Genomic DNA, 57671 nt, shown 5'->3' with positions numbered 1-57671 from the left:
CTAAGTCGCTGTATATCGTCTGTGATTTGTTAGCGCCTATCATACCAAAGGTTCTTTGATTCTGATGTATTTGAGAATGTCATTGAGTGAACTTGAATGATAAGAAACTTTGTTAGGTTGTTAGCGTTATATAACGATGTTGTCCGCGGACGATGAATGTATTTGATTTTTTAGTGGACGTGAACGAAATTTATTAACTTTAATCCATATTTATACTAACTCAGATCTCTAAAAGAACTAGGAGGTAGTAGACTCAACAATAATTTGGTTTGTATATTACTATTAACAGTGAGGACAGTATATTTTTGGAGGAGTATGAATGAAAAATATAGATTTAAAGAGGCTGACTCAAAAGCAAAGGGTCAGACCCCTCCAATACAACATATAGACAAACAATAAGCCATTCTATATATTGTCATTGTTGGAGGGGGAAAGACCCTTTATGAGTCAGCCCCTAAACAAAAATCTTAAAAATCAAGATCCTCTAAGTCAGCCGCCTTAATTTTATTTGGTTTGGTGTCTGTTTCTCCGAAGTCTTCACCCAAATCTTCTAACGTCAATTTCTTTCTTGCTGAAGCTGTGTTTCCAGATGAGAAGAAGTTGCTAAACTCATCCAATCCGATACTTGAAGCTGCTTGTTTTTTGGCTTCTTCCTGCTCTTTTTCGATTTTTTCCCAATAGCTTAACTCTTCTTTCAATTCTTTAATACGAGTGGAAGGGGTTGGATAAACTGCTAAACCGTAAAGTGTTAGATTTTTCAGTTTTGAGTTTTTCGCGATAGATAAATTTACTTTTGTGTTCAATAAGTTAGATGTATAACTATAAACATCGTCTGCAATTTTCGGAGTGATGTTTTTATTAGATGGGTAAAGAACTGCAACTGCACCTGTAATAGCATTTTCGACTTCATAATTAGCGAGTACTTCATTGTTGTTGAACAAATTCTTAATAACTGATTCAATATTATCATCGTTTTGAAGATCTTTATGTTTCGAAATCGAAAGCCAACCAGGAGTAGAAAGTGTTGTAAGAAATTCTGTTTTATCAAAAACTGATCGGCCATCCATTATTGGAAGGGTAGAAATTTCCGCTAATGTACTTGAAATAACCATATTGCTATAAGATTTTGCATCAATTTCTGTTCCACCATATGTTTTCAAAGGATTGTTAGCATAATAGTCCTTTATTTTTTCATTATCAATTACAATTGCTGTTCCCATTTTGTTTTCATTCATTAATTGTTGAATAACGCTTATTCCTGCAAGAGCATTTCTTCTAAAGGCAGAACCTTTTTCGTCTGAAGAAGGAAGGGAGCAGATAACCCCTAATGGAATCTTACCACCCGGTAAAGCTCTATTTTCCCTTACCTTCGATAAATATGTTAACGCAACTTTTAAAGCTCCGTTTCCGGTTCCTCCACCTAAACTTACACATACCCAAACAAATTCAGCATCTTGAATCGCGTCGTCAAGAGCAACTTTAGCATACAAATCCTTATTTTCTTTCGCAATTTGGAAACCTAATTGAGCATTTTTATCTGTTCCTTCAAGTTCTGGAAAATCTTTACTAAGGGTTAAGATTCTGCGTTCTTCAGGAATTAAATGTTTATGCTCTTCCATATCTGACTTTGAAGAATTAAGTAAAAAGGTAGGGAATCCAAAGCGAGATAATTCGGCTGCAATTCTTCCTCCACCTTGTCCTAAACCGATGATTGCTTGTGAAGGGAAACGATTCATTTCTGTTTTTACTTCCTCTGAAAGTAAGTGAGGTGATAATAAGGCTTTAATTGCTCCAAGTTTTTCGTTTTCAACAAATGGTTTAATCATTTAAATGCTCCTCTCGTTCTAATTTTTCTTGTTTTAAGAGTTGTCCTAATTGCCTACCTCGGATAGTTACAAAATAAGGAGTAGCCGTTCCATCTTCTCTTTTCTCAATAAACCCTTGTGATTCCAATATTAAGAAGGCGGCATCGTATCTTTTTCGCATACTATGAAAATTTTCAAGCCTAGTCTTAACTAAACCTCTATGTAGTTTATTTTCGTTGACGATTTTCCTAAATACATCAATGGTAAAGTCATCAAGTTTTTTCCTTAAAAAACGTAAAGTATCCTCATCGTATTCTAGTTGATCTAAATCCTTATAATTGGTCTTTACAGATAATGATTCACTCATTCTATCACCACCTTTTGCACCTTAAAGACCCTTAATTATGTACCATTAAGGTACATTATAGAAAATTAACTAAATTAATGCAAATAAAACAATGAAAAATCAATATTAAACTAACAAAATTTTATATTTGTGTACCTCAATTATGTACCATAAATAAATTACTTGATATATATATAGTTTTAATTGTCTTGGCTGTCACACCTTTATTTGTGTACCTTAATTGAGGTACACAAGTAAGTCTTCTAGGTTTTTAACATACGACTTTATTTTCATATGGCATAGAATGTAAGGAAGATATGTTTGTATGAACTGGGAAGGGTTATTTAGTCATGTCAAAGTACCGAAGTAAAGTGTTGCCCCATCTTTATTTCGGTTTTTTTTTCTTTAAAAATCTCAAAATAATTTACAATCTTATAAATATATTTTTCGTAATTAATTTTGTTGTTTCACAGCAGCCGGTTCCAGGTTTTATTAAATCTGGATAAGTGGAAAAATGGAAAAGTGACCGTGGGATTGATGTCTTTAAAGACTAAAAAAAGACGGGGGAGAGGAAGTAACTCGTTAGTAGATTCGTAGAAATATTCAATATTCTATTCAATGATTTAATCTAATGATTTTAGTTCTTTTTCTTTTAGTTTATTATAAAAAACAGGGCTATAACGGATAAGTTATAACGGAGAAGTTAATGTATCCGTTATAAATTGTCCGATAAGCGGATAAGTTGAAGCCATATAAGAGAAGGGTTTTTGGTCGATTTTAAACACAGACTTCATTCCGTTATACAGACCCCTATTTTAGGGAATAAGTCATCACCAGTAACCGCATTTCCCCCATATCGTTTTTGTACCCTAATTTTTCCTCTTTTTTAATTTTTTCTCTATCTAACATGACGGTTTTACACAAATAAAATCTTGTATATTACTCATAAATATTCAACTCGGTTTTCAAAAATAGTATTGATGTTTTAAAGAATTAAATGATATACTTTCAGAGAAAATCAAATAGACCTAAAGGGAAGTACCCTCGATTATTCAAAGCTATGACTAGCTTTGTTTATCCTGGGTACTTCTTTTTTATTTAAAGGAGGTTGGGTAGTTGCTCAGAAAGAAGTATAAAATTAGAAGGGATAAGCGGGGTGTTTGGTTAACCGATATTGATTTAGAACTTCTACATTTAATTTGGCAACACAGAGTATTATCTTTGTCTCAGTTAAAGTTTTATTGCCTGGAGCTTTATGGAATCAGCAAAGATACTACAGAAAAGAAGCTGAAACGTTGGAGAAAATTAAACGTTGTGCACTCTAAGAACTATATGAACAATCCTTTCGGAATGATTTATTACCGTATAGGAAGACAAGGAGTTAAAATTTTAGAAAATGAAGAAATGATTCCAAAAGGAGATACCAGTTATAAAGAGATTATGGTTCCTACTGCTAATACAGATCATTTCTTTGCTACTCGGGATGTTGTGATTCGAACTTTAGTGGAATTTAAAAAGAATAAGAGGAATATCGTTTCTCATCATCCATCTACTCTTCCATATTTAGAAAAGGATTCTGATGCGTTTCCATTGGTGGTGCCAGATTGGATTCTATCTAACGAATTCGGATTCCTGAACATTGAATTGGATACAGGTAGTGAGAGCTTGAGCATGATAGAAGAAAAAATTGGGAAGTACGTTAAGTACGCTAGTCAGCGTCCGGACGAAATTTATCATGTCTTACTTGTTGTACTAGATGATACGGATAAAGCTCTTCGTTACAAAAAAGAGTATGGAATGGACCGTAGTCGTAGGATAGCGAGCGTGAAAGACTCAATAATTCGAGCTAACGTTCATGTACATTCAAATTTATTTTTTTATGTGGTCTCTATGAATAGAGCAATTCAAGTTGCTTCGAATATCATGACGGGGATTTACCCTATTTCCCCTGAGGAACGCTCAAGAGAAATCGAAGCCATAATTTCATTGTTGGAGATGAACATTACGTTCGAATACGAGATTGCACGGTTGAATGAAGATGAATTTTATTTACCAGATGTTGATCGTTCTCTTTATGCGGATAGTCATCTTCTGTTCAAAAGCAAGAATAGCAGCAAGGGCCATGTTGTTTTAATTAAGATAATGGAAGAGGGAAGTGTGAAATGCCTCGACCAGATTGAGTATTTAAATCGATTAAGAAATGAAAAGAGGTTTAAAGCTAAAACAGAGGTAAATAAAATCCTGGCGATATATCGTAAAAATGAAGAACTTCAAAATGACCATTTAGGAAAGCAGTTAAACCATATTATGTTTGGAACAAGTCAACAGTTAGCTAACAACTTTGAGCAATCACCAATGTTTTATCAAACAGTTACACAATATAAGAAAGAGGGAGTGCTTTTATATGAAAGATAAACTCCTTCCTAAACTACCCGTTATCTCTATGTCGCTATTAGCTATCGTTTCCTTATTTCTTACCTTACGCTCGACCTTTAATTATTTCTTTTTAATGAGCGGTCAATTTTTGGGAGCAATCCCTAGTTTTATCCTTTTTGGTGATTCAACTCAACCGGGATTTTTTGGATTCTTGTTCGCTGCTTTATGGTTAATTGTAGGCTGGTTAGTGAGCACGAAATTTAAAAGGTATCAAACTCCATTTTGGAGGCGTTTATGGTTCTGGAATATGTTCCTCGGAATTACATTTCATTACCTATGGTTAATTTCGGCCCCTGTTTATAACACACTGTTGCCATATTTAGGTGAACGGATTAACATGATGGAAGTGAACAATATTTGGCACGCAATAGCGGTAGGGGATACGAATACGTTGTTGTTAACAATTATGTTTATTCCAACTGCTGTAACTCTTATGTTGCTCCTTTGGTTAAGCGGGCAGTATTCGCAATACTCCGCTGAATTGAAAGAAGCGTTTAATGAGTTTGAATTCAGCAACGTTCTCTTGCAAAAATGGTTTAAGTTGGAGACAACAGTACAATGGCCAGATATTGTATTAGGTCCTGAATCAGATACAAAAGAATTGCTAATTCAGCCAGGAAAAGACCGAACTCTTAATAACATTATCATTGGAAGTATAGGTACTGGTAAAACAGCCGCTCTTGTTTTGCCTATTTTAAATCAGGATCTGCACTGGATGACCCGTTTTATTAATGATTATCCCGAAATTTATATACGGGAAGATTATCACACCGAAGAGGTGAAAGGTAAGTACTTGAATGGAATAAGTGTCATTGAGCCCTCGAATGACTTATGCCAAAAAGCTTTTCAGTTGGTAAAAGCTCATGGAATTCCGGAAGAATCCGTTTTTTATATTGACCCGACTAATCCGAATACACCAAGTATCAATCCAATGCAAGGGCCTGTTGACAAAGTTGCAGAGGCTTTCGCAATGGTTATTGAAGGATTGGCTGAAGGAGGAAATAGCAATTTCTTCTTCCAACAATCTGAGCGTAACCACTTGAAACACTATATTTATTTATTGAAGTTGCATGATCCAGAACAAGAAGTAACCTTTGATATGTTATTAAAGATGTATGACAATCCACAGCTAGTTCGTAGAATGCATCTGAAGTTGAAAGAGACTATTCCAGATAATATTGATTTCATTGAAGATCGTGACGAACGTAATCACTGGGCAATAGTAAAACAAATTGATGAATGGTTTGATATGAACTTACTTCCACAAATGGAAAGAGCGGGCGGAGCAATGCTCCCGGTTATGATTAAACATGGAGAATATCGTAACGAACCCGCTTATTATGATGCAAAAGCTGAATATGTTCAAGGACTGAGAAACATCTTAAATGATATCGGAGCTAACCCTCTGATTCGACGTGTATTATTCGGAAAGTCAAATTTCGATTTTGATAAACATCTAGAAATGGGCGGAGTGTTATTAGTGAATACTGCTAAGGGAGAACTCGGGGGATTATCTAATATTTTAGGAAAGCTCATTCTCTTAAGTTTACAGAATGCAGTATTTAGAAGATCTCCTAATGTATCAACCTTTCACCATATTTTAGTAGATGAGTTTCCAGACTATATCTATCACCCTTTTAGAGAGTTTCCCGCTCAATCACGAAAATATAAGGCTATTGTTACGGTTGTCGCTCAAACTGTTACGCAGCTGGCCGATAAATATGGCGAAACGTATATGCACACCTTATTAGGAACTCTGAGGCACAAAATGGTCTATGGAGATATACCGGACTTTGATGCACAATTATTCTCAAAAATCTTTGGAGAAAAAGAGCGATTTGAAGAAAGCTTAAGTGAACAAGCGGTTAGCCCATTACAGGAACAACCATCGTTACGGGTTGGGAGTAGCTATCAGAAGACTAAAGAAGCTATTCTATCACCAGCCGATATTATATATCAGAAACCATTCCAATGTGCAGTTAAAATTGTAGCGAATAACAGACCTATTCCGGTTAAACAAATTGATGCAAACTTTGTACCGAAAGAGGAGTTTAAAAAAGCAGTTGTTCAGGTTGATAAAGAAGCAGCGGAACTTTGGCTTGCAAATCGTAACCAAATTGTATCGGAACCATTTCTCATAGAGGAAGGTATAGAAGAAGTAGAGGAGCCAACAGGAACTAATGAACTTCCTTCTACTGAAGAACAGTCAAAAACACATCAGGAAAGAGAGCAGCTTATTGGTTATCCAGTAGCGGAACAGCCAGTTGATTACTATTTTGAGGAAGAAGATGTGGGAGAAATCGTACAGGATGAACCGAATATTCCTCAGTCTATTTCGATTGAAGAAGAAAATCAATCTATTCCCCTTGTAGAAGATCAAAGTAAAAACACAATAGAAAATAAATTCATCCAGGGATCTCCTAAACCGGGTAATGAACTGGAACCATTTAGTTTCAGTAGTGTTTTGGGTAACAAAACTTCTATACAACAGACTGATGTTAAACCCGAGCAGTCCGAACTAGGAGAAGAACAACTCCAGTTTGCAGACGAAATTTTAAAGGAAGTCAAAAAGGTTCCTGCTTCTAAAGAAGTGGCTTCCGCCAAATTCTATAGTGATTATGAAGAATAATATTCACTAGCTGGAGATTATTAAAAGGCTATCTTGTCAAAGAGCGACTTCCAACAATACAATCTTAATGAAGGTTTTGAGCAATTCAAAAATATTATGTTGGCAACATCGGACAGCACAAGTTATGAAAAGTTAGAAACGCACCAGTTTCCTTTTAAATTGTGACTCTATAGGTAAGTTTCAAGTAAAGACAAACTTTTCTTTTAATTAAGTTGTCATCATAAATAAATAACATGAATGCATAAATATCTGTTGAAAATAATTTTAATGTGTAATACACTTTTTGGTAAGGATAGCAAGATCGAAAATTTTATACAATTAATGGGAACGACCCAAGCTATAAGTAGTTTTGAATGACTGCTTATATTGCTTGAGGTCGTTCTTTTTTGTTTGCTAATCCTGAATCATATTACTAGGAGGATACGAAATGACTGAGGTATTAACTCAATCATGGACTACAGAGGAGCAATTAGAAAACCTTGCTCGGATGAAAAGAAATAAAGAAATCGTCAGAGGTGTTATTACATCCGTAGGTACTAAAAAAGCAAGAGTATTGGAAGAAGGTAAGTACGTTGAAAAAGAAATGGAGGTTGCACTCTTTCTGCTAGAAGGAGGGATTCATGCTTACTGTCCTGCCAACGAATTTTCTGATTATGAATTTAAATCTTTAAATGGTTTTACAGGATCTATCCAAGAATTTTTGATTGATCATTTAGATTTGGAAGCTAAAGCAGCTGTTGTCAGTGTTCGTAAAGCCGACCAAATCAAAAAAGCAAAATTCTATGAGGATCTGCAGGCATTACAAGAAAGTGGAGAATTAGAAAACAAAATATTTGAAGGTGTGGTTTGGGGGTTTAACCCGAAAACCCGGAGAGTGTTTGTTCGAATTAATGGAGCAGACTGCTTTATGCTTCCGAATGACTGGAGCTGGGAACGTGGCCGAAGAATTGAACAGCAAGTAAACAGGGGTGAAACTATTCAAGTTAAAGTTCTTCGTTTCGATAAGGAAAACGATTTAATTCAAGTTAGTCGCAGACATACTTTAGAGGATCCGTTTAAAAAGCTTGAACGTTTGAAGGATATGGATACTGTAGCCGGAGTAATAAGTGGCGTTGATCCGGTACATGGAATTTTCGTGCAGTTAGATGTTGGATTAGAAGTAAAAGGTATCAAACCTTCTTATCTTGAAGAGCCAATTGTCGGAGACGTTGTTTCATGTAGAATACGTAGTATTGACCGGAAGAATCGTCATGCTAAGGTAGTAATTGTGAATTATCCAAGGGGTAAAAAGAAACGCAAAGACGTTGGAGCTTTCTTGTTTGAATAATGGAAGTCTTAAAAAAAGAACAAGTTGAATTTGACAACTTAGAATACCCCTTATTCACAACGAAAAGAGGCGAAGTACCTTTTTGGGATCACCCCTTTCTCAAAGGTAATAAGGTGTTGCCAAGTAAGTACTATCCTTATACTACTCTAGAGGGAGTTATAGACCTGTTTAAAAGGGGTAGGATAGACGACACCGATTTTATGTTATTGAAGGTACTAGGCGATTCGATTTGTGCCAACGAAGATCAAATAAGAAGATATATGATAAGTGTTATGAGCCGTTCGGAAACTTCAAAAAGGTTAGACCGCTTCCGAACAAACGGATTAGTTGATCGATGGAAAGTACGTATCAGAGGGCAGGAAGATACGGTTAAACCACCCGCACCCTTTACTTTGGGGGTAGCTGGATACAAACTGTTAAAACATTTCTATAACGAAGATTTCTTTATGGACCCTAATCGTTGGGATAACTATGGCATCGGAGGAATCAAGCGGTTTGTCGCTATGAATGAACTCCGTTGCCAGATGATAGAAAGGAAAATCGTCAATAAATGGAAATGGAATGCGATCATCGCTGACAATCCAAGGCTCAAATTCCCTTTAGGTGCTGCTGAAATCAAAACACCACAAGGGAATGTAAATTTCCTAATTGATCGTGCTCAAATGAATCAAAACTTTATTGGTTACTTTAGAGATAAACTTGAAGTGTGGAAAAGAGTTTATGAAAAATTTGGTAATATTCCAGTAAGTGAGTTTCCAGACAATATTGGATTTGTCGTTATTTATACTTCTACTCTTACTGTTGCAGAATATATCCATGAACAAATTATGCTCGATACCTATCCGTTTCATATATGGGTTTGTGTAGAAGAAGATTTGCTACAAGACGGTCTTAACACCGCCTTTTACATCCCTAACAAGGAAAAGCTTAAGAGAATTAAGCTAGAATTTTAAAAGGAGTGAAACATGACGACAAAAACTGTAATAAACTCTCATATGTTAATTGAAAAGCTATTTGAACACTGTTTAAGTACGTTTCGTCACTCAATGAGAGTTGGAGATCAATTATACGAATTCGCAAAATTCATGGGAATGGAAAATACAGAACAGATATTTATACTAGGTCTTCTCCATGATATAGGGAAAGTAAATATACCTTCTGCATTATTAAACAAGGAAGGTCGACTTACAGAACAGGAATTTAAAATGATTAAATTGCATACTGATTATGGGCAGCAATGGGTTGAAAAAATGGAGGATCTCCCATCTGAATTTTCAAAATGTGTACTCTATCATCATGAAAATTGGGATGGGAGCGGTTATTACGGAATAAAAGGAAAGGAAATTCCGCTCCTTTCAAGGATGATAAGAATTGTTGACACATATGATACTATGCTATATGGCCGTGTTTACCAAAAACCGATTAATCAACACTTAGTCGTTCAAGAGATTCATTCCCTTAGCTGTAAGCACTATGATCCAGAATTAGTGGATTCTTATATAAATTTTTTAGAAATAAAATATCATTTAAATTTTCATTATGGTGCTTGAAAGTTATAGACTTAAATGCTAATATCAGACTAAAGGCAGCAGCCTTTCTTAAAGTTTTTTAATGTCCCCTAAGCAATTAGGGGGCGCCCCTACTAGACTTTATCTTAACAATTGCATACATAACGGGAAATACCCGAGACTAGACTTCTAGCAAGTTTTATTAAGTTAGGAGTCTGAGTTTCGGGTATTTTTATTTTGGAGTGAACAGTCATGCAAAAGAAAGTGCTTATAGCGGTAGGAGATAAATCTTATTCGGAACTTCTTAAACTTAACTTTGAGGATCATCCACAGGATTTCTTAATTTCATCACATGAAGTTTTGCATCGAAGATATTTAACTGAAATTTTAAATATTGAGAAACCAGATATTCTCATCATTCATGACCACTATTTAAATAGTGATTTTCATGAGAAAGAAGAGCAGGACAAAGAGCTTATTACCTTAATTCGAAATATTCGGATCCAATATGAAGATTCTTTACGAGTGGTATTGCTATGTGAACGACCAAAAGGCGATCTTTTATTGTCAACACTCGTAAGTATTGGTGTTATGGACATCTTTAATACTAATTCAGTTGATTTAATTAAATTTATTGAACAATTAAAGGATAAGCCCCGCTTTTCAAGAGTTGAAAAGTTTTTAGTTGCTTCGACACCCATTCTACAGGGCCTAGAAGAACTTGAAGAAGAGGAATTTGAGCAAGAAAAACCAGATGAAAAACCAATCATTAAGAAAGTAATTGAAAAGAAGGTTGTTCAAAAGGTTGTTAACAAAAATATTGTTAAAAGGGATTACAAAATTCACATACATAACCATACCGAGAAGATCGTTGGTGTGCCGGTTAAAAAGAAGCTCATTATGATTGGCAGCCCGGTGGCTAGAAGCGGAAGTACCTTCGTCTCTCACCTTTTGGCTAGAACACTCACTCAAATGGGGATTGGATCTACTTATATTGAAAGTCCTTTTTCAAAATCCTATACCTATGACCGATTTATTGGCCATAAACATACGAATTATTACAGAAGTAAATTCTATCAATATAGCAAGTATGTAGATACTAAACAAATCAGTGTGTATGAATGGACCAAAAGTGATGTGGAAGTGGTTTGTAAGCACCCTAAAAATGAGCCTATTTACAAAGAGGAAGACATAACCTTTGAGACATTAATCAAAGTCCTGTTTTCCACCCAATCGACAATAACCATAATCGATGTGGGAACAGACTGGCAATACGAAATTTTTCAGGATGCTTTTGATATTGCAGACTACGTATATTTTGTTATTGAACCAGATATACCTCTTTTTCAATATCTGGAAGAATCAAATGACGAATCGGTTACCTTCTTTTATAAGCTACTCGATCATGAAAAGTCAGCACTAATTGGGAATCGATTTGATAAAGCGATCCTAAAGGGTTCACTGATAAAAGATTTGTACGGTGACAAAATAAAGACTTTGTTCCCGGCTTTTTCGGCAGCGGATATTTACCAAGCACAGTATGATGGAGTCTTTTTAAATGATTACAAAGAATATTCCAAACGCTTAGAGCCATATATAACACCCTTGTTAGAAGAGATTCTTCCTACAGAATTCTTAAAGAAACATAGAAAAGGAATTGGATTTATGAAAGGTTTATTCAATAAAAAAATTACATTTGAAAAAACAACACTAAAAGGAGAGGAAACATCTTTATGAAGCCTTCTATAAAAATCACATTAGGGATTTTTACTTCACTGGCCACTATTGGCTTTATATGGCTCTATGATTTTTACATTAAAGATCGAATCGATTCGGAAGAAGTCGTAGTTGTTAAAGCCGGTGAACAAATTTTACGTTCAGAACAAATAACTGAAGAAAAAATAGTCATTGAAAGACGTGCAAAAGAATCTTTGATTGAGGATGTTGTTCTTGCAAAGGATCTTAAAAAGATTATCGGCCGTGATTCAAAGCAAGATATTGTTGGAAATTCTATGATTTCAACCAAAATGGTTGATTTTAATGATATTGTTCCAAATACCTCTAAAGGGGAAGCCATACGCCCTATCACAAAGGATATGATTTATGCACAACCAGGATCACTTCGGAGAAAAGATGTTATTGACTTATATCTAGTTACCACTGATGGAAAAAAAAGTAATATCTCATCTAATGTAGCTACAAATACCCCTTCAACAACTGGTAGAGATAAAACACATGCAAATAACCAATCATCCAACGTACCAGTTTTACCGAATGCACAAAATATTGATACTAAACCATTTCTTGAAGATGTGAAGGTTGTATACGTAAAAGACTCCGGGAATAAAGAAGTAGTTTCTGCAGCTGAAGGGAATAATCAAGATAAACGTCTTAACGCAACCTCAACGATCAGTGATATAGAAGTCATTTTAAATGAAGAAGATTTTGCAAAGCTTATGGATGAAGTTTTAGGTAAAGGAAAGAAACTATACATTACCTATCAATAAAGGAGAGCAAAACATTGTGAATATAGTAGTTATTTCAAAAAATACAATTTTTAAAGAGCTATTCGAAAAGAGTGAAGAAATCAAAACTGCTTTACTCTGGGATGAAGTAAAGGTCGCAACCTTAGATGTGCACGTCTTTCTTTTAGATGGAGAAATATTTGATGTTCAACAACTTTCCGAGATTCGTGAAAAATACCCGGACCAACCTATATTTTATAAGCCAGCTTCTATTAATAGTGATTTAATCATGAAGACCGTAACGAGATTGTGTGCAGCTCATAAAGTAAAAGTTTTACATGAACTCCTTACTTCCGAGCAAATAGTAGAAGAGATCTTAAATCAAATTACGAATAGGAAAGATTACATTTCTAAAAGATTGATAAGTTTTTTTGGAACACACAGCGGAGCAGGAGTAACAACCACAGTTCTTAATCTCGCTCGCTCTCTCTCTCAAAGAGTGGAGGAACGTGTGTTGGTTCTTAGTTTGAATAGCTGGGATCCAGCTGATTATTTCTATCATTATAACGGACAGTATCTTAATGACCTAAAAGTCGATCTAAAAACACATAGTCTTACACCTGGCCGATTGTCAGAAGCAGTTTCTTACTATTTATCTTTTTATCATCTTGCTGGAAATCGTGATATAAAAATGCAGCGATTTTATCAGCCTTTTGAAATTGAACAATTGATCAAAGTAGCCCAAGAAGTGTTCGATGTTATTTTAATCGATGCCGGCACACATTTTGATACCGCACCAACTGTTCAATCCTATCTTTCAAGTAATTTAAAATTCCTTGTAACAAACCAAGAGGAAAAAGGTTATAGAGGATATTTCCCTTACGTTTTTCAACAATTAATTGAGCCGGTTGGTGGTAAATCTGAGGACTTCATGCTTGTGATCAACAAATTTCAACCAAGCAATACCCTAATAAATGAAAAGGCCCTTGAAGAAGAATTGAATATGACCAGGGTTGCCACCGTACCTGATATGGGAGAGCTCGGGGCTATGGCTGCATTTCAAAAGAAGCTTTTGTATGATATTTCAGATTCCTTCTATACAAAAAATATAGATTTACTATCGAACTTAATCATTTCAGAATGTAAGCTTACTGAAAAAGCGGACATGGCTGTTGAAAGAAAAGAGAAGAAAAAATTTTTCGCATTTTTAGGTAAATAAGCAGGTGATAAAAATTGGAAAACTTAGTTAAAGAATTAGGATTGGAAAAACCTTTTAGTTCTTCTGAATGGTTATCAAAAACAATCGCAGACAAAGGGCTAAAACAACAAGAATTTATCACAACTTTCGCTCGAAAAAAATCATTTAAACAAATATGTCAAACAGTTAGAGAAGAATTAAACGATATCATCATTGATGATGAAGTTGATACGAAGAAGGATTCAAACGTCGATTTGAGTGAAATGGAATTATTACATGAGAATACCTGGTTAGATAGACAACATAGAGCAGTTATTGGGGATACTCAAGCCATGTCGTATTTCATTAACAAAATCAATGAGGTATTAGTAAAACATAATATTACGACTGAGGAATTTCCTAGTTTTTACGATTCTCTTGCAGAGGCTATCTTTCATGAAGTTTGGGGAGTCAGCATCCTTCATAAATGGGATAAAATCCCCTCTAGCGAAGCTGCAGTAATTAGAGGAACCGAATTGTGGCTTGATATTAATGGTGAATTTAAAAAACAAAATGAAACTTTCGAAAATACGGAAGCGGTCGAGAGGATTAAAAGAGCATTTACAATGAGGATAAAGGATGCTGTCATTAACGAACAAACTCCTGAATTGGAAATAGAAAGAGAAGACGGTAGCCGGATCACCATGATTCAAAAACCTCGAGGGAAAGAGAATTACGTAATGTTCCGCCGGTTTGTTGTTAAAAACATGAGTTTAGAGGAACAAGCGAGTTTGGGTACCATTTTACCGGATGATGTTCCTTTTTTCCGAGCTCTAGCTCGCGTAATGACCAATACGATTTTTGCAGGTCGTGTACGTTCAGCAAAATCAACCTTTATGAAAACCATGTTGAGGGAACGTGATCCTTCCTATGTTGCTGCAGTAATGGAAAAACACTTCGAATTAAACCTGTCTAATCAGTTTAAAGACCGGTTAATTTTTGAAGTGCAGGCAAAAGAAGGAGATCTACATCATGCCATGCCGAGATTACTCCGTATGGAACATGATTATATCGTGGTAGGGGAAATCCGTTCTTTGGAAACAGAAGGTTATTTACAAGCCTGCGAAAGAGGAGAGCGGGGTGCATACTCAACGTATCATTTAACTTCTGTTGAAAATGTAGTACCTCAGATTACAAGACACATCTTAGATGAATTTCCGAATCGTAATTTTGAAAATGAACTTGAGCGGGTTGCTAGAAATATCGATATTATCGTGACAATGAGCGCAGACCGGGATAGACGAAGAAAACGTGTAGTTGGGGTAACAGAAATTATATGGGATGAAAAATCACGAACTTATCGGACCCAAGACCTTGTTCGGTATAGCCCTGTGACAGATCGATACTATTATTCGTCGAATATTTCTAAACATCTATTAACCTTAATGGCCGCTGAAAGTTTAAAAGATACAAAAATATTAATCAATCACTTAAAACAAAAAGAGAAGGTATCTCCTATGTCAGATTACGAAAAAATTAAGGACCATATCATTGATACCTTATTGGGAGAGGACACAGATGGATAAACTCTTACATTGGTTCTGGCATTTAGGAGTAGACTATTTTCTTTATTGTATTTTGCTTGCCAGTTCATTATGGACAAGCAAGAACATAATGTACACTTCATTAAAAAATAAATATACCCAATGGAACTATAAATATCGTATTCGCAAAGTAAGGAGTAAGGTTTTTTACTCTAAAGAAACTTCGTATAAAAATCCTTTGTTAAAGCATTTGAACTTACTAATAAAAACAACAAGAGATGAAAGAAATGATTATGATGTTCCTGTTTTTCTTTTTTTATCGGGCTTATTAGGTGTAATTTCTGCTATTTTTATCTTTGTTGTCTTTGGTGACATTTTAATAGCAGTCATATTTGGAATTTTGCTTTCATTGATTCCATATCTGATTCTTCGTTTAAGGTTAAATAAAATTCGTTATTTAATGAGTTTGGAATTTCTTTATATCGTTCAAAGGTTAACTCAAAACTACAATGCTATGCATTACGATATGTATCATGCTTTGTCCGAAACCCAAAAAGAAGTGAAAAATACGTCATTAAAAAAAGTAATAGTTAAATTAATCTCTGATTTACAGGTATCTCGTAATGAAACCGAATTAAGGGAGAGTATTCAAGTCTTCACTTATACAGCGGGAACCAATTGGTCAAAACGATTAGGAAGTATTATTTTAAAGGCTTATTTATATAACGAGAAAGTACTTAATGCTTTGATTGTTTTATCAAAACAAATGGAAGAAACTGAAGAAATGCTAGAAGAAGAAAAATCCTATACACTTGATACCGTTTATAACGGTTACGTAACAGTTCCGGTGTTCATTGGTTCCCTTCTTTTGGGATATTATACATCTGGGGCTCAGGATTGGACAAAACTACAATTTGGCACCCAATGGACCTTATTAAATTTTTTGTTATGTGTTTTAGGAGTGATTTTTTCGATCATCATATCCATTTTTCTAAAGCGTCCGAAAAACGACCTGTAGTGGAAAGGAGATATTATGCAAAATGAAGTAATGATTTTTAAGTATCTTCCTTATTTGATTCATTTCTTTTCTTTCTTCCTGGCATGTTTAGCAGGGTTCTTTGTCTATACTGGACTTACTTCAAAAGCGGAGAGATTACAAACTAGAATCCGGATGAGGACCCAATTGGTAAAAGTAAGAAAAAAGGTTATTGATGGCTCTCAGAACACAAAAGCGGAAGAATGGCTTAAAAAAGCTCAATATCCATTCGGTTTAAATGGAATTCGTTATTATCTTATAACGGGCAGCTTTATCCTTTTCTTAAGCATTTATTATGTAATCTTCCCTATTATCGTAAACGGGAGAGCAGAAAAAACTACATTAGTCGCAGCGATATTTATTGTAGTGTTATTTTTTCTGGTATTACCTAGCAACCCTTTTTCGTTATTTGTTTATCTCATGAAGAGAATCGTTGAGTATCACAATGCAAAAAAACATGCAGAAGTATTTATGCTTTACGACCTTCTCATAAATGAAATAGAAATGATGACGGTAAATCGGATAAATACTTATAACATTCTTCGTAATATTAAACCATATTTTGTTGTTCTAGATAAACCCTTAACGATGTTGTTATCCATTTGGAGTAATGATGAGGGACCAAAAGTAGCATTAGATAAATTTAGCCAGGAGCTAAATTCAAAAGAAGCTCAAGCTCTTATCGGAGTTATGAAAAACTTAGATGATGTGGATCAAAAAACCGCTCTTAATCATTTACGAGGAATGCACAATATGTTTGTCAAAACACAGATAGAGAACTATAGACGGAAAAGAAAAATTACAACGGACCTTCTCGGAATCCCTATAAAAGCAACCCATTTTCTTATTATCTTGAATTTTCTATTAGTTGTTGTAACCATGGTTTCATTTATTTTAAAGAGTTCAAAAATGTAATATCCAAAAAACTTTAGAGGAGGTGATGCTAATTAAAACATCTCTTGGTACCTTTATGAAAATCGCTATTACTGCTGTCACTATAAGTGCATTTATTTTTGGTGGGATGTATTTACTGTTGAGCGATATTTCCGATGTGATAGCGGACTATATTTCAAAAAGTGGTTAGTTAGGTGACGAGATGAGTAAATCCTTATCTACCTTCATGGTCATGGCAGCTATTGTCATCATCATGGTTACTCTGATTTTTGGAGTTGTTTATAACTCACTGCAAGAAAAAAATAACATACATGAAACCATGCTCAAAACCGAGCATCAATTAAAATTTAAATAACCAAAATGGAGGAATTTTATCAATGAATACTTCTTTAGCAAAATTTTTAGGACTTGCCATTACTGCTGTTTGTATCAGTGCATTTCTATTCTTTATTGGATACAACATGATTGGAGCAGAAACTAATGACTATAAAACACAAATCGAAAACCAAGTAGATAACTTGCCAGACGGAAGCGGTACTCCGACTAATAACTAATATTGACTTCTCATACAAGAGGGGAATTATGTTCCTCTCTTGTTATCCAATTAAGGAGGAAATCTCAATGTCAAAAACATTAGGTGAATGGATGACTTTATTTATTGTGATCAATATCATGTTTGCTCCCATTCTTACCTATATTGATAGTTTACATAGAGAAGCTGTTGAGGTTGTACTTACCGAGGGAGCGAAGAAAGCAGCAATAGAAGGCTATTTCACTCCTGAAATTATTGATGATATGAAAGATACTTTAGTCACAAAATACAATTTTGACGAAACAAAAATCACTATAGAAGCAACCATGACACCTACACCTCGGAATGAATTTATAGAAGCAAGTATTGAAGTTCCTCGAGGTTTTATTTTTATTGTGGACATTTTTAATCAAGGTCCTGATACTTTTAAAAAAGAAACAAAAGTATTAAGCGAATACATTAATTAGGAGAGTTGTTCAAATGGCAACAACTTTAAGGACTGCGTTATTTATTTTACTTTTTGCTTTTATCATTCAAATGCAATTTAATATAGATGCCGATAAAACAGCTACTCGACAAATAAAAAATGCTCTTGAATTAGGTGTTCATGATGCTGCCCTGGCTGTCGATCATAATGCAATTGCAGATGGTAAGGTTATTTTTGATCAATCGGCAGCAATTGACAAATTGAAAGAATCACTAGAATTAAATTTGGATCTTAAGAGTCAAGCTGGCTTTGTATATACACCAAACGAATCCTCTTTCTTTAAAAATGAACTTTATATTGTTCATTTAGAATTTGTTGACGACAGTAATGCTACATTTCCAATGGTTTATTCAAATCCGGATTATGAAATTCTTGAAAGAATAAACGGACCTAGTGTAATTGCTGTAATGACTACGGAAAGTCCCCGCTGGTTTAAAGGGAATACCACGTATATAAGACAAGCAGCGGTTTATGAATATAAAAAATAGTAAAAACCAGTATATTTGTTTTAGTTGACCATACAGACAATTTTTTATATGATAATGTTAAATCTTAACATTAACGGGAACGCCCCGAGAATCCTAAGAAGGATACATTTGTATTCTATTTTCTTATGGATTTTCGGGGCTTTTTTGCTTTTATTCTTTTGAAATATAAGATGTTTATCGTTGAAAAAAATCAAAGATTGATGAAAACAGAATATTGATAAGTACCGCTTTTTTAAATATTTTATCTTGTAAAATACCTTGAACTATCCCTTTTGTAAGGATTATAATGGTATTGTATACAATGTTTTCAATTTTTCTGTTGGTGTTTAAGAATCGAAGCGGTCTTTGGATCGAAAAATGAGCATGTTTGAAGTATGCCCATTTTCGAATAAAGACCGCTTTTTTTATTTTAAAAAGGAGCGTGGATTCATGAAAAAATAAATTGTATTGGAACACAAGAAATCATACTAATTAAGACTCATATCAAATGGTTTTTATACCATCATAAAAGAAAGGGGACTTTGTAAATGTATAAAAAAATTACTGCAATTGCATTAACAGGGGCTTTAACGCTTGGATCTTTAGGTCCTATTCTTAACCAATCATTCTTTAATCCGTTTTCAGAAACTAAAGTTGAAGCAGCGATGATTCAAGGAGAAACTTTAGAAACACAAAAGGTTTATGGAAGAGAAGAAGGTGCTTATATAGCAGGTACTGTAGCAGTTTATGGTAAAAAACCAGGAACTGTAGTATTTAAATTGAGTCCTAATCAAAATTCAGAGTGGTCAGTAGGAGAAAAACTCACACTCTATAGTCGAATGGTGTTAGCTGATACAGCGAAAAAACCAGTACAAAAATCCGAAATCATTGATGATAATGGTCAGAAATATGTTTTAGCATACATCTATGTTTCTGATCCAACTAAATTTGTAGGTGTTGGTTTGCATACTCATAGTGGGGAATATGGTTACGATCCGATAAAATATGAGGCTTTTTACATTGAGGGAAAAGATTTGACAAAAGAGGGTTCTACATCCCCTACAATTCCAAACACACCTAGAAAAGTTTATTGGGAAGGAGCAGAACTTAAACCAGGCCAGATTGGAAAAATTGATGTGGTTAAACCTATCAATCTATGGAAACGGGATGATAACAAGCTTACTTTTGTACGCATCCTTTATCCAGGAGAGTCTTACAGAGTCTATTCTTATGACAGCAAATTTGGAGGACAATATGGTTTAGGGGGCGGTTACTACATTACAAACATGAAAGGATTTATCAAATACAAAACTCCTAGTAAAGCAAAACTTGCTGAGTTAAACAAATAATTTTTATTTGTTTAAGAGTTTAGGAGGTGGTGAAAACTGATTAGAAGGAGCTTTATAAAAATATTTTTATTTCTGCTTGTTTTAATGCTTTTTTTTCAATTAGCTCAGAAGAATATGGTATATGCGGATCCGCCACCACCAGCAGGGGTAGCATGGTCTTATCCAGTTACGGAAATTACTGAATTTGAAGGTAAACCAGGACAAAAGCCACCTTATTTAGTAACCAATAGGATAAGTGGAAATTTTGGAGATAAGAAATTTTTTACAACTTATGATCATACTTATTTTCTCAATGCGTTCCGAAAAAGTAAAAAAAGCAATGAAACAAAGATAGGTCCGACAACAAATGGAAATTGGAAACCTCCAACTGGATATAAAATTGTTGATAAGATTGAATATCCTGTATATGAATATCGAACATATCCTGTTTCACAAGAAGATTGCTTAGCAAGAACACCAGGAGCATACGGTAAAGTTAAATTTGGAGCCAGTAAATCAGAGGTTGGTGCTTGTCATCCAACAACTTTTGAACCTGATCGTCCAGAAAATGCCTGGGCGGTAAGTATTCCATTTGCACACTGGCAATATAGAGATGTAGTAGATTGGCGGGGAGCATGGCACTATGAATGGGCGGCAATGGAGTTTGAAGATATATGGTACGAATATAAATATGCTCCTGTTGAATCATTAGAAGTCCGCCCAAAAACCGCTTCTATTAAAGTAGGAGACATTCAAGCGTACGATGCTTTCCTAGTAAAAGGCGACGGTACAGAAAGTAAGGTGACGACTTCTGCTACATGGAGTGTCGAAAAAACATCAATTGCAAAACAAACCAATACGAAATATAAATTTCAAGGTTTAGCAAAAGGAAACACAAAAATTATCGCAAAATATAATGGTCTTCAAGCTGAAGCGACACTTTATGTTGCTGAAACACCGCCACCTGAACCGGAGCCAGAACCGGAACCAGAGCCCTTACCAAACAATCCACCGATCGCCAGTGTTTTTACATCACCTGAATACTATTGGCCTGAAACAGTTGAATTCCAGGATAATAGTTTTGATCATGACGGTGAGATTATTTCGAGGGATTTAAGGGTCGATGGAGAACCATCAGGATATACTAAAAATTTTCCAAGAGTCACTGAAGAAGAAACACATACTGTTACTTTAACGGTGACGGATGATGATTTAGCGACAGACACGGATTCAAGAGACTTTAAGATTCTCCCTACCACACCTAAAGCAATGCTTCAAACAAGTGGAACCTTAAAAGAAAATCGTAAAGTATCATTCGATGCTCACGTTTCAGATCAAGCAACTCCTTCTTCACGAGTTGCCCCGATAAATTATGATTTAACAACATGGCAGTTTACACCAAAAAGTCCAGGTCTAACTCTATCTGATATTAAAATTGCTGAATCATCAGATGGCGGAAAGCGTGATGTGCTGTTTAAAAAAGCAGGAGAATACGAAGTTACGATTACCGTAACAAATAAATACGGAGAAACAAGTGAGCCTTATACCCAAACAATTACTATCGTTCCTGATGAAAAACCTGTTGCTAGTTTTACCGTCAATCAAAAAGTTGCTTTACGCGATGTAAATAATTCCAAAAAAGCAACTATTAAATTAGTGGATTCTAGCAGATCGATCGATAACGACTTTATTAAACAAAGAATTTGGTCTGTCGAATATGATAGTAATAATGATGGGGTATTTGGCACACCGATGGATACTCCGAAACAAGTTATTTCAAGTGATAATGAAACAACCGTTTTTTATGAATCAGATCGAGTTGGCTATTATCGCTTTACATTAGAAGTTGTAGAAGGTTTTGGACAACCTACGATTGAAAGGTTTATTGATGATTCTGATTATAGAAGGGATCTCACTGAAAAAGTAGACGAGCATGATAAAGTAAGTGAATATTCTAAAACGGAAAACTTTAATATTCCTGAAAAAGATAAAGCTGTTGAAATTTCAAATAGCCCTCCTTCAGTCGATTTCGGAATGCAAACTCATAGGTTAGTAGACGTCGTAATAGATGTAGGTGGTCTAACAAAAGCAACCTTGCAGCATAAGACCGGTACTCGTCCAGGTGGAACATACACCAATGATGGTGGAGGTCAATATGACCACTATTATTATACCTATGACCATTCTGAAAAAAATGAGGTCATGTCATTGGCAGCCGACTTAGAAACGGAATTGAAAACAAAAGGGATCGATGCGAGGGTGATAATTGAGGATTCCTTCTATCAACAGCCAGATACAGATGGAGAAGGAGTTAGAAATATCCCTTACTGGGGATATAAAACCTACTATAGTTACCCTCAAACTACCGTAACAGGGTATTCAGGGTATAGTCCTCCTTATCCCTGGTATATAGTAAGCAGCTATAAATCTGGAGAAGTTGTTGTAGCGACTGGTACATTTAGGAGTGCTGAAGAGGCTCAAAACTATCCAGTAGAACGAGATTGGAGGTACTGTACAGCTGGTACTTTTCCCAATGGAGACTATAAATATGATTGTACGTATGTAAAATTTGTCTATACGTACACATTAGAAAAACAGGAAATTTACTACAATTGGGAAGTTTTGTACTATTATGATCAAGGAATTAATTCTACTGAACAGGCAGATCCAACAAGACTGAAAGAAAACTTTACTAGACACTTTTATCGTCCAAATGCAGAAGTGGTTTATATACGGTTGGATAATCAAAATTGGACTTGGATCAATGATTCGAGTCAATTTAACCCTATTGCTTCACGAATGAAACTGGAGAATATTTTCTTTTGGAACACAGCTTATAATTCCAATCGGAATAATTTTGATAAGTTAATTGCAGCCGGTTCGAATATTGGCCAATTCACTTTATACGATGTGTTCTATAAAGGTAGAAATGTTCAAGATATTAAGGATTACCTTATTGGAAAATATCTCTTTAAGGCAGAAAGTGAAAATCTAACCATTTTGCTAGGAGAAAAATTGGATTATACAGTGGAATACAGCGACTTTGAAAATGACCCAGAATTGAAGCGTGAATGGAAGTTTGTTCATGATAATACAAAAGTAAACGGAAGAGTAATTGATAATCAGCAACCAACAATTTCAGAAAGTGGTTATTGGTTAAATGCACCAGTACAGTTAAATGCCGTAGGAACCTATCGTATCCAACTGCGTGCAAAAGACAATCCTGTTTACTTTGGTGATAGCAGGTTCAATAATTATCAAAAATGGTCGGATGAATCGATTGTCAGAGAGTATATCGTGAACGTCCATCGACGTCCAATTGCAGACTTCAAATTCAATATCGATGTTGCAGATAATTATAAGCTAACTCTTGATCCTTCTCTTAGTTACGATCCAGAGCACCAATATAACAGGGGAGATAAAGGGATTGTAGAAGTAACATGGACAAGTTACCTAGTAGATGGGGTGAAATATAATGGTCCACCACCGACGAATCTGCAGGTGAATAAAGTTTATGATGTAACGCTGCAAGTGAAGGACATTGATGGAGCTTATGGAAGTGTGACAAAACGAATAAGTACTAAGGGGTTAAATGAAAAGCCTGTCGCTTTATTCGATGCACCAGATACGGTTTATCTAAGCCAGCTTTTAAATATTCAAGATAGAAGTTATGACCCAAATGGTGACCCATTGACAAATTATCAAATTACGATTCGAAAACAAGGGGATCCAACCATTATAAAAACTCTTACAGAGTTTCCTAAAACTATGAAAGAATTAGGTGTGACTCCTGGGATTTATGTAATGGGATTAACAGTTGAAGATATCCCTAAATATCCTCCTTCATTACGATCAGATCTTTATGAAAGGACTATAAAGGTGCTACCTGATAATGATCCACCAACATCTATATTTTCATTATCACCTAATCCACTTCAATTAGGTTTAGATGAAAAAGCCATTTATAAAGATATGAGTTATGATGTAAATGGGGATCCACTTATTAATTATTCATGGAAAGTTGAAAAAGTCGATGACCAAGGAAATATCATTCAGACCTGGGAAATGGGAAGTCCTCCAACGGATTTCACAGAATACGGATTAGGAAAATATAGGATTTATCAAACGGTTTTTGATGATCCACCTGATCCATTACCATCCCTTTCTGATACTAGCATGATCGAGTTTGAGGTAATCATGGGGAAACAAAAGCCTTTTGCTGTGATTTCATGGACTCCTGAATTGCCAATCGAAGGAGATAAAATTGTTTTAGATCCTGATAAGTCGTTTGATTTTGATGGTACTATTACAAAATGGGATTGGACCATTGAAGATCCGCAGGGAAATATCACTACTTCGAATCTTCGAAAACCGATGATTACAAATGTTAAAAAAGGAAATTACAAGGTTACGCTGCATGTTTGGGATAACGATAATTTGCGAAGTGTTTTACCGGCAGTACAAATCATTCCAGTGAAAGAAAAACCGCCGAATCAGATTCCTGTTGCGTTCTTTACTTTTAATCCATTAACGCCAATTTATGGACATGAAATCAGGTTTAATCCGGACAATTCTTATGATCTTGATGGGACGATTGTAGGCTGGCAATGGACCTTTAAAGATAGCAATGGGAAAATCACAACAAGCAATGAAAAATATCCTAAACTTATTGCTAACTCGTATGTGTATGATGTAACGCTTATTGTGAGAGATAACGAAGGAGCTGTATCTCTTCCGTTTACTCGGAAGGTTTTTGTAAAGCCTGAGTTAATTCCTTTAGTTTATCATACTCCTGAATGGGAGCAGATCCGTATCAAGCATAACCGCCCAGTGAATATGTTTTATGCCGGAGAAAAATTCATGATAAGAGTACAGACAAGCCCTGCTTTATCTGTAGAAGGTAAGGTGAATTTTGGTGGAGATATAGGAACGATCGAAATTCCAAAAGGAGCATTTATAAAAGCTAATCCAGAAGGTACTCTATGGGAATCTTCTCTATGGCACGAAAAGTTTCAGTATATTCCTGAAGGTGAATATGTCTTTGAGTTTCTATCTTTACATGATGGAGGTTCTGGCAACATATTAACAGCCGAAGGTATATATAAGGTTCTTATCGACGGAAATATATATTCACCGATGAATTTTCATCGAAATTATTAAAAGAACAGGGATACCCTGTTCTTTTTTTGCTTACTACTATAATTTATAACATTTTTGGTTTGTATTCTAAACATGAAAAACATGGTGTTGTTGATTGACAACAAAGTTGTTTAAATACAAATAAAGTTGTTACATTTACAATAAAGTTATTTAAAAACGTCCATTAGGTTGTTCAACTAAAGGGCCAGATTGTTGAATAAGCAGCATTTTGTTAAGGGTTGTCGAGTAATATATTTTGCAACATAAATTAAGAAATAGAGAAACCTTTAATTGGTTCCATCGTAAATATATGAAATTAAAAAGAAAGGAAGACAAAAATGGCCATTCCTATATTAATTGTTCTTATAATGATTGGTATGCTGTACGTTTATAATCAGGTGCAATTTAAAAAAAGCAGAAGATTCTTTTCCGCCAAATGGAAATTTTATAACAGTTGATAATTATAAATTACATTATATATCTGAGGGAACTGGACAACCAGTTGTGTTTCTACATGGCGGAATGCTTTCAAGCAGAGATTTTACAGATGTGGTTCAGTTAGCTGTTAAACAAGGTTACCGTGCAATAGCTTTTGATAGACCGGGTTATGGGTATAGTGAGAGAACTAAGAATGTAGAAACAACTCCAATTTCTCAAGCAAACCTTATTCATAAAGCGTTAATAGAACTTGGTATCAATGAACCTATAATCCTAGTTGGACATTCATGGAGTGGTACCATGACCCTTTCTTGTGCTTTGCAATTTTCAGATAAGGTTGCTGGAATTGTAATATTGGCTGGAGCAATGTATAAAGAGGGGTATCCTGCAGAACGTGGCGATGTAATATCTAAAGTAGTCATAACACCTATTTTAGGAAATATTATTTTAAATACACTATAAAAACGCCATTAGCTAAAGCAATGGCAACTTCAATGGTGAGAGAGACATTTGCACCTGAACAGGTACCTGATGGGTATATAGAAGAGGTATATGCATTAGGATTTCGTCCAAGTCACTTTAGAGCGAATCGAGAAGATGTCCTTGCTTTTCCTAAAATTTCGAAAAATCTATGTGATAAATATAAGGAGATTATAGTTCCCGCCGTTATTGTAGTTGGAGAAGATGATCCATTTGGTACAATCGAACAGGCTGAAAGATTAAAGAAAGATATTCCCCATACCATATATAAGGTTATTCCCAATATTGGTCATATGATTCCTAAGCTTCATCCAAAAATTGTAATGGACAATATTAATGTTATTTCTAAAATAAAAACTTCTTTATAATAAATGAAAGTATGATTTTTATAATTTTCTCAGTGTGATTTATTCCATTAAAGGGCGCGATTGTTAAATAAGACATACAAAAAGAACAAATTTAATCCTTTTCTTTTTGGAAAATATCAACATTAATATTTAACGAAGTCTTAAGTTTAAATTGTTCATTTCAAAAGATATAAATCAACCATTTTAGTTACAAAAAAGGTGTTATCCCAAGCTGACTTTTTTAATTGAACTTGGGATAACACTACACTACATTAACATAGCATTTTCAAAAAATAACCCTTCCATACGGAAAGGGTATTGCCAAAAAATAAAAGAGGGGGGCCCTAATATATACCATATTTTGTTTATATTAAGCAACGCATCACCAAAAATCTATGTCCGGAATAGGTGCTTCATCAATTGCCCGGACTTCTTCTGTTACAACCAATATCTTGATAATTACCTTTTCTGGCATCGTTTTGAGAAGAATAAAAAAGCGGAGCATGATCTCTGAGCTTTAAGATTGTTGACCTTCTTTGTTAACAGTCTCAAAAGCAAGCCAAAACGCTTCCCTTTTTTTACTCCTTCAACAATGGGGTATATTTTTAAATAGTGCTTAACTCTTTGCCACATATTTGAGCAGTCGAATGGGCTCATCGGTTGTTAGTTCCACTTTTTCTCCATCAAAAATAAAGAGTTACTTCTTTTTCCAATCAATGAAGACTTTGAATGTGTCTGGTTCCACAGATTCTTCGTATCGGCCGTGAATAAGAACAGTCTGAAACGATGAATATTCAGAAGAAACGTTTACCTCTTCTTCGGCGTGAACTTTGCGGCATTCCACGGGGACTTTTCGCACGATCGGGTCATGATCATCGGGATAGGCCAATCCGATTTTGCCGGGAGTGACAAAAACAAGCAGGTGCACCGGTTCTTTTTCTTGGTTTAGGTACCCGTGCAGGACATTTTGCCAACCAAACACGATACTGCTCGGCTCGGCTACGATCGTTTCGTGATTACTTACAAAATAAGTCAATGTTCCAGACAACACCAATGCGCAATCCTCTCCGGAAGTGTGAATGTGCGCTCCCAACTCTTGGTTATACGGGAAGATAATTTCGTACAGGCTGGTGTTTTTCTTTTTGCTGTAATAGAGCAGTTCGTTTTTGTAAACAGTTGGGGGATTAGAAAGAAGATAGCTCTTCATATTATCACCTCTGACATGGAAATAGTAATAATTGACACAGAAAGGGTTTTGCCAAAAATTTATAACGAAAAAGGGGTTTCCTAAAATATACCATGTTTTGTTTATATTTAGTAATGTATATTATCAAAAGTTTATGTCCGGAATAGGTGCCTTATCTAGTGTCCGAACCTTCTCCGTTATATCCTTCTCACCGTTCACAATCACTTTCTCAATGCGGGTCGGCCTGTACCCTGTCTCCCTCTTGATCTGCTGGATCCATTCATAAGCGATTCCAGGAATATCTTCTTCTTTTCTGGCTGAGAAGGACCCGGACTGCAATAGTTTATTGCCATCGATATCCAAGTGAATGGTTAGTTTAATCCTCATTATTATATATCCTCCTTACTTTTAATTATACAAACAAACGTTTGGAAATCTATCTGAAATAGAACAAACGTTCTTATATAATATATAAAAAAGGAGGGCTGATCGATGAACGGTTTATTAAAAAGATCTTTGGAATCGGGAGAAATATTGGAAATGATTTATCTGTCTAACAAAAACCAATTGAGCCAGCGGAAAATTAAAGTAGTTGATATTTCATCAAACAGTTTTAGAGCCTATTGCTTTACAAGCAACAACCAAGAATTTTCAAAATAAGTAACGTTTTATCGATCGGACCTGTACGGAAAATGTTTAGGGAAGGAGCAGCCAGTTAGACGTCTCGGGCAGGCAGATAAAATTGGTAAAAGTCAAAGGAAACAATGGAACATACTTAGTAACAACAAAGTTCTTTCAGATGGTGTTGGTTTAAAATAAAGTTTGATCAATTTTTGCTAACAACCGTTGATAAAAAAGAGCCTGTTTTGATCAATCTTTTTTCAAAACAGGCTCTAAACATAAAAGGCTCTGTTAAAGAGTATTGCTGATTAACTTATTTAAGCTAAGGGTCAGGATAGTTGAAGAATTGTGATGGTGAACTACTCAACAATCGGTCCAGATTCTTGAACATTAGCAGGGGATTTTATTAGCAGAAGACCACCAATTTTAAAAATTCGATAAAAATGAATTACGAAAACATTTCCAAATAAGTTACAATAGAAGAAAAGAGAGGTGATATTGTGACAGCTTGGCTGCATGATAAGAAAAGCTATATATGGATGTTTTTATTAGTACTGGTGCTTGGTTCAAATTTTCTATTATATAGGTCACCTATTTCGCTTATGGTATTACCTGAGGAAACGAAATGGGTAATACTTGGTTCTTTAATTGACTTAGCAATCGTTTCTCCACTTTTAGTATTAGCAATATATAGGAAAAAGAATTTTTCTGTTAAACGTTTTATCATTTGGATGGCAGGAGGATTAGTTTTAGCAAGGTTTTTAATTCCAGCAAAATACTTTGAACAATTTGTAGCAATATCCTATATAGGTTTTGCAATTGAAGGATTGTTAGTATTGTTTGAATTAACTTTGCTTTTCATGCTAGTGCGTTATATGCCAGCAATTATTCAGCAAGTGCGCATGAGTGATGAAAGCCTGTTGTTTTCTTTTCCGAACGCAGTTGAAGAAAAAGTTCGCAAACATCCAATTGTACAAATAATAGCATCAGAATTACTTATGTTTTACTATGCCTTTTCATCGTGGAAGAAAAGTTCACCGATAGGTGATAAATACTTCACACTGCATAAAAATTCGAGCTTAGTGGCATTTCAAATCATGATGATTCATGCAATTATTATTGAAACAATTGGAATTCATTGGTGGCTACACGATCAGTCCATGTTGTTATCAATTTTATTGCTCATTTTGAATGTTTACTCAATTTTATTTTTCCTTGGTGATATACAGGCTGTACGTTTGAATCCATTGAAGATGACAGATAATTACTTGTACCTATCTCTTGGATTAGCAAAAAAAATGGTATTGTCATTAGATAACATTGCGTCTATTACCATTGATCAAGAATTGCTAGAGAAAAAAATAGATAAGAAAACAACTATTGAATTTATCGCAAGAGACTTTGAAACCGTACATCCGCATATGATTCTAGAATTAAAGAATCCTTGCCGTGCAACACTCTTCTTAGGGATTGAAAAGACATATATGAGAGTGGCTTTACGCATGGATAATCCTACCAAATTTTATGAGGCGTTGAAAGAACGTATTTCAAAATAAAAACTCGATACAATGGATAAACTGGCTCTATGGCTGCTTTGGCAAACTAACAAAAGGTGTAATAAATCAAGAGTAGAGCATTTATCTTTCAATAATACGAGCGAACATGAGCTTTCTATGTTACTCCATTAAAGGGCGAATTCCTATAAGGAACGCACCTTTTTTCTTTTGGGCCATTTAATTGAATAAGAGGTTGCATAAAACCCCTTTTTTTATGCAGCCACCCGGCTTCTTCAGAAGCCGAAAGCGTTGATGGATCAACGAGGTATAACATCCTGCATAAACGATAAATGGCCATAAGCTGAAACCCCTTGAGCGCCAAGGGGTTTTGTTATTCGAAAGGTTCCGAAAGAGTGTTTATGTAAACTAGATGTGTATATCTTATTCATTTTGAGTCAGTGATAAAATAAAGGGGATTAATATATTTAAGAAGTAGTAACGAGTGTAAGAAATAAGAGAAGGGAACAAGACGTTATGAGAATTCAAGATTCAATTTATGGAAATTTTACTTTGGAACCGGTTCTTGCAAAATTAATTCATACTAAACCAATTCAAAGGCTTAAGAATATTCATCAAGGTGGAGCAAGCTATTTAGTAAACCCCAAATGGAATGTAACTCGGTTTGAGCACTCTGTCGGCGTCATGTTGTTAATTAAAAAGCTTGGTGGTTCTGTAGAAGAACAAATAGCAGGATTACTGCATGATATTTCGCATACAGCTTTTTCTCATGTAATAGACTTTGTCCTAGGTAATGCAGAGCAGGATTTTCATGAACAAATATTTGAGGAAACTCTTATGTCATCTGAAATCCCTTCCGTTTTAAAAAAGCATGGGATTAAACTTGAATCTATATTGCCAATAGAGAAATGGACTTTATTAGAACAGCCACTCCCTTTACTTTGTGCAGACCGTATCGACTACACACTTCGTGATTTAGCTATGTATAACATGATTCCCTTAGATAAAGTTTCCTCTTTTGTAGATACCCTAAGAGTCATTGACCAAAAAATTTGTGTGGAGTCCATTGATGCAGCAGAATGGTTTGTAGAGGCTTATTATAGGGAAGTGATTGATTTTTTTCTGCATCCATTAAACGTATATGGATATGCTACGCTAACAGATATATTAAAAATAGCAATGGACAAGCAAATCATTCAATTGAATGATTTATTATTAGACGATTTTACTGTATGGAGGAAGTTGCTTAATAGTCGAGATGATGAAGTTTTAAGTAAAATAAGGAAGCTTGATAAGAAAGTGATATGTGATGAAGTTGACTATGACATACATCAAAAGAAAAAGGTCCGGATCATTGACCCTTTAGTTCTTGTAGGGAATAGTCAGCTCAGGAAAGCTACAGAGCTTTCTAGCAAAGTAATAGAATTAAACAAAAAAGCTCTAGAAAAATCATTGAAAGGAACATTTGTTAGAGTTCTAGATGCTTAGGAAGAAAATAACTTCCTCAATCGGATCTCATGTTAAATATGATTTATTTAACAATAGGACGCTATTATGGAATAAAACTTAGATTTTTAAACGACTTTATTGTTATTTTTTTAGTTCGGTAAAGCATTTATTATTAAAAATTAAACAACTTTATTTTACCCCGCCTCCTAAAATCAGGACGGGGGTATGGGTGTTTGAGGTTTTAAAATTAAATAACTTTATTGTCTGTCATTCTACAGGTGTCCTTTATTCCTTTACAAGAGACGAGACATGCTTTATTTTTTGTTGTAAAATTGTGTGCAAAAATGTTTCTATCTGTAAATAATTAGAACTCATGTTCCAATTACCATTATTAACTCCCTCTTGTATAATAAAGAGTATATAAAATTCCATTAAATACTAAATTTCGTGAATAGTTATACTGAGTAAGATATGGCTCATGATAAAGTTAAAAAAATGATAAAAATATAAATTTCATTGTGGAATTATACAGTAATTTTTTTTATAAAAATTAAAATAGAGATATACATAGATAAAGATTAAGGTATTTAAAAAATGATAATAATGGGGTTTAAATGATGAATACAATATACAATTATTTAAATGACAATTCATTTTTCATTAAAAGAGTTTTATTTCAAGGAGAGCAGGATTCTTTAGTTGAGTTGATTTCGGTAACAAAAGAAATAACAGAAAAAACAGAAACTAATAAAACTGTTAAACCTGAAATTTTAGTTTCTCATATACGAGAATTACCCTTTAAAGAAGCGGAAAAACTGGGTTTATCTTTGGAAAATAACAATGATTTTAAAAAATACATAACTAAAGAACAAGCAGAACAAGTTTGCTCCTTGGTTTCAGATGAAAAAGAATTTATTAGTCTTATTAATAAAATACTATCATAGGGTACTTGAAACAAAGAGCAGCAAAATGGTAATATTTATATATAAACTTTTTTGTTTTTGTTTTTTTATTTTGGTACCTATCAAAATACGGGGCCTTTGGGTTCAGTCATGAGCATATTTATGCAAATTAGACTGTTCCTAAAGGCCTTTTTTGTGTTTTTAGGAGGTGGTTAGATTAAAAAAATAATTTTTCAAGGGGCAAAAAAAAACTTTAAGAAAGGCTGGGTATTTCATGGAAAATGTATGCTGCGGGTGTAATCTAATTTGTGTTACTTCTTATTACAAGATCAAGGGGAATGTCTATTGTTCTGAATCTTGTTTAGAGAAGAAATTTGGAGATGAAGAAGATGTATAAAATTACATGCTTTGCTCCAGTAGGACCCGAACAATTAGAAAGAGGCTTAAAAGGGATACACTTTAAATCTGTTAAGAACGGATTTGAGTGGAAAATGGACGGGACTACCTTTCGAATTGAACCTTTTAAAAACCAACCTAGAGATAGCATGAAAGCATATCGAGTGTTTTTTGATGGTGATATTCATGGTGGGGCTTATCTATTTGATTTATCCCTTGGATGTTTTGGCGCTCATGTTACAGGGGTTGAGTATATCCTTTCACATCCATCAATGCAGAATGAAAGCTGGATGAAAGAATTACTAAAAAGACCCTCATACCAAATGATTGACTCAAGAGGATTATTTACAAAACAAAATGTAGGAATTGTTATTGTTAACAATACTGTAACTCTACAGATTCGTAGTAAAAAAAATCAAAAACTTATAATGGTGGAATGTTTAAAAAAGATCGATTTTATCCGGGAAGAATTAATGCCGGTAGAATACGATCTTTTTTCTTTAGCCGCCGAGGAGGAATTTGCATGATAATTGAGTTTTTTGCAAAAGATAACCATTTTATTGTTACACCTGACAAGATTTATCGAAATGGAGAAATGATTGCTGAAGGCAAGGTTCAGATTCACCATCTAATGTTTAATGATCCAGCCTGGATTGAAATAGAAAAAGGTGAAGATTTACCACGAACCTTTCTTAAGACGGATAACGTTACTGCTGTTTTGCCAAATCAAGAGTTTTATAACGGAGAAAGATGCATAAGAAAAGATTTTAAAGTTTCTTTTCTAGCCTTTATACAGAACCAATGGATAAAGCGCGAAAAAGTCATCCCTGCGGTAAATGAGTTCCATGTTCGCCAAATTCTAAATCATGAGCATGGAAAAAATGTTCGTTTTATTTCTGCAATATCTTCTGTTAATTCTAATTGATTAACTCCAAATCTTGTATAGGTGAAAGGATGAATACGAATGGCTGAGTCAAATAAAAAACGTTTCTTAGAATATTTTAATCGTAATAAAAAACGATTGCTGAACCTACTTAAACAGCATGGGCAATTTCAAAAATTCAGCAAAGAATACGGTTATTTATATTCAGTTGAAATCGGAAAATTAGCTGGGCAGCCTGTAAAGTTACAAGTTGGGTTAAAAGCAGGCGAATTAAAGATTATTGATGTGTTAGTGGCTGCATAAAAGGAGATTATTCTCCCTAATTAAAGTATCGGAGGGTTAAGGATATGCAAACTATTTACAAAGTTTATATGAATGGTGATTCTCAAATAGAAGAATGCTTAGTAAGCGAAAACTGTTTAACCAAATTCCTTCATCAACACAGACATTGTTCTGATTTAAATGTGATCGGTTCAAACAGCTTGTTCGTTTTAAGAATGGAATCCGGAGAAATTGTAGATTGTTGTAGCAATGAATTAAAAACGATGTTGGAACGTTCCTTACAAGCGATACAAAGAGCGGAAACTCTTGGCACCTGGGAACGGTTAAGTTTATATAAAGTCTCTGTTGAAGTACGGAAAGTTGAAACCTATTTCATATATTCAACGACAAAGGAACAGGCAGAAAGAGACTTTTTGGATTGGTGTATTTTCCCACCAACAGATGTTACTCAAGTTGCCTAATCTCAACCGTAAACCATATAAAACTTTATAAGAACACTTCAATATCGGAGGTATTCTAATGGCCATTTGTAAAGCGTTTCTATTAGAAAATAATACATCGGCTGAATTCTTAGTAAACCTTTCAAACCTTCCTGCTTTTCTGTATCTTCATAAAGATGTTTACGAAATTGTGATTGTAGGACACCTCGATAATCATTTCGTTCTCAAGAAAAGATATGGGAAAATTTTGTTCTGTAATCAACCTTCAGTCAAAAGGTGGATTGAGCAGGAATTAAAATCGTTTAGAGAAAATGAAGAACCAGAATTACATTTATTCCAGGCGTTTGTTCATATCCCAATAGTAGAGAAAGTAAATATCTTCTCAAATACACAAGGACAAGCCTATAAGGATTTTGAAGAATGGAGCCAAGTTCGACCATTAACACTAATTAAAATCGCTTAAAACTCCATATGTATTCTCCCTTTCTAGTAGGGATTCTTTAATAAAAGACTCCCTGATACTAGATAGGGGAGTCCTATGGGGTGATTTTATGAGTAATAAAAAGCCTAAAACAATAAAGCAATCCGTTGCTGCTGAAATGATGGAAAAGTTTATAGAAGATGGAACTTATCCGGAATTAAAGCAAACGAAAGAGAAAATTAAAAAATTAACTTCTTCCATGAGAGAACGTCTTGAGTCATCCGAAACAAAACGTCATGAATTCTCTGAGTTTAATCTGGTTGGCCGCTTCACCGCTAAAAAGATTTATGAAACGGACTATATTGGATTAAATGAGTATTTATATGACCTGGGGCTCTTGCTACATGTTGTGGAAATTGACAATAAAAAGTTACAGAGCAATGTATTGTACTTCGATATGATTCAGGACTTTAAGCTAGAAGATACTTATTATGTTAAACCGAATTTTAATAAGATTGGGAGGGAGCTTAACAAACTTCCCAATACATTTGAAATAACAGACCAGTGGAATTTGACTGATATGGCAAGAGATCTGGCCATTCTTAAACCCAGAGTCAAGATTTTAACTAATGAGTACGAAATGCTAATGAGGAAGATGTTAAAATTACCGGAATTTGAAAAATTAAAGACTATTCCAAAGCAATCGCGAAAACCGGTTCAGCATAAATACGGAAGTCTTTCTTTACAAACGAATCCTGTGAAATACGATATTTCTGCTATTTATGATTATATTGGGGAGTGGATACTGATCGAATATGGTAAACCTAATGCTAAACTTTTAGAGCGATTTATCTTAAACGGTACCATCTCCAAGAAAGAAATTGACCAGTTCAAAACGATTGTTGATATTGAATTGGACTTTTCAGTTATGTCTTTAGAGGATGAGCAGAAAATCCTTAATATGCTAGATGAAAAAAATCGGCTTGCGGCTGCTAATCGAATAGGGGCTTAAGTATAAATCAATCAGTAAACTTATCATGAAATTAGGGGGTGTAAATCCTCTGCTAAATGTATGTTTAGCGGGGATTCCCCCTTTTCATGCATTTAGCAGTTGGATTACTATATAAACTAGAAGCTGCAGAGAATGTTTATAGATGGTTAGGCTGGCAATATGGAAGGTTTACAGAAGAAACGAAAAAGGCAGCCCTAAATCATTTAATTTTATCTGCTTTGTCAGAAGGATTAAGCAAAAAAACTAAAAAACTATCAAATGCAGTTGCCACATCGGAATCTATTCCAGTATCTCATAATAAAAACGGGCAGCTAGCATTTGTTATTTAGGAGAATGGATAAAATATGTTATCTTAACTATTGACGATTCTGGTGAGGGATATAGATGGATCAAAAAAATTATCATAGCCGGTTATTAAATATAAGTAATCAGTTCGACCCTGTAATCGAAAAGCTTAAATCAAGCTACATCGATGAAAAATACTCATCCTGGTACGTTTGGTTAGCAACTGCACCATTAAGGGACATAGAAAAAGTTTTGCAGCTTCAGCAAGGAATTATTTCCTTTTTTACCGGAAAGTTCTTTGTAGCCTTCTTGCCTTTACTTTCGGCAATCTTTGGACCGCTTCTTTTTATCCCAACTGATTTATCAGCATGGGTTACCCCGTTTGCGAGCGGATTTATAGGTTATTTAATCACTATGGCAATTTATTTTCCTCAACTCACCCGTTTTGATAGTGATCACTTTCATACTGGAGCCTATCAGGTATTTAGAAGACAAGAATACGATTTATTTAAAGCGGCGTTTCTTGATCCACAAGGGGAATTTTACTTTAAAGGGATATACGATTACGTAACGAATTCAAAAGAAGGATATAGATTAGTTGAAAGACTTATCCATGATTTCCTTCAAAATGAAAGAACGAATTATGAATCTAAAATTCATTATTTTGAAGAGAAAATCAAAGATATTAATAAAAATGCCGAAGAGATTACTTCCGAGTATAATGCATTCACAGAAGAATTGATTTCTGAAAGAGACGAGTTGCTTACAGAGTTTGAATACGTCATCCAACTCTTGAAAGACCTGAATACTCTTTTGTTTAGAATGCACAATAAAGGACTCACTAAGAAGGATTTGAATGTGCTTACTGGTTTTACCCTTTATGAGTTAAGAGGTGACAAGTTAGTTCAAATTGAAGATGTGGGTACATCCGGAATTACGGCTGAAGAAATTTCTCTCAGTGATCCAAGATATTCGCATTATGGAGTGGTAAAGGTTATTAAGGAGAATTTAGATCAGCCTTATTTTAATCATCCATATCCTGGCCATGTAGTGGTGTCCTATAGAATGCGAATCGACCAAAAAGCTATTTGGGTTTATAACTTTCACTTTGATGATTCTAACACTAGAGCTTGGAAACTATTAGTTGAAAATGATATAATAGAGTCAAAAGAGATATATAGATTAGTCCATGCATTATGTTTGTTATCTCAAGATTTTGACCCAAAGGAAGAAAAGGGGGCGGTTAATCAATGATAACCACAAAAAAATCCGGTGTAATTGAATTTAAAAATCAAAGGGATATTATTGCAGACCGTCAAAGAAAAACTGACCAGCAATACAGGGATTTACAAAAAAGAGTAAGTAAGATAATAAAATCCAATTATCATATTACGGAGAGTGTACTCTCTAGCAAATAAATACAAGAGAGGGGGCATTGCTTCCTCTTTTTTAATTTCTGAAAAAATTTCGCACTTTTTTCTTTAGGTACTCATGCTTTTCTTGTATCTCTTTTCTACGTTCATGTAATTTTTCTTGCCTATCGTTTAAGTTTATTGGTCTTGCTATGGATTTTATATCCCTAACTTTCCCCATACTAAACCACCTCATTTTCATCCTTTCCAAATTTCTATAATTTAATTCTCTATAAGATACAGCGATAAAGGGAAAATTAGTACTATTTTTACAACCAAACGTACTCTAATTAATCAATAAATTTAGATATAGAAGGGATTTATTCGATTGAAAAAACAAAGAATAGAATTTTTGGATATGATCAGGGGTTTTTCCATAATTGGAATACTTTTTGTAAATGTTCAGTCATTTAACTGGCCAGAACTTTACGATTCTTTCCCAAGCTTCTATTGGAAATCTTCTGCAGAACAATTTTTCCAATGGTTCATTTTTATAATTGCACATTCAAGCTTCTATCCCTTGTTTGCTTTACTATTCGGTATTAGCATGGGATTTATATTTGAAAGTGCGAAAAGTAGAGGGTTAAATCCATATTTTGTTTTCACCAAAAGACTAATAGCTCTTTTAGTGATCGGTGCCGTTCATGCTTTTCTTGTATGGCATGGGGATATTTTAATCGTGTATGCTATTTTAGGATTCCTTTTGATTCCGTTAAATCATGTAAGAAAGAATATATTGTTGCTCGTTGGCTTATCAATCTTGCTCATACCAAACGTTATTTATTCAGTTTTCCTTTATTTATCTAATTATCAAATAATACCCTCCGCTGATGCTTCTACCATTCAGGAAGTAATCCTTAATTATAGAAGCGGCAGTATTGTAGGCACACTAAAACAAAATTTCTATGATTGGATACAGCTGTACAATCTTCAAAGTATCCCATTTATTTTTATTAGCATATTTCCAATGTTCCTGTTTGGACTATTTATCACTAAAAGCAATTGGCTTACATATATCACAGAAAATGCATTTAAGGTAAAAAAGGCATGGCTTGCAGCCGGAGTATTAGGATATTCACTAAAATTATTGCCTCTAATTAATCCTAGCTACCTTTTATATTATCATCTAGCTGAAACGTTTGGAGGACCACTAATCGGTCTATTTTATGCTTTAACCATCATTCTCTTTGCTCCTAAATTGACAATAATTAAAGAGCAAATCTCAAGTATTGGCAGAATGTCGATGACCAATTATCTGCTACAATCTATTATAGGTTTTGTGATATTTAAAGGTTTTGGATTTTACGGGGAAATATCTCCTGTCTTAAATATTGGAATAGCAATAGTCATTGTTATATTACAAATGGTTTTTAGCCGGCAATGGTTAAAATTTTATAGTTATGGCCCAATAGAAAGTATTTGGAGAAAAGTTACCTATGGGCAAATCAAGGATACTAGGAAATTACTAGTTGATAAACCATTAAGTAAATAGTAAGATGAATACATAAGTATTTTTTGATTTTTTGATTTTATTGCAACCAGTTATGGTTAGCGGGTTATGTTATTAAACGCAGCGTTCTTTGGAACGATTCTTTAAGCACATTTCTATGTGCTTTGAGAATCCTTCTGGAGAACGCTTTTTTGCGTTTAAAATAAATTTTCATTCCAGAAAGGATAGGTGGTTTAAATGGCAGTTACTATGCCGGAGTTATTAGGAAAAAGAGATGTTATTGAGGATTGTAGAAAGCATATTAAAATTCTTAACAGTGATAAGTATCGTGTAACTGCAGAATTAGTTTTAACAAATGGTGATCGCAGAATATACCGTGCGAAATCTATTAATCAAGATTTTGCTATTCGCGAAATTCTTACATTTGTTGGTGCTGTCGAAAAAGCTACTGGTGGAACTGTAATGTGGAGACTAAAAGGGGAGAAAACGTATCATTTAAGTACAAATTATACGTTAAAACCTTCCATCCTCCAACGTGCAAAAAAAGCAGTTTTAAGTTACTTCTTTGATATTGAAGAATAAGGGGCGCATTAAAAAACAAATTAAGAGACTTTAAGAAAGGTTGTTGAAACATGAACAAACACTTTGCAATAGCAAAAGAGGAAATGATGTTTTATGGTACCGAAAATACCTCTCTTCAAAATCTATTAGCGGTATTAATCGGACCTAAGGCAGACCCAACTGTAACCGGTCAATTAGCTTCTCTCGGTGTTAAAGGTCTTTCTTCTTTATCGAGAGAGGAATTCCTTTCGTATGAAGGCATCGGAGAAACTACAGCAGATCGAATATTAGCTTGTTTTGGACTAGCTAACATGTTGAACAAATATAAGATTGAACAAGCATATATTGTACGCTCTCCGGAAGATGCAGCAAAATATTTTTCTGACCTGTCTTACTTAGAACAGGAACATTTTGATGCTATCTTTCTAAACACGAAGAATGTGGTTATAGGGCGAAAAAACATATTTAAAGGTTCATTAGATAATTGTGTCATACATCCACGCGAGGTATTCAAAGAAGCTATTCGTTTAAGTGCTTCTTCTATCATAGTCTCGCATAACCACCCATCTGGGAATCCATTTCCATCCCGGAGTGATATTGAAATTACGAAACGATTAGAGGACGTAGGCATTATGGTTGGTATTGAAGTTCTTGACCATGTGATTATTGGTCACGGTGGCACATACACATCATTAAAAGAAAAGGGGTATCTATAATGTGGAATAAAGTCATTTTAGCTGGTCGCTTAACAAAGGATCCAGAGATAAGAGGAACTAATGATAATAAAGTTACAGTTTTTACTCTTGCTGTGAATCGTAAATATACGAATCAACAGGGAGAACGGGAAGCTGACTTTATTCAAATAAAAACCTTCAGGAAACTCGCTGAAAATTGTAGCAAGTATCTTAAGAAGGGTAATCTTGTTGGAGTTGAAGCAGTATTGAAAACCGGTTCTTTTGAAAAAGACAGAAAAAAAGTTTTCACTATGGAAGTTATCGCAGATGAAGTTCGGTTCCTTGAACCGAACAAAAAAGATTCTGGCGAAAATAACCGCTCCAACAATAGTGGCTATCAAAATAATAACGGATACCCACAGAACGAAGATCCATTCATCAATAGTGGTACAGAGATTGATAACGGTGAATGGCCGTTTGGATAATCATACATTAAAAGCGTTCATTCTTTTAGAGTGAGCGCTTTTTCCTTTATTAAAAACCATTCGGAGGCTAAATCATGAAAAAATACTTTAAGTTTTTCCTTTTAAGTAGGGGGCGTGAATATGAAAATACCGCATTGCTATGAAGATACTACAGCGGTTGAACCATTCTTCCAAAAAGCAAAAGAGTGCCTTCCATTTCTTGCTTATGAACCTATTCAAAGGGCATATTCAGAGCAGGATAAGATGTTTAAATGTGTGGCTATTACCCACCTAATAAACTATTTCAAAAAGGCTGCTATCGCTGAAGAAGATTTTAAAGAGCTTATCAGTTTGTTAGATACCTTTCGAGATCCTTATCAGGACTTTATTGAAGAGAAGGCAAAAAGAAGCTGGGCTGAAACAAAAACTAATCTGTTAGGGGGAGTTTTAAATGAGTCGTGTTGGCAATAAAATCCTTGCCGGCTTTTTTGCAACTCCAGAACGACAAGGAGAATATTTAATTAAATTACTTGATGTTGAAGGCAGCGGAGTGTGGTTAGACCCAACTTGTGGAGAAGGAGAAATTCTTCACCAACTATCCTCACCCTTTCAAAGCGAAGATTGTACCATCTCTACTTATGGAGTTGAGCTTGACAAAGGGAGAGCGGAAAAAGCTCTCTCATTGTTAAGCCATTGTATTAACGCTCCAATTGAGAGCATGGTGATACAAAATGAGGCAGTATCTCTTCTTTATCTTAATCCGCCCTATGACTTTACGATGAAAGGGATGGATGATGATTCCGCTGACCGTAAAGAGTGGCAGGAACTTGTTCGAAACACGCGCTACTTAAAAGAAAAAGGGCTGATGATCTATGTGATTCCGTCTTATCGTTTTGCTGATAAGCGGATAGCCAGATATTTAGCCACTTATTTCTTTGATGTTGGCATTATGCGCTTTTCGGATGAGGACTATGATGATTTCCGCCAGTGTATCTTCATTGGTAATAAGAAAACTGGTAAACATAAAGAGTTTAACCAAACACTCTTTGATTTCTTGATTCATATGGGATCCGATGAATTTGTCATGGAGAAAGTAACTCCCATTGATCGATTCGTAACGGCCCAAAAAAAATGGAAGGTACCAACGGGAATCGTAGAATTAAAAACCTTCTATACCAAGCTTGCCAACAAATCTGATTATGTTGAAGGTATTCGAAATAGTAAAGGATTTCAAGCCTTTATTAACCGCTCCAAGCCAAAACAGCTTGAGATTGGCGGTAATCCGATCCTTCCTCTTAATCAAGGCCAAATGGCGTTGTTATTAGCAAGCGGTGCAGTGAATGGAGAAATTGGCGAAGGAGACAACTATCATCTGGTCCAAGGACTTGAAATAGTCTCGAAGGTTACGGAGGAAGAAAAACGGACTCATGATAACGGTTCGGTCACAACTGTAACAAAGACCAGGACAAAACGTGATGTGTCAGTAAAAATAATAACCCCTTCTGGATTAATACGGAAGTTGGTTTAAAACAAAAACAAAAAGAGGGTTAAGGAGATATTTCTTCTTACCTCTTTTTTCATTAACAAAGACAAATTGGAGGTTGATTATCTACATGGAAACTCAGCTTTCTTTATTTCATATAGCAAAGGAAGACAATGTTCATTTAGATATTCGCACAGTACAGCAAGCATCAAAAAAGGTTGCTTATGACGTAGGAGAAAAGATAGGCGGTGCTAGAAAAGATATGGCTGCCTTAAGAAAAGAATTTGAGAAAAAGCAATCCCTTACTCTTTTAGAAGAGATCGAGAATATCAGTACAGTACTGGCCGCAGAAATTATTACTAAACATGAGCTCTTTAAAGGATTTAGTTTAGAAAAGGAAAAAGAAAATGGAACTGAGCCAGCTGTAGCCCGGGCTAAACAACTTCTGATTCAACGAGTGGATGCTACTCCCGCAATTGATTCAAAGGAAAGCCGGCTTAAATTTATGAAAGCAGCACAGTACCTCCTTTCTAAAATGGAGTCTGTAAGAGTATGGGATGATCTTTATCCTTTCTTAAATGACCTAGCGGAGTCAATTCGGAATGAGAGTAATAATCCGAGCTTTTATGAAAAACGTTTGGATGCTATCATGGCCGAATTAGAAACTCTTGAAAATGGTACTGAGGAATGGAAAGAGGCATATCGAAAAGGATTGATCTTTAAGGAAAGTCTTAGAAAGTGTCAAAAGGCTAAAGAGTTAGGGTTAAGAAGTCTGGGGGAGAAATTCTGTAACTTCTTTAAAAGCAATCAAAGCTACCGCAGTACTTTGACCAATGCTTTAAAAGTTCAATCCTGGGACGACTTATTAAATAAAAAAGAGAAAAAGAAAGTATCTACCCGTAAACCGGTATGGGAAAGAAACTTCCCTGAACGTCCTGACCGCATTGGAGGGGCTCAAAGCACCATTGAAAAACCAGAAGATCTTTTAACTTTCTTTCAATTTCGTGGTGTAGAGTTTGGCCATTATATAGGGGATCAAAAAGGAATGGAACATCTTCTTCGCTCCTCAGAAGCCATGATGGATCTTGCGGAATTATTAGGGTTAGATTATTCATCAATTTCCTTAAACGGAACATTAGCAATGGCATATGGAGCCCGTGGACGCGGAGGTAATTCTTTGGCGCATTATGAGCCATTGTCCAAGGTTATTAATATGACGAAAGAAAAGGGCTGTTTAGGCGTGTTGGCGCACGAATGGTTTCACGCATTGGATAATCACCTTTATGATCTCAGCCACAATTCTAAAAACGGGAAAAGAGGGTACGCATCTGAACCTGAAACATTAGGTGACAATGTTGATTCTTATTTAAAACTCCTATTTGAAGAATTAATGGAAGTTATTAAAAAGGGGAATAGCGTGAGTTATTACGAGAACACCAATAAACCGGGGGATAAATGGAGAGGAACCATCTTTAAACAATCGTACAAACACCATAATGGTGACTTGTTTAAAGCGATGGAAAAAAAGGTTGCTATTGAAAGGTCAAATCTTGAAGCCCATCTTCGCTTAGCTTCTTACTACACTTACACCGATAAAGATGTTGAGAAACTAATGAAGAAGCATGAGAGGGCAATCAAGGAATTTGCTTTAGCGTTAGCGTGGTATCACGAAAATCAAACCGGAGAACGGGTTGAGCAAATTCCTTATCCTTCCGAAAAATCTCAATATCTTCAAGCCTCAATAGGTTTAGATAAGGGGAAGGAAGGAAAATATTGGAGCTCAAATATCGAACTTGCCGCTCGTGCTTTTGAATCTTTTATACAAGATAAATTAAAAGCAGCGGGAAGAAAAAATGACTACTTAGTTGCTGGCACTCATGATGGACTAGCTTTCCCGATGGGTGAGGAGAGAGAAGCTATTAACCAAAAGTTTGAGGAAATTATCAAGTTTATTAAAGAACTTAAATTAATTTGACTCTTCGGATTAAATAGTGGAAACTAAATTACAAAGTTATAATATTAATTAACAGTGGACAGTTAGAATTACTGCTTCCCTATAGGGAAGCTTTTTTTATGCTTGCACGTATTAGGGGTCATCATATATCACTTATTGCTCTTGTTGAAATTTATAGTAAATCATGTTTAAATAAAAGTACACGACAATTGAAGATTAAAGGGAAGAACCCTAGCATTGAACCGATTTATATGATCGGTTTCTTATGCTAGGGTTTTTTTGTTTCCAAATTTCGACATCTTTTGAAAACGGCCATCAGTTTATAGCGAAATATCTCTTATTTTGTTATTATGATATATAAGACTTTGTAGATATTTCTTTATAAAAAAACAAAAAATTAAACATAAAAAACCCACCAATAACATTTCATTTAATCCAATCAGTTTGGCCGCTGGATAGATTAAATGAAATTCTAGATGGCGGGATTTCTTACTTGTACTATATTAAATTTACTCCCATTGTATCAATACATAAGTTTAATTTCAAGTAAGAAATCTTCGGCTATTATTTCCTTTTTTTGGAGGGGTAATAGAAACGGAGGTTTTTTGTTTTGGAAGAAGAAAGAAGAAATCTAAAAGGGAATAAGGATCATCTGGAATATTTCAGAGCTGTTGAAACAGGATCGGTTGAACCTCGTTTAAAATTATTAAAAGAACAAAATGAAGAGAATTTAATAACAAGGCTCTATTATTATCCAGAGCATGACCGCGTAAAATTTACTGAAGAAGAAGTTCGCAAATTTTCATTAGATGCATACGGAGAAAACATTCCTTATATAGACGGAGAATTAACCATCTTTAATAACTATTTGTTCGATTTTTGGGGCTATTATCTAAATGCTGAAGGTTTAGCTCTATACGGACATCTAAAGCGATTTGCCTATGGTAATAAGGATTGGTGCTTTCCTAATTTTGAATTAATCAGTTTGAAAATGGACAAATCACGCCCTACCATACATAACTATATGGAATTGTTGGAGCGTTATGGCTTTGCATATAAATTTAACGTTTTAAACCGTTCAAGAGACGGAGCGGAGGAAGGACCGATTTTTAAAATAAGAAAGAAGGTTCCTTTACTGACTGAATCCTTGATCTACGGAAACCCGGATATTGAGATTCCGGAAGATGCTCCTGCTCACATTAAAAAGGCGTTAAAAAAAGAACAAAAAGGACTGCCGGAAAGACTTAGGATAGAGCATGAGAAGTACGTTAAAACTATGATTAATAATAATGAAACGATCAGCCTGGAAAAGAATATTGATTTTGAGGAAATCTACAGACAATGGCAACAATTTGGTGAAATCATCAAATCAGCAAAGAAGTCAAACAACAAGCCAGCTAAGCAAGTAAAACATGAAAAGAACATGGATGAATCAGAATTAATGCTCCTTAATATCCTAAAATCATATGTATCAAGTAAAATATCTAAACCCTCTTTTGAAACGTGGTTTAAAGACGTCTTGTTAAAGAAAGACCAAAATTCCATTATCATTTTAGCACCTAATGATTTTGCCAGAGAATGGCTGGAAGAAAGGTATGAACATCTTATTAAGGAAGCATTAAAAGAATATGATATGGAAATAGAAACATTAACCTTTGAAGTAATTTAACCTCGATCGAATCCTGATTGAGGTTTTTCTTTTTTCCTACAGAGGTTAAGAAATTCTTATTAGGGGATAAAAAGTCTTTAAAGTGGATTTAAAAATCTTTATAGGCCATAAAAAAATTTTTAATGCATGGGTTAAAGAATTTTTAAGGGATAGGTTAAAAAATTTTTAAGGGGGTTTATCCACAGAAATAGGATTGATTAGGGGTTAAAAAATTTTTAAGGGGACTATAGGTTAAAAAATCTTTAACCCTCCCTTAAGAAATTTTTAATCAGAATAATTACAAAAGGGGAATAAATATTTCTTTTAACTTTATGTTTTCAGCCATTCTCCTTCAATGAATATCTTGTCGAGAATGGAAATAGAGGATATAATACCCTTATATTATTATTTTATTTTTTATTTTTAATGCAATCCCATCGAGGATTAGCGGGTAAGACGAAACATTGCAGCCTTTGAGGTTGATGGACAATAGCTATTTTGTGCTATTTATCTATCAAACTTCAAAGGCTTTTTTGCGTTTATATGGCCTTTTGATGGCGGTTAACAACGGGAATGGGGGATACCTATTCTCGTTTTTATATATAAAAAACTTTAAGAAAAGGGGTGCTGTTATGGCTAATCACCAAAACAAAAATTGTAGAAAGTGGAACAAGGATGGTCCAAGTGTAGAAGAAAAAGTCAAAGAACTTGTATCGATCCTAGAAGAAGGAGTGAAAAATTTTAGTTACTCCCCTGAGGAGTTTAAAGCTCTTTTAGAGATGAAGGCACTTATGCCTAACTACTCCTTCCGAAATATTATGGTTGCTAAAGCTCAGTATCCAAATGCTAGTTTTTTTGCTCCATTGAAGCGTTGGAATGAGTTAGGCCGAAAGGTAAAAAAAGGTTCTAAAGCAATTAGAATCTTTAAGCCACGATTTAAAGAAGTGGAAACTGAAGATGGTACCGGAGAAGTGGAAACAAAACTTATCGGATTCCTCACTGTTCCGGTATTTGCGTATGAACAAACAGAAGGAGAACCGCTTCCGATTGACAAGGTTATTATCAATCTTGAAGGTGATTGTCCTGAAGCCAGACAAATTATCGAATACGCCGAGCAAATTGCTCGAAAAGATAATTGTTCTGTTATTTATGGAGATGCAGAAGGAGCAAATGGTTATTACCAGCCTTCCAAGCATGAAATTGTTGTTAGTGAAGCTTTAAGTATCAATCACCGGTGTAAGACATTGATCCATGAACTAGTTCACTCCAAAGTGCACCGATATGACACGTCTTCCTCTACATCTGAAAAAGAAGTAGTGGCAGAAGGAGCTGCTTTCGTTGTCTGTTCATTCTTCGGCCTTGACACAAGTGATTACAGCTTCAGATATGTGAAGTCATGGAGTAAGAACGACGAAGACTCCCTTCTAAAATATGGTTCTCAAATTTGTGATATTTCCGGGAGAATCATTGAAGAGTTCAGACGCCTGATGGAAGAAAAGGCTGAAAAAGGTCTTCAAACAGCTTAGAGAAAGGAGTCTGTTCAGTGAAGCAGTTCACACCGATCAAATTAGAGGAACATGCAGGTCATAAATTTTATGTTGAACATGTGGCCTCAATCCCTTCTGGAACTTTGTATCGAGTTCATTTGACAAATGGTACAGTACACAATTTAACGATTGGATATGCTACATCCGAGAAGGATGCCAAAGAAACTGTAATTCAAGAATTTAAAAATTATTTGGATACATTAAATAACAATCAGTCTAATTAGACAGGGAGGTGTGTCCCTACCTCATTTGTAGATAGGGAGCACTAGCTTCCTATCTAATTTGATTGGTAGGTTAAAGAATGATCCAATGGAATAAAATAGCTGAATCAAACGATAATCCCAAAATGCTAGAAATTTACCTCGATCAAGCCTGGCAGAATGCTTTTTGTTACGCTTTAGCAGTTGAACCACCACAGTATGAATCGCAAGGAGCAAAAATCCTCATGACCATTATTGCAGGAAGTGATTCCACTCTGCAGGCGATGAAAGCTTCTGTTGATATTGGCTCTGGGGGATTAGCTTTTGGTTATGGAGAAAAACAACTAACTGACTATAAATTCGTCCAAGAACTCCGCCTTTACTCAGAGAAAGGAAAGTATGAAAAATTTCCAATAACGATTAATCAAAATCGTAAAGCAATTGCCATTGTTCATGATGAATTGCTAGGAAACAGTGATTATATCCTTTCCTTTGAGGGAAATCCAGCAGAAGATCTTAGACAAGTTTTAGGCAGAGGGAAATACGGTCTTAACATTTTACCGGAATGGAGAGAAACCGTATTTAAAGAGTTTGTCAATAGAGGGTATTTGGAGAAAGTTGAATTTTATTTTGATCCAACTCTTTTCCTAAACGGCTTTGACATTTATAAATTGAAATTAAATGAGGAACACGCTGATGAAATTATTTCTGAAATGATTCAAAACAGGGTTCTTAAGTTTCCTAAAGAGGGGAGCGGGAGAAATCTGGAAGAGATTAAAGACTTAACGACCTATATGCAAACATTTATCAATGACATGATTGATAAAGTTAGCGAACGGGTTCAACCAGCTCATAATCCTCTTACAGATTCTATTCACCCTCAGATTAGTACTTATAAGCGTGAACTTTTTCCTGTTCAAGCTCATGTGTCTACAGCTGTAGCGAAGGTGCTAAAAAAACAGAAAGCTGTATTGATTCAAGGGGAAATGTCCACCGGAAAATCGACTATGATGACAGCCATTGCAGATGTTGTAGCGGCTATGTCCAACAAGAAGGGTTATTTTACTTGTTTAATGTGCCCTCCTAGTTTAACCAAAAAGTGGCCAGAAGAGATCAAAGAGATTATTCCACACGCAGAAGTTCGAGTTATTGAGAGAACAGAACAATTAATCGAATTTCATAGTGCTTGGACAAAAGCTGGAAGACCGAAACCAACGAAACCAACCTTTTTCGTAATTTCTTTTACGACAATGCGCGGTGATTGTGCAACGGTACCAGCTGTTCATTTCCAATACAAGAAAACAGAAAAACAGAGAATGGAAGAGACTCTTCCGTATCGTTATGGATATTATTGTCCTAGTTGCGGAAAGCCTCACCAAGTCATTGAATCTACTGATATTGAAACGGATGAAAATGGTGAGGAAAAAGAAAACCATACTAAACGGACGATGGATAAAAATGAGTTTGGGGAATCCCGACGCATTCATAATGCTCAAAAGCCTGCCAATGCTTTTTGCAGTGAGTGTGGAGAAAGTTTATGGACTAAAAAAGTGCTTACCCGGTATTCGTCCATCAAAGAATGGATGCAGCATGAAAGAAAACTGACTCATGCTCTGAAGGATGGAAATAACCGTTTAGTCCAGCAAATTCAAAATACTCAGCCAGAGATTCCTAAACAACAAGGGAATCCCAGGAGAATAGCAACGGTTGAGTACATTCGTCGGAAAATGAGATGGTTTTTTGACCTTGCTATTATTGATGAAATTCATGAGTTGAAAGCTGGAATGTCCGCTCAAGGCAATGCATTAGGATCTCTTGCAGCTGCTTGTAAAAAGGTAGTAGGGGGAAGTGGCACATTGTTTGGCGGTAAGTCAGAGGATATTTATTATACTCTCTGGCGCTTATTCCCTCACCTTATGGTTGAAAACGGATATAAATATTCAGAAGTAAGAAAGTGGAACGAAGAATATGGAAATATCGAAACCACTACTTACAATCACGATGATAAAGGCGAGTATTCAAACAAACAATCTAGGGGCGGTACGAAAAGAACAGAAAAAGTCTTACCTGGTATTTCGCCTTTTGTATTTGGTAAATTCCTTGTGCAAAATAGCGTACTCGTAAGACTTACTGATGTTTGGCCGGACCCAGTGGAATTAATCAATGTACCTACCATTCTAGTCGATTTAGACGAGGATTTAAGGCAACATTATCAAAATATGGTGGCAACATTTGAACGGGAAATCGATTCTCGAGACGATGGCCATAAACTCTATTTACCTCTTACTCAAACAGGTATAGCGTATCCGGATAATCCATTTACCTATCCTTCTTTCTCTATCAAAACAGAGGACGGAAAGAGGGAGTTGATTTGGAGCCCTGAACCCTTCCCTACAGAGCGGATTCTTAATAAAGAGAAGAAGCTCCAAGAAATCATTAAAGGGGAAATGGAAGAAGGTCGAAAATCAATCGTTTACGTGAGAGATACTGGTTCAAGTGTAGAAGGTAGAGATGTCCGTCCACGCCTCAAGTATATTCTTGAACAAATCGGTGCGAAAGTAGCAATCATGGATACTAGTTCTACCCAAACCAATAAACGCAGTGAATGGTTGCGGAAAAAAATAGTGAAAGAAGGCTACGATGTAGTCATTGTTTCACAGGAACTTGTTAAAGTAGGACTCGACCTATTATGCACTCCAACTTTAATATTTTATCAATTCAGCTGGTCGTTGTTCACCATCAATCAAGCGGCAAGGCGCGCTTGGCGGATTGGGCAAACGGAAGAATGTCGTTTATATTATCTTTCTTACAAACATACCTTCCAAGAACAAATGGCTACCTTGATAGCGATGAAAAATAAAGCAGCGGGTGCGATTAATGGAGACGTAAGCACAGACGGATTGAACGCAATGCTTGGTGATGAAGGTGATCTACAGTCCATGCTTATTAAATCCATAAAAAAAGGTGTTGTCCTTAAAGGTTCTACTGAAGAATGGGTTGCTGAAGCATCTGACCGAGCAAGAGAAATTTTGGCCGGTATTGGCAAAAAGAAACAGAAACAGCTCACACCTAAAGAGCAATTCATTATTTGGGTTAATCAGCAAATTGAATCTGATTCTTCTAGGAACGTTCTTATTCGGAAAGCAACTACCATTACAGCAAACATTGAAAAAGGCATTGTTAATGGATTTACCTTCGTTAATAACGTATTAGAAGTAGATCTTGTTGCAGCTTTTGGATTTGATTGTATCGTAGATGGGGAAATTGTTGCTTATTTAACCGAATTTGAAAGAGAAGTTGCCGCGACTGTTGAAAACCAACAAATATCTTTATTTGAAATTAAGGAAGAGGAGAATAAATCTCGAAAGAAACGTAATGGACCAGTTACTGGTCAATTAGCGTTTGAACTATTTTAAATTGGGAGGAAATGAAAGTGACATTAACCTTAACAATGGACTGGCTAGTATATTTTTACTGGCTAGTTGAATACTATGTTTTTGTTTATTGTCAAGAATTAAAGATCCGGAGCCATTACGAATACTTTGAGCGTTTGACTCAGCTAGAAGTAGATTGTACGGAGTCCAAGGAGGAAATTATTTCTTGCCAGCCTATTCAAGTAATAAATCCCGTTCTAATAGAAGACCCTGATCAAGTAACATTTTCTGATCTTGATGAAGCTACCGAAGGGTTATTTGAAGAAGTTCAACAAGAATTGGGATTGGGTGAGTTCGATAATGTGAATCCCGTTTTTGAACTTGACCAACCAAGTGAAGAAATCGAGTATGAACTAGATATAGACCATGGATATGAACTGTCTAGTCTTGCTGAATATGGAGAGGAAGAAGAATATATTCAGATGGCTGATCTAGATGAAATGGAGGAAAATTCTCCAACTGGCTATGAGCAATTTGCTTCCGCCAAAATAGCAGATTGCATCAATGGACCTCAACAATGGGTCGTAACAATCGTTGGTATGGAAGAGTCTTATATCCACGTTTCCGACGGTAAAAGGATTTGGATCAACGTTGGAGAAAAAGCAACAAAATTAAAAAAAGGTGATGTGCTAATCCTGGATGTTATTCGAAACGGAAAAAATGTAACAGTTGATAATATATTCCGTTTGGAAATGGATGTATCTGAAGATTACGTTATCCCGGATGAAGAATATTGCTTTCAAAAAGAGCAAATGGCTATTTAGAAACAAAGAGAGCGCGACTTCTGTCGCCTCTTGCTCCAAGGAAATAAGTACTGTTTCTTTGGAACAGGAGTTAAAATCCAGCTTTCTAACTATAAAATATGTAACATTATACAATTTTGGCAAAACTGTTAAGAATTCGACAAATTACGACAACTAATATGGGTAAATTATAATATAATGAGTCGAACTTTAGGCATACACCAAAATATTTCCTGTAACATTGATAAAGGCAAATTCATCGAAAGATGAAGACGCAAAACTATAGGGGCTAAGACTTAATGTTATGCCAGCCAGTTACCGAATTGGATTTTAAAGGCTAGTTCGGTTTATTGACTAGCCATTTTTTGTTATATACTTTGGAAAGGGGAACATGAATAGTGGTTACCAGCTCTCAACTTAATGATAATCAAATATTAGAAATTAAAGAGACACTTCAAAAGCAGAAAGTAGGCCTAAAGAATGTTTTATTTAGTTTTTCTGCCACCGCTAAGGCATTAAATATTGAAGCCCACGGCATTGAAGATATACCACAGAATAGTGAGTACTATGACAATATAGAAGATAACCTTCTCTTTGCAGAATTGAGCTGGTTATCACCAATGTCTAGGCAATTAAATAAAAAATTAGAAGTTAATTTCAATGCGGATATAGATGTTTTGCCTGATGGAAGTATGGATCATGCCAATATTCGCTTTGAAGTAAGTGCAGGTATTTTTTCCAGACAAACGGAAAAACATCAAATTTTACAATCTGCCAGAATACTTTTTATTAGTTTAATTCCTTTCCGTCCTTACATAAAGAATGTCACCTTTAAAGGACACCAACATACCCTTAAAACAATTCTTTTTTCTATGGAATTAGATGGGCGAAAGGTAAATTCAATTCTTGTAAACAATCAAGTTATCAATCAACAAATTCTTAGCCAATGGTTAGCTACGTTGGACCATGTACTAGATTATAATAAAGGAAGATATAAATTTATTACTAAAGTACCAGTAGTTAATGGCAAAATGAGTACTGCTTCATTTGAATCAGCCGTTTGTTTCCGATTTGAAGGCAATGGAGGGAAAAAATGAATTTACGAAGATATTACATAATCCTTTTGATCGTAATTTTTTCATTTGTCTTACCGTTATCAGCAAAAGCGAATCCTATTCTTAACAGGGGATCTGAGCCTAGTTTTAATAATCAAGTAAATACCTGGACTGAAAGCATTAATGGCTTAGCTCCAACTATTTCATTTATTTTCTCCGCTTTATTTACCATTATGTTTTTAATGGGTGTTGTTAGAATGGGATATTCCATAGTAACAAAAACTGGACAAGTCATGAAATTCTCTACTGGCGTATTAATTTGGGTACCCATAACTTTCTTTTTTATCCGTATAATGGTAATTATAATATTTACTACAAATAGTAAAAATGTTACACTGCTTGCAAGTGATATTATTAACTTAATAAAATCCACCGGTTACTATACTTCCATCGGAATGGTTTTAATTGGTTTAGTCTTCTACATGTTTTATCATTTTATCGACCATCCAGAGTATGGAAGATGGAGTAAAAGATTGTGGGTGAGCGCAGCTCTATTAACAGTTCTAACAACATTAATGCCAATTGTGTTGGGAGCTGCTTAATTCTACATAAAAAGGTGATTCCATGTTGAAGCTTGTAGTAGATAACAACCGAAATATAAATTTAAACAATGATATTACTTGTCGAAATTCTTGTGATCTTTTTGATGAGATTACTGGAAAATGTTCTATTAATAAAAACATAAATGTAGATAGCCCTTATGAAGCAGCAAGATGTGGATTTTTTTTAAGCAAGAATGAAATGTCCATGCCTAAAAAAGACCAAGTTGGTTTTAGATTTTCATTAATCGAGGAAGAAGCTGATTACCTTTTGAATGATGAAGAAATCTTTCATGAACTAGTTGGAAAATCTCTTAAAAAAAATTACACATATCCGTTAAAACCGGACTTTTCCTCAAATAGAGATGATGCATTCTGGTATGTTTCCCCTTGTAGACAGTATGGATGTTGGATCATTAGTCAATGTAAAAAACCGATTCCTTTACCTAAAAATAAAAGTGAGGCCGAAATGGGTTGGAGTAAGAGGGTATATAAGTCTCCAATTCCATTACATGACCACAAGTCTTCTCTTTCTATAGCCTCTAAAATGGCATGGGTCATAGATGAAGAGGGTTACGGTCAATATGCTTTACTGGTTAATGGGGAAATTTCATCAATTTCCTGTCCTAAACCAGTAAATTGGAAAAAAGGCTCTTCGTAATAGTGACGATTAGAAGACATTATTGTATAATAAGTTTTAATTAAATAATCAAAGGGACGAACCCTTGTTGTAGATGCGCTACGAGTATGTGCATTTACGGCAAGGGTTTTTTGTGTGGAAAAGGAGGGATATGTGTTCAATGGAAAATATCATGATCATTAATGATAAAACCTCTTTTAGAGAAGGTTTAAAGAAACTACTTGAACTAAAATATGGCCGGTTTTTTGATATTATCGGAACCGATTCGAAACAGTTCCGATATGAGAATAAAGATGTCCCCAGACTAATCATTATAGAGAGAATCTCTAATTCCAAAATAGAACGGTTTCTTATCGAGATGCGCAAAAAAGGAGCAAAAGTGGTTTTATTGGGTCTGAAACCCGACAATATTCAAAGCTATATAGAATTAGATTTATTTGATGGATTTCTATTAAAAAATATGCCAACCAATCAATTACTGACTGTACTTGAAGAAATACTGGAACATGATGATGTTTATGTACATCCTGATATAGGATATTTCTTTCTCAAAAAACTACAAAAAAAGAATAATTAGGAAATAATACTTGTATTTGATGTAATATGTGTTATATTTATTATAAATTTACGTCTTATACAGGGAGGCTTAATTATGAAAAAAACAATCGCTATCATTGGAGGATATCAAGAAGGTACATATAGAAAAATTGGCCAGAAACAAGGAGTTGATGTGATTTTCCATTCTGGAAAAACAAGAAACGGCGGTAACAAAAAAGAGTTTCGGAATCTAATAAAAAAAGCAGATTGTGTAGTGGTCCTACTCGGCGCGTGTGGGCATGTGAGCATGGATATCGTAAAAGAATTGTGCAAAAAGCAAGGAAAAGATCTGTTATTTCATAACGGATTTGGAGCATCAGGGGCAATTCAAATGTGTGTTGAACATCTAAATTGCAGTGCAGCTTAAGGAGAGTAAGTATAATTGAAAATTTATAAATTTGGCGAACAAACAAGAGTACCTCATGAAATAACAAAAACGGTTATTGAAGTAAGTGAAGCAGAGTTACAGTTAATTCAGGCTATTAGAGAATTGGATAACCCAGATGAGTTGGTTCGAATTAGTAGTAGTATAGATTCAGAACGTATTAAAAACTGTCTTCTATATGTTGCTGCTGAAAAAATTTTATTAGGAGGAAATTTTAATGAAACAAATTGAGTTTCAAAGACAAGTTATACGAGAAGAGTATATATCAAAGGATCAGTCAGAAGGCCAAAAACCACGGAAAAATTTATATATTAACCGTCCTTTTTTCTCTCGAAAAAATAGATTCAAGAATTATTCAAAATAATTGGGGAGGCGCTTTTAATGGAAAGGTGTTTAATATGCGCTGAGAAACCTGATCAAGCTAAAAAGTTAGCTTCCCCTTTTCCACATAATAATAAGGGTGATCACATAGCCATCGAACCTTGTTCAATTTTTCCAAAAGGTGCGGTGGTTATAAGTGCTTGTGGACATCTTTTAGAATTATTTGCTCCTGAAGATTATGATGAATCTCTCAAAAAATGGTTACTTGATACAGTCCCAATCATTCCAACTCAATTCAAATTGAAATTATAGAATCATAAAGGAAATACTTTCAAACTTTTAAAAAGTTTTTAAAAGATCCAACAATTTCTTTTGTAATAAATGCAGCCGATGCCGGCAGGGAAGGTCAACTTTTAATTGACGAAATTCTGTATTTTTTAAATAATAAAAAACCAGTTAAGCGCCTTTGGACTTCTTCACTTACGAAAAACAGTGTAATTAAAGCATTTCAAAATTTAAAAGATAATCGTGAATTTAAAGGATACTATTATGAAGCTATTTCCAGGCAGAGAGCAGATTGGTTAGTTGGAATTTCAGTAACAAGGACTTTATCGATTCTGCTTTCAGAAAAAGGAATAAATAAAACATTTTCAGCAGGTCGAGTACAGTCAGCATTGATGGGAATCATTTATCAACGAGAAAAAGAAATTGAAAATTTTGTTAGTAAACCTTACTGGGATTGTGAAGCTGAGTTTCAATTTGGTGAAAACAAGCTTGTTGGTAAATGGTTTAAAGAAGATGCAGATCATATTTTCGAATTGGAAGCAGCACAAGCTCTGGCTGACTTTTGTAAAGACAATAGTGCACAGGTTTATTCAGTTATAAAAGAGGAAAAAAGAAGTCCTCCACCGCAGTTTTATAACCTTTCGGCTCTTCAGATGGAAGCGAATCGATTATACGGTATGTCCCCAGCAGCTGTCTTATCTTACGCACAATCATTATATGATAGATCGTTAATTACATATCCTAGAAGTGACAGCCGGTATATTACTCCGGAAGAAGCCAAGTGGCTACCAAGCATTTTAAATAACCTAGCCAAGTTAGATGAATACAAACCTCTAATTAATGGTACAACCAAAGATATTTCCAAAGATAAAAGGTACGTGGATAAAGATCGGGTAACGGAACATTTTGCAATAGTTTTAACAGAAGAAATTGTAAATCCTCTCACTTTACCAAGAGGAGAACAGCTAATTTATGATCTTATTGCAAAATCAATTATTGCTGCACATTATCTTCATATTGCGACATAGATAGGAGGAAAATTAAAGTGATGAAAATGAGTGATAAGGTAATGGTGTATCAGTATTTAAAGAAAAATAATATAACTGTCAACAATGAAGAATTACTAGCTCTAGGTAATTTAAGATTTGTTATTTCTGAACTTATGAAAGAACAAAATGTATCATTTGCTCAACTGTCAAATGAAACAAAATTCTCTCCCGAGATAATTGAAGATGCTATAAAAGGAAAATTAGATCTCAATCTAACTTCATATATCTTTAGAGAACTATGCGATTACTTTAATTTAGATAAGGAAGTTTATTGGAAGTATACAAATGGAAGAACGGTAATTTCTGAAAAAGGAAATAAAGTAAGTGAATTCGACTTTGCTAAAAATTGTTCAGTTGACACATTACGCGTAACAAATCAATTATTTATGGAGGAGATTCAAAATGAATTTCACTGAAAAAAAACGAATTTTAGATGTTCTTAATAGCTTAGAAGTGATTGAAGAAAACGGTGGAGATGAATGTTATCTTCTTGTAGAAAACAATGAAGAAAATCATAAAAAACTTAATGATGTCGGGGTTTCGAGCGAAACAATCAACAAATACGGAGATGAAGAAACTTTTTGTATTCTTTCATTAGCTTTCAGTGAAGGGTATTGTGATCTTTATGATGGGGATAAATTAATTGTATTTGATAAATGCATTGAAGTGGAAGTTAAAACAGGTAAATTTGTTGTTCTTTATAAACATGATGGGGATTTTCATTTATCCGTTTTTGAAGATGGTGGTTCTGTCTCAACTTCTAAATTAACGGACGATCAAGTATCTGAAATTAAAAATGTTATTGCATAGTACGAAGGAGATGAACAAATGAGTACGTTGTATAAGTGCTATTTAAACGGGAAATTTTACGGCTTCGGAAACCTTGAGTATATGAAAGAATTATTTGTTGACTACGTTGTACTAAATCGAATGTATGGACGAGATGAAGTCGATTTTAAAATCATTAAGGAAGTGCGCGACAAGAACAACGAATATGCGGAAACTATACGGAAAGAGGTGAAAAAGGCGCTCGAGGAGAATGCGATCAGGGTTGCTGAGATTAATAAACGATACGGATTAAAAGATTAGCGTGTGATTTTTCGAAGTTGATAAGTAACTACTAACGAAGGAGGCAAACATAATTGGCTTATATTTATAAAATTGTTCATTATTTTGGCCCACCCGATGATGTAATTTTTATTAAGTCCGAAATGGAACTTACTCAAATTATTGATACTCTAGCGTGTATCGACATTTTTGTTTGAAGAGTTGGTGGATGAATGTCTTCTAATGGATTTTGAAAGTTTAGGGAGTGTATTAACAGAATTTTTTAATGCCGAATTGATAGATGGAGAATATTACATGAAACATACTGAATTGATAAATCAGAATGG

General features: G+C 34.9%; 58 protein-coding genes, 1 pseudogene and 1 riboswitch. Of the genes and pseudogenes, 55 read left to right on the top strand and 4 right to left on the bottom strand.

All coding sequences use genetic code 11. The features are described from left to right. Window positions 1–467 precede the first annotated feature (467 nt). Together C0966_RS17240 and C0966_RS17235 are read right to left on the bottom strand one after the other, a co-directional pair. Window positions 468–1826 (bottom strand): cell division protein FtsZ, encoded by a 1359-nt coding sequence (locus tag C0966_RS17240; protein WP_274856982.1) that lies wholly within the window; start codon window positions 1824–1826, stop codon window positions 468–470. Then, entirely contained in the window at window positions 1819–2172 is a 354-nt protein-coding gene (locus tag C0966_RS17235; RefSeq protein WP_274856981.1) for a hypothetical protein, read from the bottom strand. Before C0966_RS17235 ends, C0966_RS17240 begins: the two co-directional genes overlap by 8 nt. 1095 nt (window positions 2173–3267) lie before the next feature. Here C0966_RS17235 and C0966_RS17230 point away from each other — a divergent pair. The 19 genes and pseudogenes from C0966_RS17230 (at window position 3268) to C0966_RS17140 (ending at window position 26406) form a co-directional block, all read left to right on the top strand. After that, window positions 3268–4566: a replication-relaxation family protein gene (locus tag C0966_RS17230; protein WP_274856980.1), complete on the top strand. Its 1299-nt coding sequence runs from the start codon at window positions 3268–3270 to the stop codon at window positions 4564–4566. Beyond that, entirely contained in the window at window positions 4556–7216 is a 2661-nt protein-coding gene (locus tag C0966_RS17225) for a type IV secretory system conjugative DNA transfer family protein (protein ID WP_274856979.1), read from the top strand. The genes C0966_RS17230 and C0966_RS17225 overlap by 11 nt, the downstream gene beginning before the upstream one ends. 427 nt (window positions 7217–7643) lie before the next feature. Further along, on the top strand, window positions 7644–8543 hold the full coding sequence (locus C0966_RS17220; RefSeq protein ID WP_274856978.1) for a S1 RNA-binding domain-containing protein: 900 nt from the start codon (window positions 7644–7646) through the stop codon (window positions 8541–8543). Beyond that, the gene (locus C0966_RS17215) at window positions 8543–9496 is read left to right on the top strand and encodes a replication-relaxation family protein (RefSeq protein WP_274856977.1); all 954 of its coding nucleotides are present in this window, start codon (window positions 8543–8545) and stop codon (window positions 9494–9496) included. Before C0966_RS17220 ends, C0966_RS17215 begins: the two co-directional genes overlap by 1 nt. Window positions 9497–9508: 12 nt before the next feature. Further along, the gene (locus C0966_RS17210; protein WP_274856976.1) at window positions 9509–10093 is read left to right on the top strand and encodes an HD-GYP domain-containing protein; all 585 of its coding nucleotides are present in this window, start codon (window positions 9509–9511) and stop codon (window positions 10091–10093) included. A 210-nt stretch (window positions 10094–10303) separates the two neighbouring features. Beyond that, complete coding sequence (locus tag C0966_RS17205; RefSeq protein WP_274856974.1) at window positions 10304–11788, top strand: hypothetical protein; 1485 nt, start codon at window positions 10304–10306, stop codon at window positions 11786–11788. Then, on the top strand, window positions 11785–12558 hold the full coding sequence (locus C0966_RS17200; RefSeq protein ID WP_274856973.1) for a hypothetical protein: 774 nt from the start codon (window positions 11785–11787) through the stop codon (window positions 12556–12558). The genes C0966_RS17205 and C0966_RS17200 overlap by 4 nt, the downstream gene beginning before the upstream one ends. Window positions 12559–12574: 16 nt before the next feature. After that, on the top strand, window positions 12575–13735 hold the full coding sequence (locus C0966_RS17195) for a ParA family protein (RefSeq protein WP_274856972.1): 1161 nt from the start codon (window positions 12575–12577) through the stop codon (window positions 13733–13735). Window positions 13736–13749: 14 nt separating this feature from the next. Next, entirely contained in the window at window positions 13750–15279 is a 1530-nt protein-coding gene (locus C0966_RS17190; RefSeq protein ID WP_274856971.1) for an ATPase, T2SS/T4P/T4SS family, read from the top strand. Next, the gene (locus tag C0966_RS17185; RefSeq protein WP_274856970.1) at window positions 15272–16255 is read left to right on the top strand and encodes a hypothetical protein; all 984 of its coding nucleotides are present in this window, start codon (window positions 15272–15274) and stop codon (window positions 16253–16255) included. Before C0966_RS17190 ends, C0966_RS17185 begins: the two co-directional genes overlap by 8 nt. A gap of 15 nt (window positions 16256–16270) precedes the next feature. Next, window positions 16271–17188, top strand: coding sequence for a hypothetical protein (locus C0966_RS17180; RefSeq protein ID WP_274856969.1), 918 nt, complete (start codon window positions 16271–16273; stop codon window positions 17186–17188). A gap of 25 nt (window positions 17189–17213) precedes the next feature. Continuing rightward, on the top strand, window positions 17214–17357 hold the full coding sequence (locus C0966_RS17175) for a hypothetical protein (protein ID WP_274856968.1): 144 nt from the start codon (window positions 17214–17216) through the stop codon (window positions 17355–17357). A 187-nt stretch (window positions 17358–17544) separates the two neighbouring features. Beyond that, window positions 17545–17721 carry a hypothetical protein gene (locus C0966_RS17170; RefSeq protein ID WP_274856967.1) on the top strand — a complete coding sequence of 59 codons (177 nt, stop codon included), beginning with the start codon at window positions 17545–17547 and terminating at the stop codon, window positions 17719–17721. Window positions 17722–17788: 67 nt separating this feature from the next. After that, window positions 17789–18166, top strand: a complete 378-nt coding sequence (locus C0966_RS17165; RefSeq protein ID WP_274856966.1) for a hypothetical protein — start codon at window positions 17789–17791, stop codon at window positions 18164–18166. Between the two features lie 13 nt (window positions 18167–18179). After that, the gene (locus C0966_RS17160) at window positions 18180–18674 is read left to right on the top strand and encodes a peptidase M23 (protein ID WP_274856965.1); all 495 of its coding nucleotides are present in this window, start codon (window positions 18180–18182) and stop codon (window positions 18672–18674) included. A 1064-nt stretch (window positions 18675–19738) separates the two neighbouring features. Continuing rightward, window positions 19739–20002 (top strand): annotated as a pseudogene (locus tag C0966_RS17155) (phosphodiester glycosidase family protein); the annotation flags it as partial. Window positions 20003–20116: 114 nt separating this feature from the next. Then, window positions 20117–25141 (top strand): PKD domain-containing protein, encoded by a 5025-nt coding sequence (locus C0966_RS17150; protein ID WP_274856964.1) that lies wholly within the window; start codon window positions 20117–20119, stop codon window positions 25139–25141. Window positions 25142–25642: 501 nt separating this feature from the next. Continuing rightward, on the top strand, window positions 25643–26020 hold the full coding sequence (locus tag C0966_RS17145; RefSeq protein ID WP_274856963.1) for an alpha/beta fold hydrolase: 378 nt from the start codon (window positions 25643–25645) through the stop codon (window positions 26018–26020). 20 nt (window positions 26021–26040) lie between these two features. Then, window positions 26041–26406, top strand: coding sequence for an alpha/beta fold hydrolase (locus tag C0966_RS17140; RefSeq protein WP_274856962.1), 366 nt, complete (start codon window positions 26041–26043; stop codon window positions 26404–26406). 676 nt (window positions 26407–27082) lie between these two features. On the opposite strand, the gene C0966_RS17135 is transcribed toward C0966_RS17140, so the two are convergent. Together C0966_RS17135 and C0966_RS17130 are read right to left on the bottom strand one after the other, a co-directional pair. Beyond that, complete coding sequence (locus C0966_RS17135) at window positions 27083–27592, bottom strand: cupin domain-containing protein (RefSeq protein WP_274856961.1); 510 nt, start codon at window positions 27590–27592, stop codon at window positions 27083–27085. A gap of 123 nt (window positions 27593–27715) precedes the next feature. Beyond that, entirely contained in the window at window positions 27716–27958 is a 243-nt protein-coding gene (locus C0966_RS17130) for a hypothetical protein (protein WP_274856960.1), read from the bottom strand. A gap of 105 nt (window positions 27959–28063) precedes the next feature. Between C0966_RS17130 and C0966_RS17125 the strand changes: the two genes are divergently transcribed. The 36 genes from C0966_RS17125 (at window position 28064) to C0966_RS16950 (ending at window position 57366) form a co-directional block, all read left to right on the top strand. Continuing rightward, entirely contained in the window at window positions 28064–28231 is a 168-nt protein-coding gene (locus tag C0966_RS17125; RefSeq protein ID WP_274856959.1) for a hypothetical protein, read from the top strand. Window positions 28232–28692: 461 nt separating this feature from the next. Then, window positions 28693–29748: a beta-carotene 15,15'-monooxygenase gene (locus tag C0966_RS17120; protein WP_274856958.1), complete on the top strand. Its 1056-nt coding sequence runs from the start codon at window positions 28693–28695 to the stop codon at window positions 29746–29748. A gap of 474 nt (window positions 29749–30222) precedes the next feature. Beyond that, window positions 30223–31194: an HD domain-containing protein gene (locus tag C0966_RS17115; RefSeq protein WP_274856956.1), complete on the top strand. Its 972-nt coding sequence runs from the start codon at window positions 30223–30225 to the stop codon at window positions 31192–31194. A gap of 578 nt (window positions 31195–31772) precedes the next feature. After that, window positions 31773–32099 carry a hypothetical protein gene (locus C0966_RS17110; protein WP_274856955.1) on the top strand — a complete coding sequence of 109 codons (327 nt, stop codon included), beginning with the start codon at window positions 31773–31775 and terminating at the stop codon, window positions 32097–32099. 347 nt (window positions 32100–32446) lie between these two features. Then, window positions 32447–32980: a hypothetical protein gene (locus C0966_RS17105; RefSeq protein ID WP_274856954.1), complete on the top strand. Its 534-nt coding sequence runs from the start codon at window positions 32447–32449 to the stop codon at window positions 32978–32980. Further along, window positions 32977–33378 carry a hypothetical protein gene (locus C0966_RS17100; RefSeq protein WP_274856953.1) on the top strand — a complete coding sequence of 134 codons (402 nt, stop codon included), beginning with the start codon at window positions 32977–32979 and terminating at the stop codon, window positions 33376–33378. Before C0966_RS17105 ends, C0966_RS17100 begins: the two co-directional genes overlap by 4 nt. Before the next feature lie 39 nt (window positions 33379–33417). Beyond that, on the top strand, window positions 33418–33639 hold the full coding sequence (locus C0966_RS17095) for a hypothetical protein (RefSeq protein WP_274856952.1): 222 nt from the start codon (window positions 33418–33420) through the stop codon (window positions 33637–33639). A gap of 44 nt (window positions 33640–33683) precedes the next feature. Further along, complete coding sequence (locus C0966_RS17090; protein WP_274856951.1) at window positions 33684–34079, top strand: hypothetical protein; 396 nt, start codon at window positions 33684–33686, stop codon at window positions 34077–34079. A 58-nt stretch (window positions 34080–34137) separates the two neighbouring features. Next, on the top strand, window positions 34138–34521 hold the full coding sequence (locus C0966_RS17085) for a hypothetical protein (RefSeq protein ID WP_274856950.1): 384 nt from the start codon (window positions 34138–34140) through the stop codon (window positions 34519–34521). An 88-nt stretch (window positions 34522–34609) separates the two neighbouring features. Further along, on the top strand, window positions 34610–35491 hold the full coding sequence (locus C0966_RS17080) for a hypothetical protein (RefSeq protein WP_274856949.1): 882 nt from the start codon (window positions 34610–34612) through the stop codon (window positions 35489–35491). An 86-nt stretch (window positions 35492–35577) separates the two neighbouring features. Further along, window positions 35578–35820, top strand: a complete 243-nt coding sequence (locus tag C0966_RS17075; protein ID WP_274856948.1) for a hypothetical protein — start codon at window positions 35578–35580, stop codon at window positions 35818–35820. A 55-nt stretch (window positions 35821–35875) separates the two neighbouring features. Then, window positions 35876–37030 (top strand): hypothetical protein, encoded by a 1155-nt coding sequence (locus C0966_RS17070; protein WP_274856947.1) that lies wholly within the window; start codon window positions 35876–35878, stop codon window positions 37028–37030. Beyond that, window positions 37027–37194 (top strand): hypothetical protein, encoded by a 168-nt coding sequence (locus C0966_RS17065; RefSeq protein ID WP_274856946.1) that lies wholly within the window; start codon window positions 37027–37029, stop codon window positions 37192–37194. The genes C0966_RS17070 and C0966_RS17065 overlap by 4 nt, the downstream gene beginning before the upstream one ends. 322 nt (window positions 37195–37516) lie before the next feature. Next, on the top strand, window positions 37517–38680 hold the full coding sequence (locus tag C0966_RS17060; protein WP_274856945.1) for a DUF418 domain-containing protein: 1164 nt from the start codon (window positions 37517–37519) through the stop codon (window positions 38678–38680). A gap of 195 nt (window positions 38681–38875) precedes the next feature. Further along, window positions 38876–39220 carry a DUF6018 family natural product bioysynthesis protein gene (locus C0966_RS17055; RefSeq protein ID WP_274856944.1) on the top strand — a complete coding sequence of 115 codons (345 nt, stop codon included), beginning with the start codon at window positions 38876–38878 and terminating at the stop codon, window positions 39218–39220. 50 nt (window positions 39221–39270) lie between these two features. Further along, window positions 39271–39915, top strand: coding sequence for a RadC family protein (gene radC / locus C0966_RS17050; RefSeq protein ID WP_274856943.1), 645 nt, complete (start codon window positions 39271–39273; stop codon window positions 39913–39915). Beyond that, complete coding sequence (locus C0966_RS17045; protein WP_274856942.1) at window positions 39915–40358, top strand: single-stranded DNA-binding protein; 444 nt, start codon at window positions 39915–39917, stop codon at window positions 40356–40358. The genes radC and C0966_RS17045 overlap by 1 nt, the downstream gene beginning before the upstream one ends. 120 nt (window positions 40359–40478) lie before the next feature. Further along, window positions 40479–40808, top strand: coding sequence for a hypothetical protein (locus C0966_RS17040; RefSeq protein ID WP_274856941.1), 330 nt, complete (start codon window positions 40479–40481; stop codon window positions 40806–40808). Beyond that, the gene (locus C0966_RS17035) at window positions 40789–41865 is read left to right on the top strand and encodes a DUF6094 domain-containing protein (protein WP_274856940.1); all 1077 of its coding nucleotides are present in this window, start codon (window positions 40789–40791) and stop codon (window positions 41863–41865) included. The genes C0966_RS17040 and C0966_RS17035 overlap by 20 nt, the downstream gene beginning before the upstream one ends. 85 nt (window positions 41866–41950) lie before the next feature. After that, complete coding sequence (locus C0966_RS17030; RefSeq protein ID WP_274856939.1) at window positions 41951–43795, top strand: LPD1 domain-containing protein; 1845 nt, start codon at window positions 41951–41953, stop codon at window positions 43793–43795. 589 nt (window positions 43796–44384) lie between these two features. Beyond that, window positions 44385–45443 carry a DnaA N-terminal domain-containing protein gene (locus C0966_RS17025; protein ID WP_274856938.1) on the top strand — a complete coding sequence of 353 codons (1059 nt, stop codon included), beginning with the start codon at window positions 44385–44387 and terminating at the stop codon, window positions 45441–45443. A 611-nt stretch (window positions 45444–46054) separates the two neighbouring features. Beyond that, the gene (locus C0966_RS17020) at window positions 46055–46948 is read left to right on the top strand and encodes an ArdC-like ssDNA-binding domain-containing protein (RefSeq protein WP_274856937.1); all 894 of its coding nucleotides are present in this window, start codon (window positions 46055–46057) and stop codon (window positions 46946–46948) included. 17 nt (window positions 46949–46965) lie between these two features. Continuing rightward, window positions 46966–47193: a hypothetical protein gene (locus tag C0966_RS17015; RefSeq protein ID WP_274856936.1), complete on the top strand. Its 228-nt coding sequence runs from the start codon at window positions 46966–46968 to the stop codon at window positions 47191–47193. A gap of 77 nt (window positions 47194–47270) precedes the next feature. Further along, a complete protein-coding gene (locus C0966_RS17010; RefSeq protein ID WP_274856935.1) occupies window positions 47271–50585 on the top strand; it encodes a DEAD/DEAH box helicase in 3315 nt (1104 codons plus the stop codon). A gap of 17 nt (window positions 50586–50602) precedes the next feature. Next, window positions 50603–51367: a hypothetical protein gene (locus C0966_RS17005; RefSeq protein ID WP_274856934.1), complete on the top strand. Its 765-nt coding sequence runs from the start codon at window positions 50603–50605 to the stop codon at window positions 51365–51367. Window positions 51368–51585: 218 nt separating this feature from the next. Then, window positions 51586–51669, top strand: a riboswitch (cyclic di-GMP riboswitch). Window positions 51670–51744: 75 nt separating this feature from the next. Continuing rightward, the gene (locus tag C0966_RS17000; protein WP_274856933.1) at window positions 51745–52443 is read left to right on the top strand and encodes a hypothetical protein; all 699 of its coding nucleotides are present in this window, start codon (window positions 51745–51747) and stop codon (window positions 52441–52443) included. Continuing rightward, window positions 52440–53003, top strand: a complete 564-nt coding sequence (locus C0966_RS16995) for a hypothetical protein (protein WP_274856932.1) — start codon at window positions 52440–52442, stop codon at window positions 53001–53003. The genes C0966_RS17000 and C0966_RS16995 overlap by 4 nt, the downstream gene beginning before the upstream one ends. A 22-nt stretch (window positions 53004–53025) precedes the next feature. Next, entirely contained in the window at window positions 53026–53661 is a 636-nt protein-coding gene (locus C0966_RS16990) for a hypothetical protein (RefSeq protein WP_274856931.1), read from the top strand. 139 nt (window positions 53662–53800) lie between these two features. Beyond that, a complete protein-coding gene (locus tag C0966_RS16985; RefSeq protein WP_274856930.1) occupies window positions 53801–54217 on the top strand; it encodes a hypothetical protein in 417 nt (138 codons plus the stop codon). A 75-nt stretch (window positions 54218–54292) separates the two neighbouring features. Then, window positions 54293–54604, top strand: coding sequence for a DUF2325 domain-containing protein (locus tag C0966_RS16980; RefSeq protein ID WP_274856929.1), 312 nt, complete (start codon window positions 54293–54295; stop codon window positions 54602–54604). A 15-nt stretch (window positions 54605–54619) separates the two neighbouring features. Next, window positions 54620–54853, top strand: a complete 234-nt coding sequence (locus C0966_RS16975; protein WP_274856928.1) for a hypothetical protein — start codon at window positions 54620–54622, stop codon at window positions 54851–54853. Window positions 54854–55003: 150 nt separating this feature from the next. Further along, window positions 55004–55255 (top strand): hypothetical protein, encoded by a 252-nt coding sequence (locus C0966_RS16970; protein ID WP_274856927.1) that lies wholly within the window; start codon window positions 55004–55006, stop codon window positions 55253–55255. 53 nt (window positions 55256–55308) lie between these two features. Beyond that, window positions 55309–56256, top strand: coding sequence for a DNA topoisomerase (locus C0966_RS16965; protein ID WP_342456752.1), 948 nt, complete (start codon window positions 55309–55311; stop codon window positions 56254–56256). A gap of 17 nt (window positions 56257–56273) precedes the next feature. Next, window positions 56274–56693 carry a hypothetical protein gene (locus tag C0966_RS16960; protein ID WP_274856926.1) on the top strand — a complete coding sequence of 140 codons (420 nt, stop codon included), beginning with the start codon at window positions 56274–56276 and terminating at the stop codon, window positions 56691–56693. Beyond that, window positions 56680–57087: a hypothetical protein gene (locus C0966_RS16955; RefSeq protein WP_274856925.1), complete on the top strand. Its 408-nt coding sequence runs from the start codon at window positions 56680–56682 to the stop codon at window positions 57085–57087. Before C0966_RS16960 ends, C0966_RS16955 begins: the two co-directional genes overlap by 14 nt. Before the next feature lie 18 nt (window positions 57088–57105). Continuing rightward, window positions 57106–57366, top strand: coding sequence for a hypothetical protein (locus tag C0966_RS16950; RefSeq protein WP_274856924.1), 261 nt, complete (start codon window positions 57106–57108; stop codon window positions 57364–57366). Window positions 57367–57671 lie beyond the last annotated feature (305 nt).

This window comes from Bacillus methanolicus (assembly GCF_028888695.1).
Taxonomy (GTDB): domain Bacteria; phylum Bacillota; class Bacilli; order Bacillales; family Cytobacillaceae; genus Bacillus_Z; species Bacillus_Z methanolicus_B.
This window is presented reverse-complemented; position numbering and strand designations above follow the sequence as displayed.

Excerpts from the sequence above, each read along its gene's own strand:
- C0966_RS17200 (WP_274856973.1), top strand. The coding sequence starts at position 11,785 with ATGAAGCCTTCTATAAAAATCACATTAGGGATTTTTACTTCACTGGCC.
- C0966_RS16985 (WP_274856930.1), top strand. The coding sequence starts at position 53,801 with ATGGAAAATATCATGATCATTAATGATAAAACCTCTTTTAGAGAAGGT.
- C0966_RS17110 (WP_274856955.1), top strand. The coding sequence starts at position 31,773 with ATGAATACAATATACAATTATTTAAATGACAATTCATTTTTCATTAAA.
- C0966_RS17165 (WP_274856966.1), top strand. The coding sequence starts at position 17,789 with ATGTCAAAAACATTAGGTGAATGGATGACTTTATTTATTGTGATCAAT.
- C0966_RS17215 (WP_274856977.1), top strand. The coding sequence starts at position 8,543 with ATGGAAGTCTTAAAAAAAGAACAAGTTGAATTTGACAACTTAGAATAC.
- C0966_RS17240 (WP_274856982.1), bottom strand. The coding sequence starts at position 1,826 with ATGATTAAACCATTTGTTGAAAACGAAAAACTTGGAGCAATTAAAGCC.
- C0966_RS17210 (WP_274856976.1), top strand. The coding sequence starts at position 9,509 with ATGACGACAAAAACTGTAATAAACTCTCATATGTTAATTGAAAAGCTA.
- C0966_RS17150 (WP_274856964.1), top strand. The coding sequence starts at position 20,117 with ATGGTATATGCGGATCCGCCACCACCAGCAGGGGTAGCATGGTCTTAT.
- C0966_RS17065 (WP_274856946.1), top strand. The coding sequence starts at position 37,027 with ATGATAACCACAAAAAAATCCGGTGTAATTGAATTTAAAAATCAAAGG.
- C0966_RS17105 (WP_274856954.1), top strand. The coding sequence starts at position 32,447 with ATGTATAAAATTACATGCTTTGCTCCAGTAGGACCCGAACAATTAGAA.
- C0966_RS17090 (WP_274856951.1), top strand. The coding sequence starts at position 33,684 with ATGCAAACTATTTACAAAGTTTATATGAATGGTGATTCTCAAATAGAA.
- C0966_RS17125 (WP_274856959.1), top strand. The coding sequence starts at position 28,064 with ATGAACGGTTTATTAAAAAGATCTTTGGAATCGGGAGAAATATTGGAA.
- C0966_RS17220 (WP_274856978.1), top strand. The coding sequence starts at position 7,644 with ATGACTGAGGTATTAACTCAATCATGGACTACAGAGGAGCAATTAGAA.
- C0966_RS17235 (WP_274856981.1), bottom strand. The coding sequence starts at position 2,172 with ATGAGTGAATCATTATCTGTAAAGACCAATTATAAGGATTTAGATCAA.
- C0966_RS17045 (WP_274856942.1), top strand. The coding sequence starts at position 39,915 with ATGTGGAATAAAGTCATTTTAGCTGGTCGCTTAACAAAGGATCCAGAG.
- C0966_RS17130 (WP_274856960.1), bottom strand. The coding sequence starts at position 27,958 with ATGAGGATTAAACTAACCATTCACTTGGATATCGATGGCAATAAACTA.
- C0966_RS17115 (WP_274856956.1), top strand. The coding sequence starts at position 30,223 with ATGAGAATTCAAGATTCAATTTATGGAAATTTTACTTTGGAACCGGTT.
- C0966_RS16970 (WP_274856927.1), top strand. The coding sequence starts at position 55,004 with ATGGAAAGGTGTTTAATATGCGCTGAGAAACCTGATCAAGCTAAAAAG.
- C0966_RS17055 (WP_274856944.1), top strand. The coding sequence starts at position 38,876 with ATGGCAGTTACTATGCCGGAGTTATTAGGAAAAAGAGATGTTATTGAG.
- radC (WP_274856943.1), top strand. The coding sequence starts at position 39,271 with ATGAACAAACACTTTGCAATAGCAAAAGAGGAAATGATGTTTTATGGT.
- C0966_RS17070 (WP_274856947.1), top strand. The coding sequence starts at position 35,876 with ATGGATCAAAAAAATTATCATAGCCGGTTATTAAATATAAGTAATCAG.
- C0966_RS17175 (WP_274856968.1), top strand. The coding sequence starts at position 17,214 with ATGCTAATTAAAACATCTCTTGGTACCTTTATGAAAATCGCTATTACT.
- C0966_RS17205 (WP_274856974.1), top strand. The coding sequence starts at position 10,304 with ATGCAAAAGAAAGTGCTTATAGCGGTAGGAGATAAATCTTATTCGGAA.
- C0966_RS17145 (WP_274856963.1), top strand. The coding sequence starts at position 25,643 with ATGCTTTCAAGCAGAGATTTTACAGATGTGGTTCAGTTAGCTGTTAAA.
- C0966_RS17040 (WP_274856941.1), top strand. The coding sequence starts at position 40,479 with ATGAAAATACCGCATTGCTATGAAGATACTACAGCGGTTGAACCATTC.
- C0966_RS17185 (WP_274856970.1), top strand. The coding sequence starts at position 15,272 with ATGGATAAACTCTTACATTGGTTCTGGCATTTAGGAGTAGACTATTTT.
- C0966_RS17170 (WP_274856967.1), top strand. The coding sequence starts at position 17,545 with ATGAATACTTCTTTAGCAAAATTTTTAGGACTTGCCATTACTGCTGTT.
- C0966_RS16950 (WP_274856924.1), top strand. The coding sequence starts at position 57,106 with ATGAGTACGTTGTATAAGTGCTATTTAAACGGGAAATTTTACGGCTTC.
- C0966_RS17100 (WP_274856953.1), top strand. The coding sequence starts at position 32,977 with ATGATAATTGAGTTTTTTGCAAAAGATAACCATTTTATTGTTACACCT.
- C0966_RS17225 (WP_274856979.1), top strand. The coding sequence starts at position 4,556 with ATGAAAGATAAACTCCTTCCTAAACTACCCGTTATCTCTATGTCGCTA.
- C0966_RS17095 (WP_274856952.1), top strand. The coding sequence starts at position 33,418 with ATGGCTGAGTCAAATAAAAAACGTTTCTTAGAATATTTTAATCGTAAT.
- C0966_RS17030 (WP_274856939.1), top strand. The coding sequence starts at position 41,951 with ATGGAAACTCAGCTTTCTTTATTTCATATAGCAAAGGAAGACAATGTT.
- C0966_RS16995 (WP_274856932.1), top strand. The coding sequence starts at position 52,440 with ATGAATTTACGAAGATATTACATAATCCTTTTGATCGTAATTTTTTCA.
- C0966_RS17180 (WP_274856969.1), top strand. The coding sequence starts at position 16,271 with ATGCAAAATGAAGTAATGATTTTTAAGTATCTTCCTTATTTGATTCAT.
- C0966_RS17140 (WP_274856962.1), top strand. The coding sequence starts at position 26,041 with ATGGCAACTTCAATGGTGAGAGAGACATTTGCACCTGAACAGGTACCT.
- C0966_RS16990 (WP_274856931.1), top strand. The coding sequence starts at position 53,026 with ATGTTGAAGCTTGTAGTAGATAACAACCGAAATATAAATTTAAACAAT.
- C0966_RS17035 (WP_274856940.1), top strand. The coding sequence starts at position 40,789 with ATGAGTCGTGTTGGCAATAAAATCCTTGCCGGCTTTTTTGCAACTCCA.
- C0966_RS16955 (WP_274856925.1), top strand. The coding sequence starts at position 56,680 with ATGAATTTCACTGAAAAAAAACGAATTTTAGATGTTCTTAATAGCTTA.
- C0966_RS16980 (WP_274856929.1), top strand. The coding sequence starts at position 54,293 with ATGAAAAAAACAATCGCTATCATTGGAGGATATCAAGAAGGTACATAT.
- C0966_RS17135 (WP_274856961.1), bottom strand. The coding sequence starts at position 27,592 with ATGAAGAGCTATCTTCTTTCTAATCCCCCAACTGTTTACAAAAACGAA.
- C0966_RS17020 (WP_274856937.1), top strand. The coding sequence starts at position 46,055 with ATGGCTAATCACCAAAACAAAAATTGTAGAAAGTGGAACAAGGATGGT.
- C0966_RS17075 (WP_274856948.1), top strand. The coding sequence starts at position 35,578 with ATGCATTTAGCAGTTGGATTACTATATAAACTAGAAGCTGCAGAGAAT.
- C0966_RS17160 (WP_274856965.1), top strand. The coding sequence starts at position 18,180 with ATGGCAACAACTTTAAGGACTGCGTTATTTATTTTACTTTTTGCTTTT.
- C0966_RS17010 (WP_274856935.1), top strand. The coding sequence starts at position 47,271 with ATGATCCAATGGAATAAAATAGCTGAATCAAACGATAATCCCAAAATG.
- C0966_RS17080 (WP_274856949.1), top strand. The coding sequence starts at position 34,610 with ATGAGTAATAAAAAGCCTAAAACAATAAAGCAATCCGTTGCTGCTGAA.
- C0966_RS17085 (WP_274856950.1), top strand. The coding sequence starts at position 34,138 with ATGGCCATTTGTAAAGCGTTTCTATTAGAAAATAATACATCGGCTGAA.